This window comes from Curtobacterium sp. MCLR17_039 (genome assembly GCF_003234745.1).
Lineage (GTDB): Bacteria > Actinomycetota > Actinomycetes > Actinomycetales > Microbacteriaceae > Curtobacterium > Curtobacterium flaccumfaciens.
The window spans coordinates 337,819-381,627 of the sequence record NZ_QKTF01000003.1; the positions used below are offsets into that span (position 1 = coordinate 337,819).

Genomic DNA, 43,809 nt, shown 5'->3' on the forward strand with positions numbered 1-43,809 from the left:
GCCTCGGCGTCGCAGCGACAGTCCTCGCGATGTGCACACCGATCGGCCCGGTGGTCGCGATTGCCGTGATGGCCGGCGGCGGAGCTGCTTTGGCCGGGGGGCTATCGATCAAGGAAAACAGGGGGGAGAACGGCAAGGTCGATTGGGGAAAGGTCGGCCTGGACACTCTCGTTGGTGGTGTGTCGGGAGCTGCCGGAGGGGGAAGCGCGCTGGGTCTCTCGAAACTCGGGACAGCGGCTGCTCGCGCAGGTGCTCCAGTGCTCCAGCGGATCGGCACGCAGGCCTTGACATCGACTACTCGCTCGGCGATCTCGTCAGGAGTGTCAGGTGCCACGCAGAACGTCGGCGGGTACATGTTCGACGAAGACGTCTCGCACACTGCCGGCGGTTACGCGGCGTCTGCGGCGTCCGGCTTCGGTCTGGGGGCGGGCTTCAGCCTGGGATCCGGGGCGCTCGGAGCTAAGATCGTCAAGAACTTGGACCTCAGTTCTCCATCAGCGACCGCTTTGATCGGTGGTGCGGTGAACCACAGTGCAGGCGGCTTTGGTGCCGTGGCAAATGAGCTGGTCCGCCCGGGCGGGGATCAGAGTCGCGCAAACCTGGTCCAGACCTTTGGAACAGGGTTCCTTGCAGGGGCGCGGGGTCCTACCGTCACTTCACATCGTGCGCCATGAGTGGCGGGCGACGAGAGAAAGAGAGCGTAACCGTGCCGAATACGGAGACCCGGCTTGGGACGGACGTCGCCAGGCGGCGTGTATTTCGGAACCGCACCATCGCCGTGCTCTTGCTCTTCCTCGTCGTTGTCTTCCCGATCTTGGCATTCTTTGTAGCGCCGATCGCTTTGGGCGTGTACGACGATTCTCACCCAATGTCCGTAACTTGCACTGTTGAATCCGCAAAAGCGGGGAGTACTTCGAGTCGTTCCTTGAAGGGCGTCGGGAGTTCGGGCAGTCAAGTTGTCATCGAGACAAAAGGCTGTGGGCGGTTGCTGATCGACTCAGGTATCAACAAGGACAATGTCGATCGGGTGGCCGACGAACTCAAGGCGGGGCAGCGCTACCGATTCATAGTTGGAGAGGGGACCTACCGGTTGCGCTCGGTTCTTCAGCTGGTCAAGGTCGCACCTGATGTGCGCGACTTCAAGGCAACCCAGGAGTAGCGTGCGACGCGGTCTCGACGTTCACGCATGGTCTCTAGGGGTTGGGTCCCCGCACGCGGGTGGCGTCGAGCAGCATCGCGGCGTCCTCATGGCTGCGGCGACGATCGGTGCACTCGGAATCGCCTTGCCCCTCGTGCTCGCTGGTGATCATGCTTTCGCAGCGACGCCGTACTCGGTCCTCGGCGGTCCGTGCCCTCGATGGCGGTGGCCGGACGTGCAAGGCGATGATTTCGGCAGGACCTTACTGAGCGGGGCCATACGCGGCGCTGACGAGCCGATGTGCGGGTCCCAGCCGCGCATAGAGGCCAGGGTCGGCTGGTGAAGTCCACCGAAGATGATCGGGTTGCGTCGAAGCTGCTCCGAAAGAGGAAAAGCAGGGCACCCGTCTGGGGGAATCGAGTGATTGCAGTAGCAATCGTGCTAGGCGTCATCGTGATTCCTCTCCTGGCATTAACGGTCGGACCGACCTGGCTCGGGCGATACGATGATTCTCATCGAATCAAAGTAACCTGCAAAGTTGATTCCGCCGAAGCAAACATTGCGTCTTCACGGTCTGCGAAAGGCGCGGGAGGCTCGCGACCGCAGGTGACCTTCCATACAGACTGCGGGAATCTCATCTACGCAGACGGGGTCGATCGATCGAGTATGAAACGAATAGCCGGCTCGGTTGAATCGAACGCGCCGTATCGGTTCGAAGTTGGTGCTGGCTCGTTCAATCTGCGGAAGGGTCTCAAGTTTGTCAAAGTAGCTCCGACGGTTTACGGCTATAGCCAAGTCCGCAAGTAGGGGCGAAAGAGTTCAGTGAAGCACCTAGCTGCTAGCCTCTACGGGATTTCGAACAGGTTTGTGTGGAAGATGAGCTATCGACCGAAGCCAGTGACCTCGCTTTTTCTACTATCCACCTCGACCCCGGACTTCCCAGCGGAGCGGACGCGATGCGGGGATCCATGGCACGTGGAGACACCGAACGTCCGGTTGGCGAAGAAGGCGGCTGGAGGCGATCATTTACTGGTGAGTGCTGCTTCTGATGGCACGTTTCGTCCTGCTCATAAGAGCCCTGCACGTGTCTTTCTTGAGCGGTTGCAGGCCGTCGGACTGTTGTTCTTGATCATCGGGCTCCCGGTGGCCACGTTCGGTTTCGGCCCGTCGATTCTCGGGCGGTACGACGATGGGCACCGCATGAACGTCGTGTGTCGGGTCGATTCGGCAGAGGCGAACATGTCGTCTTCCCGGTCCGCGAAGGGAGCCGGCGGTGCACAACCCCAGGTCACCTTCCACGCGAATTGCGGGAATCTCCTCTACCTGGAAGGCGTGGATCGGTCCAGCATGCAGCGAATAGCGTCCGCGGTGGAACCAGGCGAGCGCTACCGATTCACTGTCGGTGCTGGCTCGTTCAGGCTGCGTGCCGGCCTCAAGATCCGGAAGGTAGCGCCGGAGATCTACAGCTACACCGGCGTGCTCGCCTCGGAGACGCCCCGGCGTGGATCGCGTGACAGCCCAAACGACGAGTGAGCCGGAGCGGTGATGTTGAGACGAAGGAGCACACGGGACGAGGTCGTCGTGCTGTGCAACGAGGTGGCCGGATTCCTCTGCCGGATGGGGGCTCGTGAGGCGGAGGGCTTCTACCTCCGCCAGGCCGAGGCACTCCGCGTCGAGGAGGCGTGGCTTGCTCGGCGGCGGATCTACCGAAGGATCTACTCCGCGTCGAACACGGGGGCAGGGGGCATGGGCGACATGTTCGTGGTCACGCCTGACGGCGCGGGCGATGTCCCTGCGACCAAAGCGTTCCAGCGGTCACTCTCCGCGCTGCTGCGGGCGACGCGCACATTCCCGTGATGGACTCGCTGTTCCAGCACTGAAGGAGCACAGCAAACATGACAATGTCGGAATTGCTCAAGCAACTCGACGACCACGCCGTCGAGGACGCCGCGTCGGCTGTGCAGATAGCCCCCATGCGATCTGCCCTCGTCGCCACGTTCGGACAGCCCGAGCATGCGCCGTGGTCGACGCTGGCTCCGGAGGTGTACGGCGTGAGCGAGCCGGGTGAGCCCGCGGCCGGTGTCGATGAGTGATTCAAGGGCTGAGCGACTCGCACGGCGAAGACGCGTACCGCGAGACAGGATCATGGCTTCGATCGTCTTCGCCTTCGTCGTGCTCGTTCCCTTGCTGGGCTTCTTCGTCGGGCCGATCACGTTGAAGGTCTACGACGCAGGACACCGGGTGCACGTCGTCTGCACCGTCAGCTCCGCGCACAGCAGTGCGGACTCGTCTCGCTCCCTGAAGGGCGTGGGCTCGTCGACGTCGCAGGTCGTGTTCGAGACGTCCGACTGCGGAACGCTCGTGCAGACCTGGGGTGTGAACCGCGACAACGAGGACGAACTGGCGCGGGGCGTCATCGAGGGGGAGCGCTACCGGTTCGACGTCGGCGAGGGTTCCCTCACGATGCGGGCATTCCTGAACACGATCCGCCAGGCCGTGTACGTGAAGAGCTTCGAGCCCGTGCGAACACGGTAGGTCCGTCGGCCAAGTGCAGCAGCAGCGCGCCGCTCAGCGCCCGAAGGCCCCGACGAACTCACCCCACTGCGCGGGCGCCCGCTGCTCGAGCCATGCACAGAGCTCGGGATAGGCGGCGTCGATCGACAGGACGCTGATCACGCCGCGTTGGCCGTTCACCTTGATGTCCAGGCCACCGAACCGGTTGGTGGTGGGCCGGATGCGCTTGATCGCCGCCAGGTCGACGGTCCGCGCGGCACGGAACATCGGCGTCACGACCAGCTGCGAGTCGTACGCCTCGACGCGACGGCGCTTCTGACCGACGCCGAGGTAGACGAACAGGATCCCGAACAGCACCATGCCGACGCCGGCGATGAGCATGCCGATCGCGTCGGGGTCGTCGAGCAGGCTGAGCGTGGCCAGGAAGAAGAACCCGCCGACGACGATGACGACGATCCCGATGATCCGGAGCAGCAGGTAGCTGAACCGGCGAGCACGGACGGTGAAGAGCACGCCGTACGCCTCGTCGCCCACGACGGTGGACGGTGGCCGCTTCCGGTCGTTCTGACGGACGAGCGCGCTGACGGCGGCCGGGATGGCGATCATGGCGATCAGCGCGATGAGCACCGGCGACAGGTTGATGTTCACCGGTCCGCCCCCGTTCGTGCGTTCGTGCGCCGGCGTTCGAAGGGCGTGACGCCCTGGTCCCCCTGGATCATGCGTGCAGAGTATCAGCGCCCCGTGGACAGGTACGGGCACCCTCGCGGATGCTCTATGTTGGATTTCAGTAGCGAGCTGTGGCCCGAACGGGGGTGGCTCCCGGGGAAGACCAGCCCGGACCTGACGCCGTTCAGCAACTAGCATCGATGTGCTCGACGATTCTCTTGGGGGGAAGACCGTGATGAACCAGCGTGCCGGGAACACCGGAGCACGACGGACCGGACGACGGATCGCGGGGACGGTCGCCGTCACGGGGATCGCTGCGCTGGTGCTCGCCGGCTGCACCTCCGACGACAAGCCTGTTGCCGACCCCTCGCGGGTCCTGCAGACCGTCGACACGCGCCTCGCCGCGGACGGCTCGATCACGTCGATCTCGGACACCGCTATCTCCGTCGCAGGCAAGGACTCCTCGTCCGCGACGACCGAGCACGACCCCGCGAAGGCGGCGAGTGACCTGCCACTGCGCATCACGACGCAGTACTCGACCAAGAAGAAGACCGGCACGGACCTGGCCGACCTCGACGGGTACTCGGGTCGGGTGTCGATCGACCTGACGATCGAGAACCTGACGGTCACGTCGAAGAACCTGACCTACGACGTCGCCGGCACGTCGCGTTCGACCCCGGCACTCGTGGGCGCGCCCTTCAGCATCGCGGCGTCGACCGTGTTGGCGGGGACCGCCGCCGACCGCGTCGTCACGGACTCGGCCGACTCCGGCTCGTCGACCGATGGTGTCGTGAGCACCAACGAGGACGGCGACGCGGTCGTCCAGTGGGGCCGGTTGCTCGCCCCGCCGACCTCCGGCGCGAGCAGCACGCTGCACCTCGTCGCCGACGTCGAGGACTTCACCGCGCCCACCATCGACGTCGCCGCGCAGCCCGGGCTGTCCACGGACCTGTCCTCCACGGGCGTCGTCAACGCGGCCTTCGGGTCCGACAGCGACTCCGAACTCGCGCTCCAGCGCCGCACGATCGACCTGATCTCGCAGGTGAACGAGGTGCTGGCGCGTGCCGGTGGCACCATCACCGAGGTCCGGTCGAACCTCGAGACGACGTCGGAGACCCTCGGCGTCAGCACGGCCGAGCGCCTCAAGGAGAGCAGCTCCTCCCTGGCCAGCACGATGCAGTCCCTCTCCGGACAGCTCGGCTCACTGAACAGCGACCTCGGCACCACGGTCAAGGCCACGCAGTCGACGGTGTTGCAGCAGCTCCAGCAGACCACCACGAGTCTCGACAGCCTGCTCGGCGACACGTCCGCGACCGCGCCGGCAACGGTGCTCGACGGCAACGGGTGCGCGGCCACGCCGAAGACCCCGTCCGCCGGGGGCAGTGTCTACGGCAACCTCCTCCGCGTCTCGGCGCAGCTCACCGGCTACGCCGATGCCAGCGAGGCGTGCAAGCAGCAGGTGAGTGCGCAGCTCGCCGCTGCCATCGGCCCGAAGGACCCGGACGCGACGACCTGCGCCGCGACGGACGCGCGAGACTCGCTGACCTGCACGCTCTACGAATCGTCGACCGCGATCAACGGTTCGCTGATCGGGCTGGTGAGCACCGGGCAGGCACTCGCCGCGCGGCTGCAGCCCGAGACGGTGGACGCCGCGATCGCGAGCGCTGCCGGCCTCGACGCGCAGCTCACCAGCATCTCCGATGCCCTCGACGAGTACGAGAACGGTGGCGACGGCGGCACCGGTGACGCCCTGCGCGCGCTGTCGGCGAGCGCGGACCAGATCGGCACGCGAATCGACGCACTGGCGACGGCCGTGCAGACCACGCACGACCGTGCCGAGGCGGCACGTGACCTGGTCGACGGCGCAGGGTTCCCGCTCTCGATGCAGCGCCAGAACTCGGCGGTCGCGGACCAGCTCTGCACCCTCGCGACGCTCGGACAGCTCAACCAGGCCGACGCCGATCGTCTCCGTGGCTACCTGACGGCCGAGCCCTGCGCCGGTGCGCCCGAGGGAACCGTGCTCCAGCCCGGCCTCGGGTTCACCGACCCGATGGACGAACGACTGGACGACCAGACGGCGCGCTGGCAGGAAGTCGTCGACTCAACCAGTGCCGACGCGACGGCTGAGGGGTCCATCGGCAGCGCGATCGCCGGCCTGCGGACTGACCTGACCGCGCTCGACGACAGCATCCGCGCTGTCCGAGATGCCGTCCGTGGTGGCAGCGACGACGTGGGTTCGACGATCGAACGACTTCGCGCAGCGGTTTCGGACGCCGACAGGTCGCAGACGGTCATCGCGACGCAGCTCGGGACCGTCCGCCAGACGCAGATCGACCTCGCTGCCGAGGTCGAGAAGACCTTCAAGGACGCCTCCGACCAGTCGTCGGAGACCTTCAAGAAGGCCATCGACGCACAGGTGCGGAAGGTCTCGACCACGGCGTCCGCGAGCAACCAGGCCGTCCGCGACGCCTTCGACAAGTCGATTGCCGGGCTCCGGTCCACCTCGGGTGAGGTCACGAAGGACTCGAAGGGCACGATCGACGAGCAGAAGGGCACACTCGAGCAGGAAGGCTCCGAGCTGGCATCCGCCGTCGACCGTCAGACAGCCTCGAGTCTCGAGCAGATCGCCGCGAGCACGAGCGCCTCGACCCGCGACGTGCAGGGAGCCTCCACACTGCTCACCGGCGACCTCAACCGGGTGATGCTCGACCTGGGCGACCGCAAGGTCAACGGATCCGGCATCCTCGGCGCGATGGCCACGAGCGCGGCGAAGTCCGACTCCGCCGACTACCAGCTCGCCCTGGCATCGCAGAACGCCGCGGGCTACGCGAACGTCCGCGCCGAGGACGTCGCCGGGATCCTGCTCCAGCAGGAGCAGTTCCGAGCCTCCCTCGACGCCGCGACGACGCTGCCCGCCTTCCAGCTCAAGGTGCCGGCCAGCGCGACCTCGACCACGCTGTACACCTTCCGGATCGGGGCGGACCGATGAGCGACCAGACGATCGACGAGTCCGATGGCACCGAGGCGGGACGTCCGCGTAATCGCCGTCCGCTGGTCATCGCCGCCATCGCGGTGCTCCTGGTCGCCGCGGTGGTCGCTGCCGTCCTGACCTTCCGGGCGATCGGCAGCAGCACGCCGGCCGAGGCTGTCCCGGCCACCGTGCCGGTGGAGATCACCGTCAAGCACGTCCCCGACACCACGAAGATCGGCGTCGTCGTCACCCTGGGCGACGGTGAAGGGTCCGAGTGGAACGAGGCGGCACAGGGCACCCTGGTGGCCGAGCGACGACTGGCGCTCGGCGGGACCGACATCACCCTCGTCACGAAGAACGACGGCGGGACGTCCGCGGGGGCGAAGACCGCGGTGGAGTCCCTGGCGAAGAGCGGCGTCGCGGGCATCGTCGTCGCGTCGTCCGGCAATCACGTCTCCGGAGCGCTGACGACGGCGGCCGAGAAGCACATCCCGGTGGTGGTGCCCTACGCCTCGGCCGAGAAGGACTCGTGGTCGACCGCGCCGACCGCCGAGTCGATCGGCGCCGCGATGACGACGGCGCTCGGCGACGCGAAGTCGCCGCTCCTGGTGAACCTCGGCGGTGGTGCGCCCGCAGACCTCCGAGTGGCGCACGTCCTCGACGGGGACGACACCGCAGACACCGCGGAGCTCGCCGCGACCATCGCCTCGCGGACCGGCGCGACCGACGCAGACGACGACACCGCCGAGGCCGCGGACGCCGGCCCGAAGGCCACGCCGGACTCGGACGCTGTCGTCGTCAGCGGGTCCGCGCAACGACAGGGTGCCCTGGTGGCGGCACTGCAGGCCGCAGACGTCACCGTGCCGGTCGTCCTCACCCCGGACGCGACGAGTCCGGCCTTCGGCGCCGCACTCATCGATGCCGGCGGCAGCCTGAGCGGCTCCTTCCGCACCGTCGGGGTGGCCACCGACGACGCACGGGCGCTCTCCTCGGACGCCGAAGGCCGGGCCATGTCCGCGTTCCTCGGTGGGGTCCGGGTGCTCGCCGACGATCCTGACGCCCAGAACCTGACGGGTGACCGGCCGTTCTCGGCGGTGGCCGGAGCAGCGGACGCCCGCAGCCACGACGCAGTCGTCGCCCTGGTCCGCGCGGTCGGCAAGGCCGGCAGCACGGAGCCCTCCGACGTGACCGATGCCCTCGCCGCGCTCGACCTCGACTCCGCGGCGGGCATCGCCGGTCCGGCGCTCGACTTCACGCGGCAGCAGGCGCTCGGTGCGTCCGCGACGGTGTTGGCGGCCTCGGCACAGCCACTCGGACTCCGACCCGACAACGCCGCCGCTGCTGGCTCCGAAGACGCATCCGGCGACGATGCGGCAAAAGCCACCTCGCTGGTGTGGTTCGAGGACTCCACCGCACACTGACCCACCCACGCACTACCCGAGAAGGACACCGCGAGCATGCGCCTGCTGATCGAGCTCGACGACCGACGTGAAGCGGTCGAGGTCGACGGGTGGTCCGGCGCGTCCTCGCTGGGGGAGCTCCTCTCGGCGGCGATCGGCGTCGAACTGGACGCCGAGACGACCCTCGCGGTCGACGGTCACCGCACCAGTGCGGCGACCCCGCTGCGCGACCTCGTCCTGCTCGAGGGCTCCCGCATCGGCCGCGCACCGCAGGAGCGACCGCAGACGATCGACGGGTGGAGCGTCACCCTCGCCGGGGGACTCGACGCGGGTCTCGTCGTACCGGTCCCGCGCAGCCGGAAGCTCGTCGTCGGCCGGGCGCCGCAAGCCGACGTCGTGCTGCCCACCGAGAGCGCCTCGTGGGAGCACTGCACGATCGAGCGCGAGGACGACGGGGTCCGGGTGCGTGACGCCGGTTCGACGAACGGCACCGTGATCGCGGGCGAGCGCATCGATGCCGAGGGAGTCCTGCTCACCGGGACTACGAGCGTCATCGTGGGCGGCGCCGTGCTGCTGGTCCGGCCGGCGCTGGACGAGGTACCCGTGCCGGCCGCGGGTTCGCTGGCCAACCTGACGCCCGCGGCGACCGCGCCGTTCAACCGCCCGCCCCGAGCCGGGCGGAACACCGAGACCGAGACCGTCGACCCACCGGCCAAGCGCGAGGTCCCGCAGGCCTCGAAGTTCAGCTGGATCACCGTCGCAGCGCCACTGGTCCTCGCCGGTGCGATGGTGCTCCTGCTCGGCGACGCCCGGTTCGCTCTGTTTGCGCTGCTGTCGCCGGTCACCGCGATCGGCATGTGGTTCGAGCAGAAGCACCGTCGGGCGAAGAACCTGAAGGAGGAGGACACCCGCTTCGCCGAGGCCGTGGAGTCCTTCCGCGGTGAGATCGCCGAGGCCGCAGCGGTCGAGGCGGCCCGTCGGCAGGAACTCGTCCCCGACCCGGCCACCGTCGTCCGCCGGGCCGAGCTCCCCACCACCCTGCTGTGGCAGCGACGCTCCGAGGACGCTGACTTCCTGAGCCTGCACGCCGGCACCGGTGACGCACCGTGGCGCCCCGAACTCGATCAGCGGGCGGCGTCGTCCAAGCTCGAGGACGAGGCGAAGGCCGCCGTCGCCGACAGTCGCCTCACCGCTGCGCCGGTCGTGGCGGACCTGTCCGACGCCGGCGTCGTCGGGATCGTCGGCGACCGCGAGGGCGCGCTCGCGCTGGCGCGCAGTCTGCTCACGCAGGCCACCGTGCACTGCGGGCCCGCCGATCTGACGGTGGGCATCTTCTGTGACGCCGGCCGCGCGGACGACTGGGGGTGGGCCTCCTGGCTGCCGCACGCGCGCGTGGCGGGGAGCAGCACCGGTGCCCGCTGGATGTCGGCGCAGCGCGACCAGAGCGCCGCGATGCTCCGGGGGCTGCGGGAGTCGCTCGACGAACTCCCGACCCCGAACCTGCTCGTCGTGGTCGACTCGGAAGTGCTCACCGAGGGCCGCGACGCACCCGCCCGGAACCTGCTCGGCGAAGGGCGCACCGTGCCCGGACAGTCGCTCCGTCCCGGCGAGCAGCCCCGACGGGTGAGCGGGATCGTCATCGCGACCAACGAGCAGCAGCTCCCCGCAGCCTGTACGACGATCATCACGGTCGGGGCCGACGCCGCAGCGACGGTCTACCGGCCGGAGGACCGGACCCGCGTCGAGGACGTCGTGCTCGCCGGCCTCAGCGCCGAGACCGCCGAACGGAGCGCCCGCAGCGTGGCGCACTTCGACGATCCCGAACTGCTGGTGCCGGGTGCGTCGTTGCCGTCGCTCGTCCGCCTGCCGGAGCTGCTCGCGGGTGACGACACGGTCGCGCGAACCCCGACGGGCACGAGCCCAGCCGATGCGATCCGCACGGCCTGGGACGCCCGCACCGGCTTCTCGACGCCGATCGGTTCGTCGGAGAGCGGCGTCCTCGAGATCGACCTCGTCCGCGACGGACCACACGGCCTGGTCGGTGGCACGACGGGATCGGGCAAGAGCGAGTTCCTGCGGTCGCTCGTCGCCGGGCTCGCTGCGCGGAACGACCCGACGCGCCTGAACTTCCTGCTCGTCGACTTCAAGGGCGGCGCCGCGTTCGCCGCCTGCGAGCGGCTACCGCACACCATCGGCACGATCAGCAACCTCGACGAGCAGCTCGCCGACCGGGCGATCCGTGCGCTCGAGGCCGAGCTCGAGCGACGGCAGCGGGTGTTCGCCGCGGCCGGGGCGGACATCGACAACCTCGACGCCTACCTGGCGACGAAGCCGGACGAGCCGATGCCGCGCCTGCTCCTCGTCGTGGACGAGTTCGCGATGCTGGCGAAGGACTTCCCCGACGTCCTGACCTCGCTCGTCGCCGTCGCGGCGGTCGGGCGCACACTCGGCGTCCACATGATCCTGGCCACCCAGCGGCCGGCCGGCGTGGTGAGCGAGGACATCCTGGCGAACACCAACATGCGTGTCGCGCTGCGGGTGCAGAGCCGCGAGGACTCCACCAACGTGATCGGCGTCCCCGCGGCCGCCGGCATCGGTCGCCAGCAGACCGGTCGTGCCTACGTGAAGCTCGGGCAGGACGACATCACCCCGGTGCAGACAGCCCTCGTCACCGGCCGAGCCCGTGACGAACGCGCCGAACAGCCGGTGTCCGTCCGGCCGACGGACGTCTTCGGCGTTCCGGCGCCGATGCCCGCCCCGGCTCCGACGGCGTCCGACGTGACCGACCTCGACCAGCTCATCGAGTCGATCGGGCAGGCGAACGCCGCCGCCGGCTACGCCCCGCCGCGCCCGATCTGGCCCGAGGCACTCGGCGACCGCGTCGAGCTGGGTGCGCTGGCGGCAGCCGACGCCGCTGACACGTCGCGGACGGTGCCCGTCGCCCTGGCGGACGACCCCGACCACCAGCGTCAGGTCACCACGGGATGGGACCTCGACGAGGGCAACCTCATGCTCATGGGCATCCCCGGCAGCGGGACGAGCACCGCGCTCGCCACCCTCGCCCTGCAGCTCGCCGCCGCGACGAGCCCGGACGACCTCGACCTGCTGGTGCTCGACATGGGCCCAGGGGACCTGGCTCCGCTCGCCCGGCTGCCGCACACCACGGCCTACGTCGGCTCCGGTGCCGGCGCGGGGGAGTTGCAGGCGCGGTTCCTCCGCCACCTGCGCGTCGAACTCGAGCGCCGTCGTGCCACTCCGGGCGGCCGGCGTGCCATCGTGCTGATCGACGGTCTCGCGGCACTGCGCGACGAGTACCAGGACTTCGAGGGCCAGCTGCTGCTCGACGCCCTGTACCGCGTCTACGCCGAGGGGCCCGCGCTGGGCATCTCGTTCGCCGTGTCGACGACACGGGCCAAGGCCGTGCCGTCCGCGATGGACGAAGTGACCACCCAGAAGTGGATGTTCCGCCTGGCGGACCCGTACGACTACGCCTCGATCGGCGTCCGCCCCAAGGACGTCCCGCCGCCGGTGCCGGGTCGCTTCATCGACTCGGTCCTGCGGTTGCAGTCACACGTGGCGACACCCGACGTCCCGCTCGCGCAGGCGGTCGAGCGCCTCGCGGAGCGCTGGTCCGGCACCGCTCCGAAGGCGAGTGCGGTCGGGCGGCTGCCCGATGCCGTCCTGGTCGACGAGCTCGGTGCCGGTGCGGTCTTTTCCAGCGAGCCGTGGCGGCTGCCGGTCGGGATCGCCGAGGACGACCTCGCTCCGGCCACGCTCGAGGTCTACGACGGCGAACACGTGCTCGTCGCGGGGCCGGCGCGCTCAGGGAAGTCGACCGTCCTGCTGGCGTTGGCGGCACTGGCGCGCGCTGCAGAGGGCGTCCGCCCGGCCGTCTGGGCGATCTGTGACCGTCGGTCACCGCTCGCCTCGGGATCGTTCGACCGCATCGCCGTCGGACCCGACGAGGTCCCCGCACTGCTGGCCGGGCTGCGGCTCGAGCGCGGTCCGGTCCTCCTGCTCATCGACGACGCCGAACGCTTCGACGACGGCGACCAGGCGATCGCCACCCTGCTCGCGACGGAGCGTCCCGGTCTGTGCGTGGTCGCCGCCGGTCGGTCTGCCGACCTCCGGTCGCTCTACAGCCACTGGACCCGCGCCGTCCGCAAGTCGCGGTGTGGCGTGCTCCTGCAGCCGGACGTCGACTACGACGGCGAGCTGCTCGGCGTCACGCTCCCGCGCCGTGCACCGGTCGCGCTGACCGTGGGGCGCGGCTACGCGTCGTCCGGCGGAGCCGTCCGCCTGGTCCAGACCGCGTCCGCAGGCAGCTGACCCGACCGACTGACGGACTGGAGGCCCGTGGCGACGCCGCCGCGGGCCTCCAGTCCGTCTGCTGGTCGCGCAACGGACGCAATCAGTCGCGCGTCGTGATCCCGAAGGGCGAGCTCTCGAGGTTCGTGAAGTTCCCCACCGTCGCCCGGACGGTGCACGACGGGGCGACGGACAGTGCGGTGACCACGAGCCCGTCGGACGACACGGCCAACGCGCCCGAGCAGCCGTCGGCGAACCGTACGCCGGACTCCCCGCCGGCCACGTCGACGAGCATCTGCGACGGGCGCCCGCTGCTCGGACTGCGGTACAGCGGGTTGAGCTCGTCGGCACCGTTCGGCCAGACCGGCACCAGGGTCACCGGCAGCGCCGTCTGGCTGACCGTCCGGTCGGGCGTCCGGACCTCGACACCCTGCAGCCGCTGGACGGGGTAGGCCGTCCCGCGCACGGCGTCGTCGGTCACGGCTGCGGTCGTCGCCTCTCCGACGCCGTCGAGCCAGGTCTGCAGGGCTGCACCGTCCTCGACGGCGAGTGGCACCGAGGCCTCTACGGTGACGTCTCCGCCAGCCGGGACCTCGACGCCGGACAGGCTCCACGCGCACGCGGTGTCCACGCCGGTCAGTGACGGCTGGTTGCGCTTCGCGGTGATGCCCTCGCCGGACCAGGTGACCGCGGGGCAGGAGGCTCCCGAGCGGGCACCGGGCAGCACCTCGAGGAACGGTCCGCTGAGGGTGGCTGCCTGCGCCGCGTACGTGACGCGCAGGTCCACGGTGCCCTTCGCCGGGTCGATGGTGGCGCGCCGTGTGGTCGCCAGCCCGGTGGGCAGTGGCCGGTCCTGCTGGTAGGCGTTGGCGGCCTGTGCGGTCGCGGTACCGGTGCCCGGCGTCTTCCGGAGGGCCCCTGGCAGCCACACGACGCCACCGACGACCAGCGCGGCGACGAGCACGACGCCGATGCCCCCGAACAGGAGTGCACGGTCGGTCAGCCACTCGGGGCGGGCGAACCGACGCGTCGGTTCGGGCTCAGTGGCCGGTGAGGCGGGCAGTGGCTGCCGCGCCATCGGCCGGATGACGGTCTGCGACCCGGCGGGGCCGAGCTCCGGGGCCGGCCCGACGACCGCGGCGTCGTCCCCGCTGGCGGTGGTCCGGGATCCCGTCGCGTCGTCGGGACGGACCCCACGGACGACGGTCGCCGGACGCTCGACCTCGTCGAACGAGTCCGGGTCGCTGGAGGCGACCAGTGCGGGTGCCGAGGCGAGGGACCGTGCGAGCCGACGGAGGGTCCCCGCCGCGTCGGTCGCCGACGGCCGGGCGTTCGGGTCCTTCGCGAGCAGGGCGGACACCGCGGCCCACAGGGCGTCGGGCACGTCGAGCGGGGGCGGGTTCGAGGTGACGTGGCGGTACGCCACGGCGAAGTCCGTGCCCGGTCCGGCGAACGGTGTGCGACCGGACAGCAGCTCGTAGAGCATGACCCCGGCACCGTAGACGTCGGCGGCCGGACCCGAGCGTCCGTGACTGATCGACTCGGGTGCCATGTACTGCGGCGTGCCGAGGAGCCCGGTGGTCGTGCGTTCGCGTTCGGCGACGACCGACGCGATCCCGAAGTCGGTGACCCGGACGGCACCGGTCGCACCGGGGACCCACGCGGTCTGGAGCAGGACGTTGTCGGGCTTCACGTCACGGTGGGTGACGTCCTGCTCGTGCGCCGCGGTGAGTGCGTCGAGGGTCTCGGCGGTGATCGTCAGGGCGTCCCGCGGGAGGAGCGGACCGTTCGACGCGAGCAGGTCGCGGGCAGACCCACCCGGCACCAGGTCCATGACGATCGCGAGCCGGTCGCCCTCGACGACCAGGTCGCGGACGCGCACGATGGACGGGTGCTGCAGGGCGAGGAGCACCGAGCGTTCGCGGACGAAGCGCTCGACGATCTGCGGGTCGGCGGCGAGCTCGGCACGCAGGAGCTTGGCCGCGAAGGCCTCGCCGGTCGCGGAGTGCTCGACCCGCCAGACCTCTCCGGTGGCGCCGGTCCCGAGGAGCTCGACCAGTCGGTAGGACGCACCGAGCGGTTCGCCCTGGCCGTACTGCCCTTGACGGTCCTGCGCCACGCGTTCCCCGATCCCCCGATGGCCGACCCCTCGCCGACCACGCAATGTTACCGGCCGGCAGCCTGCTCCGGCGCCGCGTACTGCACGTCGATCGCGTGCTGCGTGAACCCCGACCGCCGGTACAGCGCCAGCGCCGGCTCGTTGTCCCCCTCGACGTACAGTGCGGCGGCGGTCAGGCCGCGGCCGCGCAGCCGAGCGGTGCCCGCACGCATGAGCACACCGCCGAGTCGCTGCCCCTGCAGGTCGGGCCGCACGGCGACGGCGTAGAACTCGCCGATGCCGTCCTCGACCTTGAGCCAGCACGAGCCCGCGAGCTGCCCGGAGGCGTCGCGGAGCAGCAGCAGGTCCTCGCCTGCGAACCAGTCGTCGGCCTCGCGTGCGTGCAGGTCGTCGAGCGTCATCCGACCCTGCTCGGGGTGGTGGGCGAAGGCGGCGGCGTTCAACGCGAGCCAGTCGGTCTCGTCGTCGGTGCCGGGGCGGAACGCCGACAGCGAGTAGCCGTCGGGCAGCTCGACGTCGGCGGCGACGTCCACATCGGAGTCGGCGACGGGCGCCCGGAGCTGCAGCAGCGTGCGGACCGCGCGCCAGCCGAACCGGTCGGCCAGCGCCCGTGCTGCCGGGTGGTCCCCGTGCGCCCACGCGAGCCGGGGAGCGGCTCCGCCGCCCAGCGCGAGTGCCTGCGAAACCAGGGCCGTGCCGATGCCCCGGCCACGGGCCTCCTGGGTGACGACGAGTTCCAGCTCGCCGTCACGGACCACCGCGACCCCGTGGTCGACGGTCAGGACGGTCGCGCGCCCCGCGCGGACGTCGACCAGGGTCTGGTCGGAGAACGGGGGAGCCTCGCCGGGGGCGACGAAGCTGCCGAGATCGGGGAGCACTACTGCCCCATCAGGCGCTCGGCCTCGTCGTCGTAGACGTTGAAGCGGTACCCGACGTTGCGGACGGTGCCGATGAGCGACTCGAGGTCGCCGAGCTTGGCGCGCAGCCGTCGGACGTGCACGTCGACCGTGCGGGTGCCACCGAAGTAGTCGTAGCCCCAGACCTCGCTGAGCAGCTGCTCGCGGGTGAAGACACGTGACGGGTGGGTGGCGAAGAAGCGCAGGAGCTCGAACTCCTTGAACGTCAGGTCGAGCGGCCGGCCGCGCACCTTGGCGGAGTAGCTGGCCTCGTCGATGACGACACCGGACGCCTGGATCTTCGAGCTCGTCTGGCCCTTCGCCGCACGACCGGCCGACAGCCGGATGCGGGCGTCGATCTCGGCCGGGCCGGCGCTCTCGAGCACGACGTCGTCGACGTTCCAGTCGCTGTTCACGGCGGTCAGCCCGCCCTCGGTGACGACGAGCACGATCGGCGTGGTCGACCCCGACGAGGCGAGGATCTTGCACAGGGCCTTCGCGCTGACCAGGTCGGTGCGGGCGTCCACGAACATCAGGTCGCTCTGCGGGGCGTTGACCAGCTGTGCGGCCTCGGCCGGCACGTGGCGGATCCGGTGGCTCAGGAGGCCCAGGCTCGGCAGGACGTCTCCGGGCGCGGTCGAGGTGAGTACCAGGAGCTGTGCCACAGGACCTCCGGAGGTGGATGACGTCGTGGAGACATCCTAGTGATGCTCGGGAAGGACTCATCCGGCCGGACGGATTGCGCGTCGTCCCGCACCGCACGGCGCGAGCACCGCACGGCGCGACCACCGCACCGCACGGTGCGTGCGTTCCGCACGTCCCTGACATGATGGAGCGCGTGACCGAGCCCGTGCACCCCACCGACCAGCGTCGCCTGCGGCTGACGTCCGTCCTGCCGGTCTGGGTGCTGGCGGTCGTCGGGGCCGTGCTCGTGCTGACCGTGGCCGAGCGCGACGCCTTCGCCTGGCTGCTGCTCGTCTTCGTCGCCTGCGTGATGGTCAGCTTCGTGCTGCAGCTCATCACCGCCACGAAGGACGGTCTGGTCGAACGGATCAGCATCGCGTCGTCCGGGGCGTTCGTCGTGGTCCTCGTCACCGCGGTGGTGCTCCTGGCGCGTTGAGCCGAGCCGCGTAGACTCCGAGCATGGATTCGCTGCTTGCGCTCGAGCTCTTCTACGTCGGCCTCCTCGGCCTGGCGTCGCTCGCGATCGCGTTCATCTCGGTGGTCGTCGTCGTGAAGCTGTTCAAGGGCCAGCGTTGATCGAGCTGCCCGAGGGCCTCGCCCCCGAACTGGTCCCGCTGTCGTGGCTGGTCGGCGTGTGGGAGGGCACCGGTGTGGTCGAGTACCCGGTCGGTGACGACGACGAGGTCCGGAACTACGAGTTCGGCCAGCGCGTCAGCTTCAGCCACGACGGCCTGCCGTACCTGAACTACTCGTCCACCACCTGGCTGCTCGACGACGACCACACCCCGCTCGCCGCCGAGATGGGCTACTGGCGGATCGACCGTCCCACCGAGCCCGGCGACCGCGGCCCCGCGATGCTCCTGGGCGACGGGCCCACGCCCTTCAGCACGGTCGAGAGCGTCGAGGCGCTCCGCAACACCACGGACGGCTTCGACGTCGAGGCCGCGATCATCCACCCGACGGGCGTCAACGAGCTCTACGTCGGCCGTGTGCTGAAGGGCCGGATCGACCTGTCGACCGACGCCGTGCTGCGCTCGCCGAACGCGAAGGACTACTCCGCCGCGACCCGCCTGTACGGACTGGTCGATGGCAAGCTCTTCTGGGCGTGGGACATCGCCGCGCTCGGTCGCGAACTCACCTCGCACGCCTCGGGGCAGCTCGCGAAGGTCGACTGATGGCGGTGTTTGCCGCGCGTGACGGCTTCGTCGCCGCCGACTCCGTCGCCGCGCACTTCGGCAACCCGATCGGGGAGCAGCGCCTGCTGACCCGGGGGCGTGCCGTCGTCGAGCTCGGACTCGGTGTCGTCACCGTCACCGGACCGGACCGGCTGTCGTGGCTCAACTCGATCACCTCGCAGCAGCTCACCGGGTTGCCGACCGGCGTCAGCACCGAGACGCTCGTGCTCGACCAGGCCGGACGCGTCGAGCACGCGGCCCGCGTCGTCGACGACGGTGCGACGGTCTGGCTGCTCACCGAGCGCGCTGACGCTGCGCCGCTCGCCGGGTGGCTCGACTCGATGCGCTTCATGCTCCGGGTCGAGGTCGCCGACCGCTCCGCCGACCTCGTCACCCTCGGCTGGTTCGGGGCGGACGCCCCGTTCGCGTCCGTCGAACTGCCGGAACCGCCCGTCGCCGAGTGGGTCGACCCGTGGGGTGCCGTCACGCCGGGCGGGTGGGGCTACGCCGATCAGGAGGCGCATCCCGGCTCCGACTGGACCCTCCGCATCGCCGTGGTCACCCCCGGCACCGCGACCGCGATCGCCGCGTCGGACGTGCCCGTCGCGGGGCTGCTCGCGTACGAGGCGCTGCGGATCGCCGCGTGGCGCCCGACCCTGTCCGACGTGGACGAGCGGACGATCCCGCACGAGCTCGACTGGCTGCGCTCCGCCGTGCACCTGTCGAAGGGCTGCTACCGCGGGCAGGAGACCGTCGCCAAGGTCCACAACCTCGGGCACCCGCCGCGACGGGCCGTGCTGCTGCACCTCGACGGGTCCGACGGCGTGCTGCCGGCCCCCGGGGCCCCGGTGCTGCTCGACGACAAGCCCGTCGGACGGCTCTCGGCGTCGGCGATCCACCACGAGCTCGGTCCCATCGGGCTCGCCGTGGTCAAGCGCTCGCTCGACCCCACCGCGACCCTGCGGCTCGAGGCCGACGACGTCGTGGTGACCGCGGCGCAGGAGACCATCGTCCCGCCCGAGGCCGGTGCCACGGCGAACGTCCCGCGCCTGCCCCGCCTCGGAGCCGTCAGGCGCTCCTAGCCTGCGCGCTGAGGGTCGCAAGACACCGGTGTTCGCCGGTCGCACCGCGGTTCGCGGGTGTTCGGAGCGCGAGAACCGGTGTCCTGCGCGCTGGCGTCAGGCGGGCTCGACGGCCGACCACGGGACGCTGAGCTCACCGAGCCGCCAGCGCGTCACACCGTGCAGCACCGGCCAGCCGCGGTCACGCATCCCGCGCACCGTGGCGATCCACCGCTGCCGGGGCCCGTACGTGCCGAGCGGTGCGGCGACCGCCCACGACAGGTCGAGGTCCCGCAGGAACGCGTGCACCCGTTCGCCGGGCACGTTGCGGTGGATCAGCGCCTTCGGCAGGCGCTCGGCGACGATCGAAGGCACGTCGAGCCCGGCGAGCCGGAGCGACACCGTGAAGGTCTGCGGCGCGACGTCGTCGAGCGTCACCCACGAGGCCACCCGACCGACCTCGTTGCAGGTCCCCTCGACGAGCACACCGCCGGGCTGCAGCCGGTCCTGCATGATCCGCCACGACCCGACCACCGCGGACTCGTCGTACTGCCGCAGCACGTTGAAGGCCCGGATGACGGCGGGCCGGCGCTGCCCGGGCGTCGGGGTCTCGAAGCCCCCCAGGCGGAACGTCACGCCGTCGCGGGCCCCGGCGTTCGCGAGCGCGACCCGCGACGGCTCGATCTCGATGCCCGTCACCTCGACGTCGGGTCGGACGGCGGCCAGCCGGTCGCGCAGTTCGAGGGTGGTGGTCGGAGATGCACCGTAGCCGACGTCGGCGACGAGCGGGTCGTCCGTCCGGCGCAGCACCGGCAGGGTCGCGATCCACCGGTCGACGCGGCGGAGCCGGTTGTACCCGGTCGTCCCGCGCGTCACGTTCCCGATGGGCATGCGTCAAGGGTACGGGGCCGGTACCGCTCGGTAGACTCGGAGGCATGACCTCCACGCTCGTCCTGCTCCGTCACGGCAACAGTGACTGGAACCAGAAGAACCTGTTCACCGGTTGGGTCGACGTCCGGCTCAGCGAGCTGGGCGAGAAGGAGGCGAAGCGCGCCGGCGACCTCATCGCCGAGTCCGGCATCGTCCCCGACGTCCTGTACACCTCGCTCCTGACCCGTGCGATCCAGACGGCGGACATCGCGCTGCTGCAGGCCGACCTGGCCTGGCTGCCGGTGAAGCGCGACTGGCGCCTCAACGAGCGCCACTACGGCGACCTGCAGGGCAAGGACAAGGCCCAGACCCTGGCCGAGTACGGCGAGCAGCAGTTCATGGAGTGGCGCCGTTCGTTCGACGTCCCGCCGCCCCCCATCGCCGACGACGCCGAGTGGTCGCAGTTCGGTGACCGCCGCTACGCCGAGCTCGGCGACCAGCTGCCCCGCACCGAGTCGCTCAAGCTCGTGATCGACCGCCTGCTGCCGTACTGGGAGTCCGACATCACGAAGGACCTCGCCGCCGGCAAGACCGTGCTGGTGACGGCCCACGGCAACTCGCTGCGTGCGCTCGTGAAGCACCTCGACGGCATCTCCGACGACGACATCGCCGGCCTGAACATCCCGACGGGCATCCCGCTGGTGTACGAGCTCGACGACGACTTCACGCCGACGAAGCCCGCGTACTACCTGGACCCCGAGGCCGCCGCAGCCGGCGCCGCCGCCGTGGCCGCCCAGGGCGCCAAGAAGTAGCACCCACGCGAACGACGAAGGCCGCAGTCCCGACGGGGCTGCGGCCTTCGCTGCGTCCGGGCAGACGGCACCCGACCACGCGGAGTGTGACGGTCAGACGAAGTGCGACGCGATCTCCTGCACCAGGGCCCCGACGTCGTACGGCTTCGTCGTGTCGACCCGGATCACCGGGACGCCGGGCAGCCCGACGGGCCGGGCGTCGTCGCCGTGCTCGTCCCAGAAGGCCAGCACGTCGGCCAGGTCTCCGTGCACCTCGTGCCGCACCGGCACGGTGCCCGGTTCGTACCGGTCGCGCAGCCGCTGCTCGGCGGTGGCGCGGTCCGTGTCGCACCACACCTCGACGGCGCGAGGCGACCCGGCGGACGCGAGTCCGGCCTCCAGGAGGTCCCGGTCACGCGACGGCAGCCAGACGGCGTCGAGGACGACCCCGTTCTCGACGGCCCGCGCCATGGACCACATCGTGTCCATCGCGATGCCACCGAGCGGCCGCGAGGCGATCATCGGGCCGACGACGTCGGCGAGGGGCTCCTTGATGCGGTCCTTCGACAGGAACGGGCAGCCGAGCACCTCGGCGAGTGCCGTGCCGATGCTGCTCTTGCCGGAACCGGGCATGCCGTTGACGATGATCGCGACCTGGGCCATGCCACGATCCTCGCAGACCGATCGGGCCGAGTCAGACCGATCGGGCCGGGTCAGACCGATCGGGCCGGGTCAGACCGCCGCGGTCGAGGTGGACGCTCCGGTCCAGTCGCCGGTCGCCAGGTACTCGACCTTCTTGGCGATCGAGACCGCGTGGTCGGCGAAGCGCTCGTGGTAGCGGGAGGCCAGGGTGGCGTCGACGGTGTCGATCGGACCGCCCTTCCAGGCCTCGCCGAGCACGAAGTCGAAGACGCTGGCGTGCAGCTCGTCGACGGCGTCGTCCTCGTCGCGGATCTCGGCCGACAGCGCGATGTCCTCGGTGGCGAGCAGTCGCGTGAGCTTCTGCGCCATCGCGACGTCGTGCCGGCCCATCTCCTTGAACGTGCTGCGCAGGCCCTTCGGCACGACCTTCTCGGGGAAGCGCTGGCGGGCGAGCTGCGCGATGTGCTCGGCCATGTCGCCCATGCGCTCGAGCGAGGAGCTGACGCGCAGGGCGGTGACGACGACGCGCAGGTCGCGGGCCACCGGGGCCTGGCGGGCGAGGATGTCGATCGCGATCTCGTCGAGGCTGTTCGCGGCGAGGTCGATCTTCTCGTCGTCGGCGATCACCTCTTCGGCGAGGGCGACGTCGGAGTCGCTGAAGGCCTGGGTGGCTCGGGTGATGGCGGACTCGACGAGCCCGGCGATCTCGGTCAGTCGCTCCTGGACGTCCTGGAGTTCCTGCTGGAAGACTTCGCGCATGGGGGAGTACCTCTCTCTGCGTACCGGACGAGTGTCGTCAGCCCAGGTGAACGAACGGTGACGCGGGGCTGAACGCTTCGCGTTCTGGCCTTCCGCAGACGGTGAACGGTACCGGAACCCCGCATGACCATCCCTACACTGGCGGCATGGACAACGCGTGGCTCGTGCCACTGTCGATGCTCCTCGGCGGGGTCTTCGGCGCGGGCGTCGTGGTGCTGATCATCACCGCCGAGCGGACGGCTCGTGCTGCCGACGTGGCGGAGCGGACCCTGCCGGACGGCGTCGCAGCGGTCATCGCGACGATGCACAACCCGGCGGTCGTCATCGACCCGTCGAACACCGTCGTCGCGGCATCCCCCCAGGCCCTCACTGCGGGGCTCGTCGTGCGCCGACGCCTCGTGCACCACGAACTGCTCGAGCTCATCGACCGGGTGCGCAAGAGCGGGGAGATGGGGTCGGAGGACCTCGAGCTGCCGCGCGGCCGCCACGGGGAGCTCATCGGCTACCTCAGCTTCCGTGCCGCCCAGCTCGGCAACCGGTACGTCCTGCTCACGGCCGACGACCTGACCGAGAGCCGGCGCATCGACGAGGTCCGCCGCGACTTCGTCGCCAACATCTCGCACGAGCTGAAGACGCCGATCGGCGCGATCGGCCTGCTGTCCGAGACCCTCGTCCTCGCCGCCGACGACCCCGCGCACGTGAAGAAGTTCGCCGCGCAGCTGATCACCGAGTCCGAGCGGCTCGGGGCGCTGACGAAGGACATCATCGAGCTGTCCCGGCTGCAGTCCGTCGACGCGCTCGAGAACAGCGAGGAGACCGGCATCGACAAGATCGTGCAGGCCGCGATCGACGCGAACGAGGTCGTCGCCCGCGCCCGCTCGATCGAGATCATCCGCGCCAAGAAGTCGAAGCTGCGGGTGATGGGCGATCGCGGGCTGCTGCAGGTCGCGGTGTCGAACCTCATCGCCAACGCGGTGAAGTACTCGCCGGACAACACCCGCGTCGGTGTGGGCGTCCGGTCGTCGAAGGGCTTCGTCGAGATCGCGATCACCGACCAGGGCGTCGGCATCCCCGAGGCCGACCTCGACCGCGTCTTCGAACGGTTCTACCGTGTCGATCCCGCACGGTCGCGCGCCACCGGGGGCACCGGCCTCGGGCTCGCGATCGTCAAGCACGTCGTCAGCAACCACGGTGGTGACGTGCGCGTCTGGTCGCAGCCCGGCAAGGGCTCGACCTTCACCATCCGTCTGCCCGAGGCAGATCCCGAACTGACCACAGCACTCGAAGAGCAACTGGAAGAGCAGCCATCGTGACCAAGATCCTCATCGTCGACGACGAGCCGGCCCTGAGCGAGCCCCTGGAGTTCCTGCTGCAGCGTGAGGGGTACGAGACCTCCGTCGCTGCCGACGGCGTGACCGCGCTGTCGAAGTTCGACGCGGAGAACCCCGACCTGGTGCTCCTCGACCTCATGCTGCCGGGCCTGAGCGGCACCGAGGTGTGCCGGCAGATCCGGACCCGGTCGAACGCGCCGATCATCATGCTGACCGCGAAGGACTCGGAGGTGGACATCGTCGTCGGGCTCGAGCTCGGCGCCGACGACTACGTGACGAAGCCGTACTCGACCCGGGAGCTCCTGGCCCGGATCCGTGCCGTGCTCCGTCGCCGGACCGAGGACGACCCGGCGGACAGCGGGATCCTGCAGGTCGGCGGCATCCGGATGGACGTCGAGCGGCACACGGTGTCGGTCGACGGGTCCGAGACCCCGATGCCGCTCAAGGAGTTCGAGCTCCTCGAACTGCTGCTCCGGAACGCCGGCCGTGTGCTGACCCGCGGGCAGCTCATCGACCGGGTGTGGGGTTCCGACTACTTCGGCGACACCAAGACCCTCGACGTGCACATCAAGCGCATCCGCTCGAAGATCGAGCGGGTCCCGTCGACTCCCGAGATCCTGGTGACGGTCCGCGGCCTCGGCTACCGCATCGAGGCCTGAGGCGGACGGACAGGAGGCCCGGTGCGAGTCCCTGGGACTCGCACCGGGCCTCCTGTGCGAACGATCCGGGCGCGGTGTCAGCCGCGCCCGTCGGCGTCAGTTGGTGCCGTTGTCGCCCTCGGACGAATCCGTCTGCGAGTCGGTCGGCTGCGTGCCGGGGACGGCCTCGCCGGTCGACTGCGCGCCGCTCTCGGACGGCGACGTCGAGGTGGGCGTCGGGGTCGGGCTCGGCGCGAGGGTCTGGTACTCCTCCTGCGAGCTCGTCAGCACCGGCACGTTCGCCGAGACACCCTCGGCGTCGGGGTAGCTGAAGTAGACCTTGACGAGCGAACCGGGCTTCGCGTCCGCGTTGTCGAACACGATCGGCTCGGCGTCACCGGCGGTGGTGCCCTGCGTGGTGTCGCCCTCTTGCACGCTCGACTCGTCGTCGCTGCCCGCACCCGCGGCCATGGCGAGGTCGACGTGGGTGTTCGCCGGCACGTCGACGGTCTGGGTGGCGCCGCCGATCTCGATCGAGACGGTGTAGTCGTCCTGGTCGTCGTTGTTCACGAGCGTGCCGATGAAGCGGGCGCTCTCACCGTCGTCCGAGATCAGGAGGGCGTTCCGCACGTCGACCTTGCCGGTCGAGACGTCCACGCCGTCGGTGATCTGCTTGATGTCGACGGTGTGGGCCGGCGACATGAACTCGCACCCGGTGGCGCCGAGCGCGATGGTTGCCGCAACGGCGACGGACACGAGTACCCGAGGTCGCAAGAGATTCCTCCGTAAGTCACGATGAGGACCGGGCGGTCCCCGCGCCCATCCTAGCGATCACCGGGAGGGGTGAGCGTTGAGGGTCCCCTTACCGGAACGGCCCCTGTGGTAAACTGGATGTCTGGGAACGGAGCCTGATACATGCAATTCGAGGTCGGCGAGACCGTCGTCTACCCCCATCACGGGGCGGCAACCATCTCTGAAGTCAAGACTCGCGTCATCAAGGGCGAGGAAAAGGTCTACCTGAAACTGCGGGTGACGCAGGGTGACCTGACGATCGAGGTCCCGGCGGACAACGTCGACCTGGTCGGCGTCCGCGACGTGATCGGCAAGGAAGGACTCGACAAGGTGTTCGAGGTCCTCCGGGCGCCGTTCACGGAAGAGCCCACCAACTGGTCACGCCGTTACAAGGCGAACCTCGAGAAGCTCGCTTCCGGTGACGTCATCAAGGTGTCCGAGGTCGTCCGCGACCTCTGGCGGCGCGATCAGGACCGCGGGCTCTCCGCGGGTGAGAAGCGGATGCTCGCCAAGGCCCGGCAGATCCTGATCTCCGAGCTCGCGCTGGCCGAGAAGACCGACGAGGACAAGGCATCGACCGTCCTCGACGAGGTCCTGGCTTCCTGAGCCTGACGACAGCGCACTGAACGCGACAGCACGAACGACGACCGCACGGTTCCCCGAAGGGGTGGACCGGGCGGTCGTCGTCGTTGCGGCCGGTTCCGGCACCCGGCTCGGCATCGGGACCGCGAAGGCGTTCGTGCCCGTGGCCGGTTCGCTCATGCTCGCGCGGGCGCTCGAACCCCTGTTCGCCTTGCCGTCGCCGACGCTCGTCGTCGTGGTCGCACCGGCGTCGCACCTGGACGAGTGCCGGCAGGTGGTCGGTTCGGTCGCGGGTGCTGCGGTCGCGTACACGGCCGTCGTCGCCGGAGGCACGGATCGCCACGGTTCGGTCGAGGCCGGCCTGGCCGTCCTGCCGGACTCCGTCGCCACGGTGCTGGTGCACGACGCGGCGCGGTGCCTCACGCCCGCGGCACAGTTCTCGCGGGTGTTCGACGCCGTCGCCGCCGGTGACGGTGCGGGCGTCGTGCCGGCGCTCCCCGTCACGGACACGGTGAAGCGGGTCGACGGTGACGTCGTCGTCGAGACCGTCGACCGTGCGGCGCTCGTCGGGGTGCAGACGCCGCAGGGCTTCCCGCTCGCGGCACTGCGGCGGGCCTACGCGGTGTCGTCGCAGTCCGAGACGGACGACGCCGGGGTGTTCCAGGCCGTCGGGGGCACCGTCCGGTTCGTGCCGGGTGACGCCGACGCCTTCAAGATCACGACGCCGTGGGACCTCGGCCGGGCCGAGTCGATCGTGCGGGCGCGGACCGAGGCGGCCGGTGGTGCCGGTGCGGGGACGCCCGACGCCGTCGTCGCGGTCCGACTCGGGCTCGGGGTCGACGTACACGCCTTCGACGACGCCTCGCCCTGCCGCGTCGGCCTGCTCGACTTCCCCGGCGAACCCGGCCTCTCCGGGCACAGCGACGGCGACGCGGTGGCGCACGCGGTGTGCGACGCCCTGCTCTCCGCCGGGGGCCTCGGCGACATCGGCGGACGCTTCGGCACCGCTGATCCGCAGTACGCCGGCGCCACGGGCGACGTCTTCGTCCGAGGTGCGGTCGCGCTGCTCGCCGATGCCGGGCTCGTGCCGGTGTCCGTCACCGTGCAGGTCATCGGCAACCGGCCGCGCATCGGTCATCGCCGCGACGAGATGCAGGACGCCCTGTCCGCGGTCGTCGGTGCGCCCGTCGCCGTGTCCGGCACGACGACCGACGGCCTCGGCTTCACCGGCCGTGGCGAGGGGCTCGCGGCGATCGCCACGGCACTCGTGCGTCCCTCCTGAAACCGCGGCCCCGCGCCGATTAGGGTTGAGGCGTGACCGTTCGCCTCTACGACTCCCGCGCCGCAGCCGTCGTCGACCTCGTGCCCCTGGTCGACGGACACGTGAGCGTCTACGTCTGTGGTCCGACGGTGCAGTCGTCGCCGCACATCGGGCACCTGCGGTCCGCGCTCGTCTACGACATCTGGCGCCGGTGGCTCACCCACCGCGGGTACCGGGTGACCCTGGTGCGCAACGTCACCGACATCGACGACAAGGTCCTCGACCTGGCTGCCGGCACGGACGAGGAGTGGTTCGCCCGCGCCTACCGGGTCGAGCTCGAGTTCACCGCCGCGTACAACGCCCTCGGCATCCTGCCCCCGACGTACGAGCCGCGGGCCACGGCGAGCGTGCCGCAGATGCACGAGATCATCCAGCGCCTGATCGACCGCGGGCACGCCTACGCCGCCGACGACGGCTCGGGTGACGTCTACTTCGACACCGGCAGCTGGGCCGACTACGGGGTGCTCACCCGGCAGCGGCGCGAGGACATGGTCGAGGCCGCCGACGCCGACCCGCGTGGCAAGCGCGACGCCCGTGACTTCGCGCTCTGGAAGGGTGCGAAGCCCGGCGAGCCGTCGACGGCCAACTGGGACTCCCCGTGGGGCGCCGGCCGCCCGGGCTGGCACATCGAGTGCTCGGCGATGTCCCGTCGGTACCTCGGCCCGGCGTTCGACATCCACGGCGGCGGGCTCGACCTGCGCTTCCCGCACCACGAGAACGAGCTGGCGCAGTCCACGGCCGCCGGGGACCCGTTCGCGTCGTACTGGCTGCACAACGGCCTGGTGACGGTCGAGGGTCAGAAGATGTCGAAGTCGCTCGGCAACTCGATCTTCGCTGCGGACTTCCTCGGATCCGCTCGTCCCGCCGTCGTCCGCTACTTCCTCGGTGCCGCCCACTACCGCTCGTCGATCGACCACCACGAGGGTTCCCTGGCCGAGGCCGAGGCGGCGTACGACCGCATCGCCGGGTTCCTCGAGCGCGCCGAGACCCGGCTCGAGGGCGTCCACCTCTCCGACGCCCCGGCCGTGCCCGAGGCCTTCGCCGACGCCATGGACGACGACCTCTCCGTGCCCCAGGCCCTGGCCGTGCTGCACGAGACCGTGCGCACCGGCAACGCCGCCCTGGACGCCGACGATGCGGAAACGCTCGGGACCGCGTACCATCAGGTGGCTGCGATGGTGGAGGTGCTCGGCATCGACCCGCGAGCCGCCCACTGGTCGGGCGGCGGCCACGACACCTCGGCAGGCCCGCTCGCCGCCCTCGTCGAACGCCTCGTGCAGGAGCGCGCGGACGCCAGGGCAGCGCGGGACTTCACCGCGGCCGACCGCGTGCGCGACGACCTCGCCGCCGCGGGCATCACGATCGAGGACACGCCGTCCGGAACACGCTGGAGCATCGCCTGAACACGGCAGTGCCGAACAGGAGCTACGCATGAAGAACGTCTCGGGAAGCAAGAAGGGTCGGCCCGGCGCCGTCCGCACCGGTCGCAAGGGCAACAAGCAGGTCGGTTCCGGCGGACAGGGCGCCCAGGCGCTCGAGGGTCGCAAGCCGACCCCGAAGGCCGAGGACCGCCCGTACCACCCCGCCGGCAAGCGCAAGGCCGCGAAGGACCGCTTCGAGGCGGCCAAGGGTCGTCACGGTTCCTCGAGCACCCCGCAGGGTCGCACGGGCCGTCCGCCGGCACGCAAGACCGACGACTCCGAGCTGGTGACCGGGCGCAACTCCGTGCTCGAGGCCCTGCGGACGAAGACCCCGTCGTCGACGCTCTACATCGCGTCGCGCATCGAGGTCGACGACCGCGTGAAGGAGATCCTCGCGCTCGCCAACCACCGTGGCGTGCCGATCATCGAGCTCATGCGTCCCGAGCTCGACCGCATCACCGGACACGACAGCGTGCACCAGGGCGTCGCCCTCAAGGTGCCGGCGTACCAGTACGCCGTGTCCGAGGACATCGTCGAGCAGGCGTTCTCGCGCGACCAGGTCCCGCTGCTCGTCGCGCTCGACGGCATCACGGACCCCCGCAACCTCGGCGCGATCATCCGCTCGACCGCGGCCTTCGGCGGACACGGCGTCATCGTGCCGCAGCGTCGTTCGGTCGGCGTGACGGCGTCGGCGTGGAAGACCTCGGCCGGTGCCGCGGCACGCACGCCCGTCGCGATGGCCCCGAACCTCACGCAGACCCTGAAGTCGCTCAAGTCGATGGGCCTGTTCGTCCTCGGCCTGGACGGCGACGGTGACGTGGAGCTCGACGGCCTCGAGCTCGCCGACCGTCCGATCGTGATCGTCGTCGGTTCCGAGGGCAAGGGCCTGTCGCGCCTGGTCACCGAGACCTGTGACGCCATCGTGTCGATCCCGATCTCGAGCGCCACCGAGTCCCTGAACGCCGGCATCGCCGCGAGCGTCACCCTGTGGGAGGTCGCGCGGCGCCGTCGCACCGCGTAGCCACAGCACTTCGTGAGCAGGAATGGTCGCCTCCCCGAGCGGGAGGCGACCATTCCTGCTCACGGTGCCGCCTGGGCCGGGCTCGAAGGGTCAGGACACGTCGGCTGGTGGCTGCCGTGCGGTCACGCGTCGTCGCTGCGCGACGCCGCAGGTGACGGTCCGAGACCGGTCGACGTTCGTCCGGCGGGGTGTCGTGACCGCTCGACGTCCGACGTCACCACCGGCGGGGCTGGGCGTGACGGTCTGGAGGGCCGGCGCCGGTCTCCGGGACCCGCGCCGGGCCTCCAGGCGGTCGCGTTCTCGACCCCCGAACGGTCAGGACACGTCGGCTGGTGCCCGCCGTGTGGTCACGAGTCGTCGCTGCGCGACGCCGCAGACGACGGTCTGCGACCGGTCGCCGCCCACCCGGCGGGGTGTCGTGACCGAGCGGAGACCGCCTCAGACCGTGGCGCGCCAGTCGTCGACGTCGTCGGACTCGTCGGACTCGTCGGCGTCGTCGTCGTCCAGCACCGGGATCGGCACGGTGATCGACGAGGTCGGCGGGTTGATGAGCAGGCGCTCGTCGCGACGGTGTCGGAGCACGTCGTTGATGTAGGCGGTCGTGGCCTCGGGCAGGGAGACGGAACGCTCCTCTTGCTGGGACATGAACCAGCGGTGCTCGAGCAGCTCGTGGAACACCTCGGCGGGTTCGAGCCGGCCGCGCAGGTCACGGGGGATCGAGCGGACGACGGGCTCGAAGACCCGTGAGACCCACTCGTGCGCCACCATCTCCTCGTCGAGTTCGTCACGGCCGTTGCGGGCACGGTACGAGTCGAGGTCGTTGAGCAGGCGCCGGGCCTGGTTCTCGCCGGCGTCGAGCCCGGTGAGCCGCAGCAGTCGGCGCTGGTGGTGCCCGGCGTCGACGACCTTCGGCTGGATCCGGACCTGCGAGCCGCCCTCGGTCGTGTGGATCGAGAGCTCCTCGATGTCGAAGCCGAGCTCGTTCAGGCGCTCGACGCGGTCGTTGATGCGCCAGCGTTCCTTGATGTCGAACTGCTCGGTGCCGGTGAGCTCGGTCCAGAGCGTCCGGTACTGGGCGACGATGCGGTTCGAGACGTCGACGGGGTCGGCGTTCTCGTCGAGTCGTCCGCCGGCCTCGAGGTCGAGCAGTTCGCCGGCGATGTTCACGCGGGCGACCTCGAGGTCGTTCTCGCGCTGGCCGTTCGACAGCCCGCCGGGGTAGAGCTTGCCGGTCTCGGCGTCGACCAGGTACGCGGCGAAGGCTCCGGCGTCGCGACGGAACAGCGTGTTCGACAGGGACACGTCGCCCCAGTAGAAGCCGATGACGTGCAGGCGGACGAGCAGCAGCGCGAGGGCGTCGACCAAGCGGGTGGCGGTCTCGGGGCGCAGCGTCTGCGAATAGAGCGCGCGGTAGGGCAGGGAGAACCGCAGGTGGCGGGTCACCAGCACGGGGTGCAGTGGTTCACCGTCGGCGTCGACGCGGTTCGTGATGACCGCGACCGGGTCCACGCACGGCACGTCCATGCGCTGCAGGGTCCGGAGCATCTCGTACTCGGACCGGGCGACCTCTTCGCCGGTCTCCTTCACCGCGGCGACGTACCCGCTCAGGTGCACGAACCGCACGAGGTGCCGCGAGATGCCCTTCGGCAGCGCGACGATCGTGTCGTCGGGCCAGTCGGCGAGCGGCAGGTCCCACGGCAGGTCGAGCAGGCCGGGGTCGACGGTGGCGGCGGTGATGGACATCGAGTCGGGCACGGTGGTTCCTCTGGTGTCGGGGACAGCCGAGAGCCCGCGTCCGCCCTTGTGAGGCGGGCGCGGGCTCTCGGGGGAGTGCGCTGGTTACGCGCTGACGACGGCCTTGTCGTCGAGGCGGTCGCCCGACTCGGTGTCGAAGGCGTGGACGTGGCCCTGCTTCGGCGTGATGACGATCGTGTCACCGATCGACGGGTGCGCACGACCGTCGACACGGGCGACGATGTCGGCGCGCTGGCCGTTCACGTCGGCGTGACCGTAGAGGTAGCCGTCGGCGCCGAGCTCCTCGACGACGTCGACCGTGACGGGCAGGCCCTCGCCGGACTGCGAGACGATGACGTCCTCGGGGCGGATGCCGACCGTGATCTGTGCGGCACGGGCGTTCGACAGGGTGTCGCGGTCGATCGCGTGGTTGAGCGTGCCGAACCTGATGCCGCCCTCGATGACGTCGGCGGGCAGCAGGTTCATGGCCGGCGAACCGATGAAGCCGGCGACGAACACGTTGTTCGGCTTCTCGTACAGGTCGCGCGGGGTGCCGACCTGCTGCAGGATGCCGTCCTTGAGCACCGCGATGCGGTCACCCATGGTGAGGGCCTCGGTCTGGTCGTGCGTGACGTAGACCGTGGTGACGCCGAGACGACGCTGCAGCGACGCGATCTGCGTGCGGGTCTGGACGCGGAGCTTGGCGTCGAGGTTCGACAGCGGCTCGTCCATGAGGAACACCTGCGGCTGACGGACGATCGCACGGCCCATCGCGACGCGCTGACGCTGACCACCGGAGAGCGCCTTCGGCTTGCGGCCGAGGTAGTCCTCGAGGTCGAGGAGCTTGGCGGCTTCCTGCACGCGGGTGGCGCGCTCTTCCTTGCCGACGCCGGCGATCTTGAGCGCGAAGCCCATGTTCTCGGCGACGGTCATGTGCGGGTACAGCGCGTAGTTCTGGAACACCATCGCGATGTCGCGGTCCTTCGGCGGGACGTCCGTGACGTCGCGGTCGCCGATGCGGATCTGACCGGAGTTGACCTCTTCGAGGCCGGCCAGCATGCGGAGCGAGGTGGACTTGCCGCAGCCCGAGGGGCCGACGAGGACGAGGAACTCGCCGTCGGCGACGTCCAGGTCGAGGGAGTCGACCGCGGGACGGTTGCCTCCGGGGTAGAGACGGGTTGCCTTGTCATAGGTGACGGACGCCATGAGCGTTCGGTCCTTCCTTCACCGGCAGGTACGTGCCGGACGATCCGAGTGAAGCGGTGTGCCCGTACGGGCCCCGGACAGTCGCCGTCGACTGTCGAGGTTCATACAACACGAGTTCACCCGGGTGCGCCAGTGTTTTCCCCCTTGGTCGGCGGCTTCCCAGAGCGCCCCACTACAATCGCCGGGTCCGTCCGCCGAGCAGGGGAACGCCGAGCGGACACCGATCAGGAGGACGACGCACCGATGAACAACCGCCCCGAGGGTGCCGCCCGCGCCGCGCGGAACGAGCGCCGTGAAGCCGCCCGCCAGCGAGCCCAGCGTGCCCGGACCCAGCAGAAGCGACGCCAGCGTGGTGTCCGGCTCGGCCTGCAGATCGGGCTCGGGGTCGTGCTCCTCGCCGCGGCGACGATCGTCACGCTCGTGCTGGTCGACTCCGTGAAGCCCGCCGGCCCGGGCCCGTCGACCATGTCGCAGGGCGGGATCACCATCGGGCAGGGTCTGAAGCCCGTCGCGGCGTCCGCGTCCGGATCGGCCTCCGCGTCGCCGAGCAGTGCCGCGACCGAGGGGGCAGGCACCGTCCGGATCACCCTGTACGTCGACTACCTCTGCCCGGGCTGCGGCCAGTTCGAGCAGGCGAACGGCGACTACATCAAGGACCTCGTCGACTCCGGTGCGGCCACGGTCGACATCCACCCCGTCGCGATCCTGTCGAACCGCTCGCAGGGCACGAAGTACTCCCTCCGCGCCGCGAACGCCGCCGCCTGCGTGGCCGAGCACTCCCCGAACCAGTTCTACGCGGTGAACCAGGCGCTCTTCGCGAAGCAGCCGGACGAGGGCACCGCGGGCCTGACGGACGCCGAGCTCACCGACGTCGTCACGGGTGTGCAGGGGCTGCAGGAACGCAGCGCCGTCCGGAGCTGCATCGCCGACCAGGACTACGCCAAGTGGGTGGACGAGCAGACGACGGCGGTGTCCGGGGGCACGATCCCGGGCTCGACGCTCAAGGAGTTCCCCGGCACCCCGCTCGTGCTCGTGAACGGGCAGCGCTACGAGCTGACCTCCCCGGTCACGAACGACGACTTCCGCACCTTCGTGGTGACGGCCGCCGGGGCGACCGACGCGACCCCGACGCCCACGCCCAGCGCGACCCCGTCTGCCACGCCGACCAAGCGCTGACAGCCGGACGAGCGCTGACCACGGACGGGAGGCCCGGTGCCAGCTGGCACCGGGCCTCCAGTCCGTCACCGGTGCGGTTAGAGGGCCGAACCCGGGATGCTCAGGGTGTCGCAGCTCGTCGCGCCCTGCTGGTAGCCCCGCAGGAACCAGCGCTGCCGCTGCTCGCTCGACCCGTGCGTGAACGAGTCCGGGTCGACGCGGCCGGTCGCGCGCTCCTGGATGCTGTCGTCGCCCACGGCGCTCGCCGCCGACAGGGCGTCGGTGATCTGGGAGCGGGTGATCGGTTCGAAGAAGGTCTCGCCGTTCGCGTCCTTCGTCGTGGCGGCGTCGCCGACCCAGGCTCCGGCGTAGCAGTCCGCCTGCAGCTCGACGCGGACACTGCCCGACGACGCACCCGTGCCGGAGCGGTCGGTGTTCGCGAACGACCCCTGCAGCTGCTGCACGTGGTGGCCCCACTCGTGTGCGACGACGTACATCTGCGCGAGCGGACCGCCGGACGAGCCGTACTGCGACTGCAGGTCGTCGTAGAACGCGGTGTCCAGGAAGACCGCACGGTCCGGCGGGCAGTAGAACGGGCCGGTCGCGGCCGAGGCCTGCCCGCACGAGGTGTCGGTGGAGTCCTGGAACAGGAAGAACTCCGGTGACGTGTACGAGATGCCGAGCGACCGCGCCTCGGACGTCCAGTAGGCGTCGAGCGACTCGGCCGCGCCCTCCATCCGGCACTCGACGCGCAGGTTGGCGTCGCGCCCGGTCCGGCACTCGGGGGCGGCGTCGGCGGACTCGCCCTCCTGCTGGATCGTCGTCAGGCCGTTGCCGCCGCCGACGATCCCGCTCAGGTCGAAGCCGGTGAACTGCGCGATCAGGAACACCACGATGGCGCCGACGCCCACGGCGCCTCCGCCGATCGCCGTGGTGCGACCCCGCCGCTTGACCTTGCCGCCCCGGAGTCGGGAGTCGTCGTTGAACGTCATGGTCCCGAACCTACCGATCAGCACCTCCCGATCAGTGGCCCCGCGTACCGTCGGCGGCGTCGGCCACCCCGACACCCGTCGTACACCTGTCGTACAACCGGAAGGAACCGCACAATGGCCACTCCCATCAGCACCGTGATGAGCCCCGCCCGCTACGTCCAGGGCAAGGACGCGATCACCCGCGTCGGCGAGTTCATCGCCCCGATCGGCAAGCGGCCCCTGATCGTCGCCGACGACGTGGTCTGGGGCATCGTCGAGACCGCCGTCACCGAGAGCTTCCGATCCGCCGACCTGGCCGTGGAGCGTGTCGGGTTCGGCCGCTTCGCCACCCCCGAGGCCGTCGACGAGCTCGTCGAGCAGATCCGCGCGAAGGACGCCGACGTCATCGTGGGGCTCGGCGGTGGCTCCGCGATCGACGCCGCGAAGGCCGCTGGGCACCTCGCCGGCATCCGGTGGGCCAGCGTGCCGACGGCCGCGTCCACCGACGCCCCGACCTCGGCGCTCGCCGTCATCTACACCCCCGAGGGCGAGTTCATCGAGTACCGCTTCTTCCCGCACAACCCGGACCTGGTGCTCATCGACACCAGGCTCGTCGCCAACGCGCCGGTGCAGTTCCTGGTCGCGGGCATCGGCGACGCGCTGGCGACGTGGGTCGAGGCCCGTGCCGCGAAGCGCGCCAACGCCGACACCATGGCCGGCGGCCTGCAGACCCAGACCGGGGTCGCGCTCGCCGAGCTGTCGTGGAAGCTCCTGCACGAGAACGCCCTGCAGGCCATCGAAGCCGTCAAGGCCAAGGTCGTCACCCCGGCGCTCGAGAAGGTCGTCGAGGCGAACACGCTGCTGTCCGGCCTGGGCTTCGAGTCCGGTGGGCTCGCCGCCGCCCACGCGATCCACAACGGGCTGACCGCGGCTCCGCAGGCGCACGGCCTGGCGCACGGGCAGAAGGTGAACATCGGGACGATCGCCCAGCTGGTGCTCGAGGGTGCCCCGGCCGAGGAGATCGAGGACTTCGTCGTCTTCACCACGAAGGTCGGCCTGCCGAACACCCTGACCGAGATCGGCCTGACGGTCGACGACCGTGACGTGCTGCGCGCCGTGGCCGAGGCCGCGACGGTGGAGGGCGAGACCATCCACAACATGCCGTTCCCGGTGACGCCGGAGCTCGTGGTCGACGCCCTGGTCGCCATCGAGGGCATCGCACGCAGCATCCGCGCCGAGCACGGTCTGCCGGAGCCCGTGCTGTACGAGCACCACTGACGGTCTCGGGGTCAGGTGCGGATCAGCGGCTCCGTCGTCGCCAGGTCCGCGCCGATCCCGACGTCGACGAGTTCGATCCGCCCGGCGAGGGTGGCAGCGGGTCCGGTCAGCAGGCCGGCCTTCACACCGCCGAAGGTGACGGTGACGTCGGCGTGCAGGACGTGGTCGTCCGCGACCCCGCCGGTGTCCACGTCGATGCCGCTCGGCACGTCCACCGCGACGACGAACGGCGCACGCTGGTCGCGGGCGAGTTCACGGATGGCGTCCACGACCTCGCGTGCGGGGGACCGCAGCGGGTTCGCACCCCGTGCCCCGATGCCGAGGATGCCGTCGAGCACCAGGTCGGCCTCGAGCGCCGCCTCGGTCGCGACGTCCGCCAGGCGTTCGCCGTCGCTCCGGCCGGCGGCCCGCAGGATGTCGGCCGCTCCGCCCGAGTCCGGTCCCGAGGCGCCGGACGGGCCGTCGAGCAGACGGGCGCCGGCGTCCAGCGCCGCTGCCAGGCCGGCCTCGTGGACACGGGAGCCGACGCGCAGGACCGCCACGTGCCTCCCGGCCGCTGCCAGGCGGGCACCCGCGAACAGGGCGTCACCGCCGTTGTCGCCGCTGCCGGCGAGCACGAGGACGGATCCCGGCCCGTCGACCGGCCGCACGGCCGGGTCGTCCAGCAGGTCGCCGACGATGCGCGCGAGCCCGTCGGCGGCGCGCTGCATCAGGGGTTCCCCCGCGTCGAGGTGGGGGCGTTCCGCCGCCCGGATCTGATCGCCGCCGTAGCCGTCCATGGCCACCACACTGCCCCGATACGCTTGAGAGGACATGTCACTCGTCCCCGAAGCGCCCCGCCCCCGGTTCGTGATGTCGCCCGACGGGCTGCGACTCGCGACCTACGACTTCGGCGACCCCGACGCCCCGGCCGTCATCGCGGTGCACGGCTTCGCGTCCGGTGCGGTGCTCAACTGGCACGCCTCGGGCTGGACGCGGCACCTGGTCCGTGCCGGGTACCGGGTCCTGGCGCTCGACCAGCGCGGGCACGGCGCGAGCGCGAAGCCGCACGACCCGGGTGCCTACTCGATGGACCTGCTCGTCGCCGACGTCACCACGGTCATCGACACGTACCTGCTCGACGACGTCGCGTTCCTCGGCTACTCGCTCGGCGCACGGGTCGGCTGGCACACCGCCGAGCGGCTGCCGGGCAGGATCTCGCGCGCGGTGTTCGGCGGGATCCCGGACGCGGACCCGATGCGTCGCGTCCGCGTCGACCAGGCGAAGGCGTACATCGCCGACGGCACCCCGATCGAGGACCGCGTCACCAACGGCTACCTCACGATGGCGGGCAACGTCGAGGGCAACGACCTCGGCGCGCTCGTGGCCATGGTCGAGGGGATGCGGAACAGCATCGAGCCGACCCCGGAGAACGCCCCGGCGCAGCCGCTCCTGATCGCCGCGGGCAGCGAGGACGGCATCCGCGACAGCGCGGTCCGGCTCGCCGAGGCCGCACCGGACGCCACGTTCTTCGAGATCCCGGGGCGCAACCACTTCAACGCCCCGACCTCGCGGCCGTTCCGCGAAGCGGCGCTGCGCTTCCTGTCCGCCCCGCGCTGAGGGGTACTCCTGGGTCCCCTCGGTCGGACGGCACCGGGCGTACCGTCCCCGCCATGGACTACAGACTCCTCGGCAACAGCGGGACATCGGTGTCGACGCTGACCCTCGGCACCATGACGTTCGGCAGCGAAGCCGACGAACCCACCTCACACGCCATCCTCGACGCCTTCGTGGCCGCCGGTGGCACGCTCGTCGACACGGCGGACGTCTACTCCGGCAACGAGTCCGAGCGGATCATCGGCCGCTGGCTCGCAGCACACCCCACCGAGGCCGCGCAGGTCGTCCTCGCCACCAAGGGCCGGTTCCCGCAGGGCGACGGCCCGAACGACCTCGGCCTGTCCCGACGACACCTTCGCGTGGCCCTCGACGCCTCGCTTGAGCGGCTCGGCGTCGACCACATCGACCTGTACCAGATGCACGCGTGGGACGCCCTGACCCCCATCGACGAGACCCTGCGGTTCCTCGACGACGCCGTGTCCGCCGGCAAGATCGGCTCCTACGGGTTCTCGAACTACCTCGGCTACCAGGTCACCAAGGCCGTCTACGAGGCGAAGGCCCACGGCTGGGCACCGCCCGTCACCCTGCAGCCGCAGTACAACCTGCTCGTCCGCGACATCGAGCACGAGGTCGTGCCCGCCTGCCTCGACGCCGGCATCGGTCTGCTGCCCTGGTCGCCGCTGGCCGGCGGTTGGCTCTCCGGCAAGTACCAGCGCGACGAGGCCCCGTCCGGCGCCACCCGCCTGGGCGAGAACCCGCAGCGCGGCATGGAGGCGTGGGAAGCCCGCAACGGCGACGAGCGCACGTGGGAGGTGCTCGACGCCGTCTCCGAGGTGGGCGACGTCCACGACGCGTCGAAGTCGCAGGTCGCACTCGCCTGGCTGCTGGCCCGGCCCGCGGTCACGAGCGTGATCCTGGGCGTCCGCACCCTGTCGCAGCTCGAGGACAACCTCGGTGCCGCGGACCTGGTGCTCACCGACGACGAGCTCGCCCGGCTGACCGACGCCAGCGCTCCTCGCATCGACGACTACCCCTACGGCACGGCCGGCGTCGCGCAGCGGGAGCGGAAGATCACCGGCGGGCGCTGAGCCGGCGGACGCTGAGCCGGCGGACGCTGACCGGACAGGACCGCTGCGCGTTCGTGCACATCGTGCGGATTTCCGCGGATGTGGGGTCTGGGTGTGGACGTGCGGGTCGGTGAGGTGTCATCCTCGTCGCACGACCGGCTGGTTACCGCGTCCAGCGCCCGGAACGCCCCCTGATCCGCGTTCCGTGTGCCGATGCCCCGGGCGAGACTTCGCCCGGGGCATCGCTTCGTCTGGGGCCGGCAGCGGGACTTGAACCCGCAACCCCCGTATTACAAGTACGGTGCGCTACCAATTGCGCCATGCCGGCTGACGCCGCTCATCCTACCGGTGAGGGCGTCCGGGGCTCACTCGCCCGACTTCTCCGAGAAGTTCAGCGAGATCGAGTTCATGCAGTACCGGTCACCCGTGGGGGTGCCGAACCCGTCCGGGAACACGTGGCCCAGGTGCGAACCGCAGTTCGCGCACCGGACCTCGGTGCGGGCCATGCCGAGGGAGTTGTCCTCGATGAGCTGCACGGCGTCCGGGTTCACCGACTCGTAGAACGACGGCCAGCCGCAGCCGGAGTCGAACTTCGTGCCGCTCTTGAACAGCTCCGCGTTGCAGGCCGCACAGGTGTAGACGCCGGCGCGCTCCTCGTCGAGGAGTTCACCGGTCCACGGTCGTTCGGTCCCCGCCTGGCGGAGGACGGCGTACTGGTCCGGGGAGAGCTCCTCGCGCCACTGGGCGTCGGACTTGTCGACGTTGTATGCCATTGGTTCCTCCTGCTTCCGGCCGGGCTCTTCCGGGCACTCCCGACCACTTCACTAAACTCGCCACGATGTCCGAGCATTCCGTGCACCACGCCCGCTGGACCCGTCTGACGACGGACGAACTGTACGGCATCGTCGTCGTGCGCAACCGCGTGTTCGCGCTCGAGCAGCGGGTCACCGCCGAGGACTTCGACGGCCGTGACCGCGAGCCCGACACCGAGCACTGGTGGTTCGGCACGGACACCGATGCGGTTGGGTACCTGCGGCTCATCCGTCCGGCGGCCGACGAGGTCCACCCCGACGGCGCGGAGCCACCGGCGTGGGTGATCGGCCGGGTCGCGACCGACCCAGGACACCGTGGGCAGGGGATCGCCGGCCGGCTCGTCGCCGCCGTCCTCGACGAACACGGGCACGACCCGTTCGTCCTGCACGCCCAGGAGTACGTCGCCGCCCTGTACGAGCGGTACGGCTTCGTGCGGTTCGGGGAGCCGTACGACGAGGCCGGCATCCGCCACGTCGGCATGCACCGGCCCGGGCGCTGATGGACACCCGCGCCCGGTACGACGCGTACGCCGACCGCGTCCAGGCCGTCTCGCCGTCGTACGCCGCCTGGGCACGGTCGCTCGACGACTCCCTCGTCGCGCTCCTCGCCGAGGTCCCCGAGCAGCAGCGGCAGCCGGAACTGTTCTTCGCGGTCGCGCGGCGGCTGGGCGCGGACCCGTCGGACCCTGGTGCGCTGCGCGCGCTCGGCCTGGAGGCCCACCCCGCGCTGGTCACGGCCCTCGCCTCCGCCACGGTGCAGGCCAACGACCCGCAACGGCTTGCACCGGTCGTCCCGCTGTTCGCGGCGCTCGCCGAAGGGTCCGTGCGTCCGCTCGGCCTGGTCGACGCCGGTGCCGCCGCCGGGCTGTGCTCGATCCCGGACCGGGTGACCCTGGACTACCGGGTCGGTTCCGGGGCCGCGGTCCTCCGGATGCACACGGCGGTCGCCGATCCCTCGGTCCGGCTGGTGGCGGACGCCGCCGGGGCCGTTCCCACACCCGCGACCGTCCCGATCAGGGTCGGCGCCCGGGTGGCGCTCGACCCGAACCCGATCGACCTGTCGGTCCCCGGTGCGTTCGACCGGCTGGTCGAGGCCGTCCCGCCCGAGGCGTCGGACCGGACCGCCCTGATGCGTCAGGCTGCGCGCGCGACGCTCGCCGTGCCTCCAGACCGGATCCGGGGAACGCTGCCAGGTGACCTCGACCGTGCACTGGACGCCCTGCCGGACGACGTCGAACCGGTCGTCCTGACCACCGGGACCCTGGTCTACGTGCCGGGCGCGGACCGGCAGCGGTTCGTGGACCGGATCCGTGCGCGGGGCGTGCACTGGATCGCCCTCGAACGCACCGGGATCCTGCGCGGGGTGGCGGCGACGCTGCCCGACGACGTCGACGCGGCCGACCCTGACGCCTTCGCGACGCTCTCGCTCGACGGCGTCGCGGTCGCCGTCTCCGACCCGTTCGGCACGCGTGTGCGCTGGTTCCGTGCGCCGAACCTGTGACCGGTGTTCGCGACAGTCCAGCGCCGTACCAGGGTCCGGATCGACTCCACCCCTACGATGTGCGAGACCCGTTACCCGATACGTGATCGGAACCGCCGTGACCAGCCCCACCGACGAACGCAGCGTCGACCAGCGCAGCGCTGATCAGATCGGTGCTGACCAGCTCGGTGCTGACCAGCTCAGTGAGCTCGCGAAGCACGTGCTGTCGTTCGAGCAGGACCGGGCACGGCACGACCGCACGAAGGAAGCGGAGATCCGGGTGGAGTTCGAGATGTCGGCGGCGCGCTACTACCAGGTGCTGAACCGCGTGATCGACTCACCCGCGGCACTCGCGTACGACCCGCAGCTCGTCACCCGGCTGCAGCGGCTCCGTCACGCGCGCACCAGCGCCCGGGCGACGCGCAGCTTCGTCGCCCCCGGTGCAGCTCCCGAAGGACGTGAAGAGGAACGATGAGCACGAGATTCCCCCGAGACCGGTTCGACGACGTCGCCGACGGCCCGCGGGTCGGTGCGCACCGCGGGGCACAGCGTCGCGGTCGTGGCTGGATCGTCTTCGCCTGGGCGGCGCTCGCCACCGGCGTGCTCGTCGGCGTCGCGGTGCTCGCCCTCGCGGTGCTGAACGGCAGCTACTCCTTCAACGGATCCGATTCGCCCTCAGCGTCCACGTCGGCGTCCGCGACGGCGAAGCCCTCGGCGACGTCGAAGCCGTCCGCGTCCTCGTCCGCCGGATCGGGTTCGGCCGGGGCGGGCAGCGCCGCGGCGGCGACGCCGGCACAGCAGGGCACCACCACCGTCGTCGTGCTGAACGGCACGACCACCACGGGCCTCGCCAGCCGGGCCAGTGCGGCGCTGACCGGCGCCGGTTGGCAGGTCGCCTCCACCGGAGACGCCGGCACGACGGGCTCCACGTCGACGATCGTCTACTACCAGCAGGCGTCGCAGGCGGCGGTCGCGCAGGGCATCGCGAAGCAGCTCGGCGTCACGGCCGTGCAGCAGTCCGCGGCGTTCCCGAACGCCGACGTGAGCGTCGTCCTCGGCGCCGACTACACCGGCTGATCCCGGTTCCACCGCGTTATTCGCGCATTGTGTGACGGCTGTGTTTCGGGCACGTTGATTTCTGACGGAATCGACGTGAAACAACGTCACACCTCTTGCCTGATCGGACCGGTTCGGTCAGAGTCCCATGCAGACGACGATCACGTCGTTCCGCACTGCAGTACCAGGGAGCAAGAGATCATGGCCAACGGAACCGTGAAGTGGTTCAACGCTGAAAAGGGCTTCGGCTTCATCACCGTGGATGGAGGGGGCCAGGACGTGTTCGTGCACTACTCGGCCATCGACATGTCGGGTTACAAGGTCCTCGAGGAGGGCCAGGCCGTCGTGTTCGACGTCGGCACCGGGTCGAAGGGCCCGCAGGCAGAGTCCGTCCGCCCCGCCTGAGCACGACCACTTCCAGAACGCGCCGTCCCGTCAGGGGCGGCGCGTTCGTCGTGTGCGTGGACGGTGACCGGTGCCGGGAGCGTGACCGCGGCGGTGGTGCGGGGTCCGCCGGACGCGACGTGTCCTGGGAAGTCGTCACGAGCCTCCCGACTGTGTTGCACTCACACCCGGCGAGTGCCAGAATCGGCGTTGGCACTCGCTCACGCTGAGTGCCAGCACGACCCCCAAGACGACGTCCGGGAGGGACGAAAAACCACATGGCTAAGATCATTGCTTTCGACGAGGAGGCCCGCCGTGGCCTCGAGCGCGGCCTGAACCAGCTGGCCGACGCCGTGAAGGTGACGCTCGGCCCGCGCGGCCGCAACGTCGTCCTCGAGAAGAAGTGGGGCGCCCCCACGATCACGAACGACGGTGTCTCCATCGCCAAGGAGATCGAGCTCGACGACCCGTACGAGAAGATCGGTGCGGAGCTCGTCAAGGAGGTCGCCAAGAAGACCGACGACGTCGCCGGTGACGGAACGACCACCGCGACCGTCCTCGCCCAGGCGCTCGTCCGCGAAGGCCTCCGCAACGTCGCCGCCGGCGCCGACCCCGTGTCGCTCAAGCGCGGCATCGAGAAGGCCGTCGCCGCCGTCTCCGACCAGCTCCTCGCCAACGCGAAGGACATCGAGACCAAGGACCAGATCGCCGCGACCGCGTCGATCTCGGCCGCTGACCCGACCATCGGCGCGCTCATCGCCGAGGCCATCGACAAGGTCGGCAAGGAAGGCGTCGTCACCGTCGAGGAGTCGAACACCTTCGGCACCGAGCTCGAGCTCACCGAGGGCATGCGCTTCGACAAGGGCTACCTGTCGCAGTACTTCGTCACCGACCCCGAGCGTCAGGAAGCCGTCTTCGAGGACGCCTACATCCTGATCGTCAACTCGAAGATCTCGAACATCAAGGACCTCCTGCCGGTCGTCGACAAGGTGATCCAGGCGGGCAAGCAGCTCCTGATCATCGCCGAGGACGTCGACGGCGAGGCCCTGGCCACGCTCGTCGTGAACAAGATCCGCGGCATCTTCAAGTCCGTCGCCGTCAAGGCCCCGGGCTTCGGCGACCGCCGCAAGGCCATGCTGCAGGACATCGCGATCCTCACCGGCGGCCAGGTCATCTCGGAAGAGGTCGGCCTCAAGCTCGAGAACGCGACGCTCGACCTGCTCGGTCGTGCCCGCAAGGTCGTCATCACCAAGGACGAGACCACGATCGTCGAGGGTGCCGGCGACGCCGAGCAGATCGCCGGCCGTGTCCGCCAGATCCGTGCCGAGATCGAGGCAACCGACTCCGACTACGACCGCGAGAAGCTCCAGGAGCGCCTCGCGAAGCTCGCCGGTGGCGTCGCCGTCATCAAGGCGGGTGCCGCGACCGAGGTCGAGCTCAAGGAGCGCAAGCACCGCATCGAGGACGCCGTCCGCAACGCGAAGGCTGCCGTCGAAGAGGGCATCGTCGCCGGTGGTGGCGTCGCCCTCATCCAGGCCGGTGCCGTCGCACTCGAGGCCCTCGAGCTCGAGGGTGACGAGGCGACCGGTGCGAACATCGTCCGCGTGGCCATCGACGCGCCGCTCAAGCAGATCGCGCTGAACGCCGGTCTCGAGCCGGGCGTCGTCGCCGCCAAGGTCCGCGAGCTCGAGTCGGGTTGGGGCCTCAACGCCGCGACCGGCGAGTACGTCGACCTGATCGCTGCCGGCATCATCGACCCCGCCAAGGTCACGCGTTCGGCGCTGCAGAACGCTGCGTCGATCGCCGGTCTGTTCCTGACCACCGAGGTCGTCGTCGCCGAGAAGCCCGAGCGCACCCCTGCTGCTCCGGCTGGCGACCCGACGGGTGGCATGGACTTCTAAGTCCGTCTGACGGAAGGGCCCCGCACGCTGCGCGTGTGGGGCCCTTCTGTGTGTGTGTGGGGGCGGGGC

Annotated in this window: 41 protein-coding genes and 1 tRNA gene (1 of these 42 only partly in view); 28 read left to right on the forward strand and 14 right to left on the reverse strand. The window is 70.5% G+C overall.

What is annotated here, in order from left to right; genetic code table 11:
* From DEJ00_RS05435 to DEJ00_RS05455, 5 genes are all read left to right on the forward strand, one after another.
* Nucleotides 1–674 carry the end of a DUF6531 domain-containing protein gene (locus DEJ00_RS05435; RefSeq protein ID WP_111056634.1) on the forward strand. The gene continues 4,627 nt to the left of window position 1, outside the view, so the window shows 674 of its 5,301 coding nt (coding positions 4,628–5,301); its start codon lies beyond the left edge, outside the window; it ends in the stop codon at nt 672–674.
* Between the two features lie 104 nt (nt 675–778).
* Nucleotides 779–1,159, forward strand: a complete 381-nt coding sequence (locus DEJ00_RS18235; RefSeq protein WP_139179603.1) for a hypothetical protein — start codon at nt 779–781, stop codon at nt 1,157–1,159.
* A 954-nt stretch (nt 1,160–2,113) separates the two neighbouring features.
* Nucleotides 2,114–2,671 (forward strand): hypothetical protein, encoded by a 558-nt coding sequence (locus DEJ00_RS05440; protein ID WP_146247872.1) that lies wholly within the window; start codon nt 2,114–2,116, stop codon nt 2,669–2,671.
* Between the two features lie 377 nt (nt 2,672–3,048).
* Nucleotides 3,049–3,231, forward strand: a complete 183-nt coding sequence (locus DEJ00_RS05450) for a hypothetical protein (protein ID WP_146247873.1) — start codon at nt 3,049–3,051, stop codon at nt 3,229–3,231.
* 52 nt (nt 3,232–3,283) lie between these two features.
* Complete coding sequence (locus tag DEJ00_RS05455; RefSeq protein ID WP_111056638.1) at nt 3,284–3,673, forward strand: hypothetical protein; 390 nt, start codon at nt 3,284–3,286, stop codon at nt 3,671–3,673.
* Nucleotides 3,674–3,706: 33 nt separating this feature from the next.
* Here DEJ00_RS05455 and DEJ00_RS05460 read toward each other — a convergent pair whose 3' ends face one another.
* Nucleotides 3,707–4,300: a hypothetical protein gene (locus tag DEJ00_RS05460; protein ID WP_111056639.1), complete on the reverse strand. Its 594-nt coding sequence runs from the start codon at nt 4,298–4,300 to the stop codon at nt 3,707–3,709.
* Nucleotides 4,301–4,553: 253 nt separating this feature from the next.
* On the opposite strand from DEJ00_RS05460, the gene DEJ00_RS05465 reads away from it, so the two are divergent.
* The 3 genes from DEJ00_RS05465 to DEJ00_RS05475 are packed head-to-tail and all read left to right on the forward strand — an operon-like array spanning nt 4,554 to nt 13,018.
* The gene (locus DEJ00_RS05465) at nt 4,554–7,307 is read left to right on the forward strand and encodes a hypothetical protein (protein WP_111056640.1); all 2,754 of its coding nucleotides are present in this window, start codon (nt 4,554–4,556) and stop codon (nt 7,305–7,307) included.
* Nucleotides 7,304–8,710, forward strand: coding sequence for a hypothetical protein (locus DEJ00_RS05470; protein WP_111056641.1), 1,407 nt, complete (start codon nt 7,304–7,306; stop codon nt 8,708–8,710). The genes DEJ00_RS05465 and DEJ00_RS05470 overlap by 4 nt, the downstream gene beginning before the upstream one ends.
* A gap of 36 nt (nt 8,711–8,746) precedes the next feature.
* Complete coding sequence (locus tag DEJ00_RS05475; RefSeq protein WP_111056642.1) at nt 8,747–13,018, forward strand: FtsK/SpoIIIE domain-containing protein; 4,272 nt, start codon at nt 8,747–8,749, stop codon at nt 13,016–13,018.
* A gap of 82 nt (nt 13,019–13,100) precedes the next feature.
* Here DEJ00_RS05475 and DEJ00_RS05480 read toward each other — a convergent pair whose 3' ends face one another.
* Genes DEJ00_RS05480 through DEJ00_RS05490 form a run of 3 tightly spaced genes read right to left on the reverse strand, consistent with a single transcriptional unit; the run spans nt 13,101 to nt 16,677 of the window.
* Nucleotides 13,101–15,116 (reverse strand): serine/threonine-protein kinase, encoded by a 2,016-nt coding sequence (locus DEJ00_RS05480; protein WP_111056643.1) that lies wholly within the window; start codon nt 15,114–15,116, stop codon nt 13,101–13,103.
* A 47-nt stretch (nt 15,117–15,163) separates the two neighbouring features.
* Entirely contained in the window at nt 15,164–15,994 is an 831-nt protein-coding gene (gene mshD / locus DEJ00_RS05485; protein WP_111056644.1) for a mycothiol synthase, read from the reverse strand.
* A complete protein-coding gene (locus DEJ00_RS05490; protein WP_017888078.1) occupies nt 15,994–16,677 on the reverse strand; it encodes a response regulator transcription factor in 684 nt (227 codons plus the stop codon). Before DEJ00_RS05490 ends, mshD begins: the two co-directional genes overlap by 1 nt.
* Before the next feature lie 173 nt (nt 16,678–16,850).
* Between DEJ00_RS05490 and DEJ00_RS05495 the strand changes: the two genes are divergently transcribed.
* From DEJ00_RS05495 to DEJ00_RS05505, 3 genes are all read left to right on the forward strand, one after another.
* On the forward strand, nt 16,851–17,132 hold the full coding sequence (locus DEJ00_RS05495) for a hypothetical protein (protein ID WP_128780538.1): 282 nt from the start codon (nt 16,851–16,853) through the stop codon (nt 17,130–17,132).
* Between the two features lie 136 nt (nt 17,133–17,268).
* Nucleotides 17,269–17,871: an FABP family protein gene (locus DEJ00_RS05500; protein ID WP_111056645.1), complete on the forward strand. Its 603-nt coding sequence runs from the start codon at nt 17,269–17,271 to the stop codon at nt 17,869–17,871.
* The gene (locus DEJ00_RS05505; protein WP_111056646.1) at nt 17,871–18,953 is read left to right on the forward strand and encodes a folate-binding protein YgfZ; all 1,083 of its coding nucleotides are present in this window, start codon (nt 17,871–17,873) and stop codon (nt 18,951–18,953) included. The genes DEJ00_RS05500 and DEJ00_RS05505 overlap by 1 nt, the downstream gene beginning before the upstream one ends.
* Before the next feature lie 96 nt (nt 18,954–19,049).
* Here the strand turns inward: DEJ00_RS05505 and DEJ00_RS05510 are convergent, their stop codons facing one another.
* A complete protein-coding gene (locus DEJ00_RS05510) occupies nt 19,050–19,823 on the reverse strand; it encodes a class I SAM-dependent methyltransferase (RefSeq protein WP_111056647.1) in 774 nt (257 codons plus the stop codon).
* A 44-nt stretch (nt 19,824–19,867) separates the two neighbouring features.
* On the opposite strand from DEJ00_RS05510, the gene DEJ00_RS05515 reads away from it, so the two are divergent.
* Nucleotides 19,868–20,614, forward strand: a complete 747-nt coding sequence (locus DEJ00_RS05515; RefSeq protein ID WP_071244006.1) for a phosphoglyceromutase — start codon at nt 19,868–19,870, stop codon at nt 20,612–20,614.
* A 93-nt stretch (nt 20,615–20,707) separates the two neighbouring features.
* Here DEJ00_RS05515 and DEJ00_RS05520 read toward each other — a convergent pair whose 3' ends face one another.
* Nucleotides 20,708–21,256 (reverse strand): AAA family ATPase, encoded by a 549-nt coding sequence (locus DEJ00_RS05520; protein WP_035809234.1) that lies wholly within the window; start codon nt 21,254–21,256, stop codon nt 20,708–20,710.
* A 69-nt stretch (nt 21,257–21,325) separates the two neighbouring features.
* Nucleotides 21,326–21,994 (reverse strand): phosphate signaling complex protein PhoU, encoded by a 669-nt coding sequence (gene phoU, locus DEJ00_RS05525; protein WP_027466613.1) that lies wholly within the window; start codon nt 21,992–21,994, stop codon nt 21,326–21,328.
* A gap of 146 nt (nt 21,995–22,140) precedes the next feature.
* Between phoU and DEJ00_RS05530 the strand changes: the two genes are divergently transcribed.
* Both DEJ00_RS05530 and DEJ00_RS05535 read left to right on the forward strand, forming a co-directional pair.
* Nucleotides 22,141–23,307, forward strand: coding sequence for a cell wall metabolism sensor histidine kinase WalK (locus tag DEJ00_RS05530; protein ID WP_027466612.1), 1,167 nt, complete (start codon nt 22,141–22,143; stop codon nt 23,305–23,307).
* Nucleotides 23,304–23,984 carry a response regulator transcription factor gene (locus DEJ00_RS05535; protein WP_027466611.1) on the forward strand — a complete coding sequence of 227 codons (681 nt, stop codon included), beginning with the start codon at nt 23,304–23,306 and terminating at the stop codon, nt 23,982–23,984. The genes DEJ00_RS05530 and DEJ00_RS05535 overlap by 4 nt, the downstream gene beginning before the upstream one ends.
* A 96-nt stretch (nt 23,985–24,080) precedes the next feature.
* Here DEJ00_RS05535 and DEJ00_RS05540 read toward each other — a convergent pair whose 3' ends face one another.
* Nucleotides 24,081–24,737: a hypothetical protein gene (locus DEJ00_RS05540; RefSeq protein ID WP_146247874.1), complete on the reverse strand. Its 657-nt coding sequence runs from the start codon at nt 24,735–24,737 to the stop codon at nt 24,081–24,083.
* Between the two features lie 141 nt (nt 24,738–24,878).
* On the opposite strand from DEJ00_RS05540, the gene DEJ00_RS05545 reads away from it, so the two are divergent.
* The 4 genes from DEJ00_RS05545 to rlmB are packed head-to-tail and all read left to right on the forward strand — an operon-like array spanning nt 24,879 to nt 29,100.
* Nucleotides 24,879–25,361, forward strand: a complete 483-nt coding sequence (locus tag DEJ00_RS05545) for a CarD family transcriptional regulator (RefSeq protein ID WP_017888066.1) — start codon at nt 24,879–24,881, stop codon at nt 25,359–25,361.
* A 16-nt stretch (nt 25,362–25,377) separates the two neighbouring features.
* A complete protein-coding gene (ispD, locus tag DEJ00_RS05550) occupies nt 25,378–26,619 on the forward strand; it encodes a 2-C-methyl-D-erythritol 4-phosphate cytidylyltransferase (protein WP_375537589.1) in 1,242 nt (413 codons plus the stop codon).
* A gap of 32 nt (nt 26,620–26,651) precedes the next feature.
* On the forward strand, nt 26,652–28,061 hold the full coding sequence (gene cysS, locus DEJ00_RS05555; protein WP_111056650.1) for a cysteine--tRNA ligase: 1,410 nt from the start codon (nt 26,652–26,654) through the stop codon (nt 28,059–28,061).
* 28 nt (nt 28,062–28,089) lie between these two features.
* The gene (gene rlmB / locus DEJ00_RS05560; protein ID WP_027466607.1) at nt 28,090–29,100 is read left to right on the forward strand and encodes a 23S rRNA (guanosine(2251)-2'-O)-methyltransferase RlmB; all 1,011 of its coding nucleotides are present in this window, start codon (nt 28,090–28,092) and stop codon (nt 29,098–29,100) included.
* A gap of 438 nt (nt 29,101–29,538) precedes the next feature.
* On the opposite strand, the gene DEJ00_RS05565 is transcribed toward rlmB, so the two are convergent.
* Nucleotides 29,539–30,855, reverse strand: coding sequence for a DUF4032 domain-containing protein (locus tag DEJ00_RS05565; protein WP_111024143.1), 1,317 nt, complete (start codon nt 30,853–30,855; stop codon nt 29,539–29,541).
* 84 nt (nt 30,856–30,939) lie between these two features.
* Nucleotides 30,940–32,040 carry an ABC transporter ATP-binding protein gene (locus tag DEJ00_RS05570; protein ID WP_027466605.1) on the reverse strand — a complete coding sequence of 367 codons (1,101 nt, stop codon included), beginning with the start codon at nt 32,038–32,040 and terminating at the stop codon, nt 30,940–30,942.
* Between the two features lie 243 nt (nt 32,041–32,283).
* Here DEJ00_RS05570 and DEJ00_RS05575 point away from each other — a divergent pair, with 243 nt between their 5' ends.
* Nucleotides 32,284–33,216 (forward strand): thioredoxin domain-containing protein, encoded by a 933-nt coding sequence (locus DEJ00_RS05575; protein WP_111056651.1) that lies wholly within the window; start codon nt 32,284–32,286, stop codon nt 33,214–33,216.
* 77 nt (nt 33,217–33,293) lie between these two features.
* Here the strand turns inward: DEJ00_RS05575 and DEJ00_RS05580 are convergent, their stop codons facing one another.
* Nucleotides 33,294–34,187: a neutral zinc metallopeptidase gene (locus DEJ00_RS05580; protein ID WP_111056652.1), complete on the reverse strand. Its 894-nt coding sequence runs from the start codon at nt 34,185–34,187 to the stop codon at nt 33,294–33,296.
* 114 nt (nt 34,188–34,301) lie between these two features.
* On the opposite strand from DEJ00_RS05580, the gene DEJ00_RS05585 reads away from it, so the two are divergent.
* Nucleotides 34,302–35,444, forward strand: coding sequence for a glycerol dehydrogenase (locus tag DEJ00_RS05585; RefSeq protein WP_111056653.1), 1,143 nt, complete (start codon nt 34,302–34,304; stop codon nt 35,442–35,444).
* 11 nt (nt 35,445–35,455) lie between these two features.
* Here the strand turns inward: DEJ00_RS05585 and DEJ00_RS05590 are convergent, their stop codons facing one another.
* Entirely contained in the window at nt 35,456–36,259 is an 804-nt protein-coding gene (locus DEJ00_RS05590; RefSeq protein ID WP_258373551.1) for an NAD(P)H-hydrate epimerase, read from the reverse strand.
* On the opposite strand from DEJ00_RS05590, the gene DEJ00_RS05595 reads away from it, so the two are divergent.
* Complete coding sequence (locus DEJ00_RS05595; protein WP_071244025.1) at nt 36,258–37,043, forward strand: alpha/beta fold hydrolase; 786 nt, start codon at nt 36,258–36,260, stop codon at nt 37,041–37,043. The genes DEJ00_RS05590 and DEJ00_RS05595 overlap by 2 nt on opposite strands.
* 53 nt (nt 37,044–37,096) lie before the next feature.
* Entirely contained in the window at nt 37,097–38,128 is a 1,032-nt protein-coding gene (locus DEJ00_RS05600; RefSeq protein ID WP_111056655.1) for an aldo/keto reductase, read from the forward strand.
* 231 nt (nt 38,129–38,359) lie between these two features.
* Here the strand turns inward: DEJ00_RS05600 and DEJ00_RS05605 are convergent.
* Together DEJ00_RS05605 and msrB are read right to left on the reverse strand one after the other, a co-directional pair.
* Nucleotides 38,360–38,435: transfer RNA gene (locus DEJ00_RS05605), tRNA-Thr, on the reverse strand.
* A gap of 37 nt (nt 38,436–38,472) precedes the next feature.
* Entirely contained in the window at nt 38,473–38,880 is a 408-nt protein-coding gene (gene msrB, locus DEJ00_RS05610) for a peptide-methionine (R)-S-oxide reductase MsrB (protein WP_027466599.1), read from the reverse strand.
* 65 nt (nt 38,881–38,945) lie between these two features.
* Here msrB and DEJ00_RS05615 point away from each other — a divergent pair, with 65 nt between their 5' ends.
* The 6 genes from DEJ00_RS05615 (at nt 38,946) to groL (ending at nt 43,740) form a co-directional block, all read left to right on the forward strand.
* Nucleotides 38,946–39,419 carry a GNAT family N-acetyltransferase gene (locus DEJ00_RS05615; protein WP_035809228.1) on the forward strand — a complete coding sequence of 158 codons (474 nt, stop codon included), beginning with the start codon at nt 38,946–38,948 and terminating at the stop codon, nt 39,417–39,419.
* Nucleotides 39,419–40,420 carry a DUF2332 family protein gene (locus DEJ00_RS05620; RefSeq protein ID WP_111056656.1) on the forward strand — a complete coding sequence of 334 codons (1,002 nt, stop codon included), beginning with the start codon at nt 39,419–39,421 and terminating at the stop codon, nt 40,418–40,420. The genes DEJ00_RS05615 and DEJ00_RS05620 overlap by 1 nt, the downstream gene beginning before the upstream one ends.
* Before the next feature lie 97 nt (nt 40,421–40,517).
* Nucleotides 40,518–40,874, forward strand: a complete 357-nt coding sequence (locus DEJ00_RS05625; protein WP_071244144.1) for a DUF3263 domain-containing protein — start codon at nt 40,518–40,520, stop codon at nt 40,872–40,874.
* On the forward strand, nt 40,871–41,476 hold the full coding sequence (locus DEJ00_RS05630) for a LytR C-terminal domain-containing protein (protein ID WP_111056657.1): 606 nt from the start codon (nt 40,871–40,873) through the stop codon (nt 41,474–41,476). The genes DEJ00_RS05625 and DEJ00_RS05630 overlap by 4 nt, the downstream gene beginning before the upstream one ends.
* A 180-nt stretch (nt 41,477–41,656) precedes the next feature.
* Complete coding sequence (locus DEJ00_RS05635) at nt 41,657–41,860, forward strand: cold-shock protein (RefSeq protein WP_017888049.1); 204 nt, start codon at nt 41,657–41,659, stop codon at nt 41,858–41,860.
* 257 nt (nt 41,861–42,117) lie between these two features.
* Nucleotides 42,118–43,740, forward strand: a complete 1,623-nt coding sequence (gene groL, locus DEJ00_RS05640) for a chaperonin GroEL (protein WP_017888048.1) — start codon at nt 42,118–42,120, stop codon at nt 43,738–43,740.
* Nucleotides 43,741–43,809 lie beyond the last annotated feature (69 nt).

Bases quoted from the DNA above. Each gene is read 5' to 3' on its own strand.
- DEJ00_RS05455 (WP_111056638.1), top strand. From the start codon at position 3,284: ATGGCTTCGATCGTCTTCGCCTTCGTCGTGCTCGTTCCCTTGCTGGGC.
- DEJ00_RS05465 (WP_111056640.1), top strand. From the start codon at position 4,554: ATGAACCAGCGTGCCGGGAACACCGGAGCACGACGGACCGGACGACGG.
- DEJ00_RS05470 (WP_111056641.1), top strand. From the start codon at position 7,304: ATGAGCGACCAGACGATCGACGAGTCCGATGGCACCGAGGCGGGACGT.
- DEJ00_RS05475 (WP_111056642.1), top strand. From the start codon at position 8,747: ATGCGCCTGCTGATCGAGCTCGACGACCGACGTGAAGCGGTCGAGGTC.
- DEJ00_RS05505 (WP_111056646.1), top strand. From the start codon at position 17,871: ATGGCGGTGTTTGCCGCGCGTGACGGCTTCGTCGCCGCCGACTCCGTC.
- DEJ00_RS05510 (WP_111056647.1), bottom strand. From the start codon at position 19,823: ATGCCCATCGGGAACGTGACGCGCGGGACGACCGGGTACAACCGGCTC.
- DEJ00_RS05515 (WP_071244006.1), top strand. From the start codon at position 19,868: ATGACCTCCACGCTCGTCCTGCTCCGTCACGGCAACAGTGACTGGAAC.
- DEJ00_RS05520 (WP_035809234.1), bottom strand. From the start codon at position 21,256: ATGGCCCAGGTCGCGATCATCGTCAACGGCATGCCCGGTTCCGGCAAG.
- phoU (WP_027466613.1), bottom strand. From the start codon at position 21,994: ATGCGCGAAGTCTTCCAGCAGGAACTCCAGGACGTCCAGGAGCGACTG.
- DEJ00_RS05530 (WP_027466612.1), top strand. From the start codon at position 22,141: ATGGACAACGCGTGGCTCGTGCCACTGTCGATGCTCCTCGGCGGGGTC.
- DEJ00_RS05545 (WP_017888066.1), top strand. From the start codon at position 24,879: ATGCAATTCGAGGTCGGCGAGACCGTCGTCTACCCCCATCACGGGGCG.
- rlmB (WP_027466607.1), top strand. From the start codon at position 28,090: ATGAAGAACGTCTCGGGAAGCAAGAAGGGTCGGCCCGGCGCCGTCCGC.
- DEJ00_RS05570 (WP_027466605.1), bottom strand. From the start codon at position 32,040: ATGGCGTCCGTCACCTATGACAAGGCAACCCGTCTCTACCCCGGAGGC.
- DEJ00_RS05575 (WP_111056651.1), top strand. From the start codon at position 32,284: ATGAACAACCGCCCCGAGGGTGCCGCCCGCGCCGCGCGGAACGAGCGC.
- DEJ00_RS05580 (WP_111056652.1), bottom strand. From the start codon at position 34,187: ATGACGTTCAACGACGACTCCCGACTCCGGGGCGGCAAGGTCAAGCGG.
- DEJ00_RS05585 (WP_111056653.1), top strand. From the start codon at position 34,302: ATGGCCACTCCCATCAGCACCGTGATGAGCCCCGCCCGCTACGTCCAG.
- DEJ00_RS05595 (WP_071244025.1), top strand. From the start codon at position 36,258: ATGTCACTCGTCCCCGAAGCGCCCCGCCCCCGGTTCGTGATGTCGCCC.
- DEJ00_RS05590 (WP_258373551.1), bottom strand. From the start codon at position 36,259: ATGTCCTCTCAAGCGTATCGGGGCAGTGTGGTGGCCATGGACGGCTAC.
- DEJ00_RS05600 (WP_111056655.1), top strand. From the start codon at position 37,097: ATGGACTACAGACTCCTCGGCAACAGCGGGACATCGGTGTCGACGCTG.
- msrB (WP_027466599.1), bottom strand. From the start codon at position 38,880: ATGGCATACAACGTCGACAAGTCCGACGCCCAGTGGCGCGAGGAGCTC.
- DEJ00_RS05615 (WP_035809228.1), top strand. From the start codon at position 38,946: ATGTCCGAGCATTCCGTGCACCACGCCCGCTGGACCCGTCTGACGACG.
- DEJ00_RS05620 (WP_111056656.1), top strand. From the start codon at position 39,419: ATGGACACCCGCGCCCGGTACGACGCGTACGCCGACCGCGTCCAGGCC.
- DEJ00_RS05630 (WP_111056657.1), top strand. From the start codon at position 40,871: ATGAGCACGAGATTCCCCCGAGACCGGTTCGACGACGTCGCCGACGGC.
- DEJ00_RS05635 (WP_017888049.1), top strand. From the start codon at position 41,657: ATGGCCAACGGAACCGTGAAGTGGTTCAACGCTGAAAAGGGCTTCGGC.
- groL (WP_017888048.1), top strand. From the start codon at position 42,118: ATGGCTAAGATCATTGCTTTCGACGAGGAGGCCCGCCGTGGCCTCGAG.